Below are 57,373 nucleotides of genomic sequence, written 5' to 3' on the forward strand. Positions count from 1 at the left end.
ACACCGACCTGACCAACGGCGCCCTGCTGTGCGGCCGACACCACACCCTCGTGCACCAACGCAACCTCACCGCCACCACCACCCCCACCAGCATCACCTGGCACCTCTAGCTACACCGCCCCACACCCCGCCACAGCGCCGGCGGGGTTGTCGGGATGCCCTTGCTCAGCAACCGCGCGGAGTCCGTGCCACGCTGCCCGTGCCGAGCGTCAGACCGTCGCCCGTCGAGCGATTGCCGCCGCCTGGCCGCGGTTGGCGACGCCGAGCTTGGCCAGGATGCTGCTCACGTGCAGCGCGGCCGTCTTCTCGCTGATGAGAGCGCTTTCGCGATCGCATGGTTCGTCGCCCCCTCGGCGAGCAGCCCGAGCACCTCCGTTTCGCGAGGAGTGAGGCGGTCCAGCGGGCTCGGCGGCCGGTCCGGCGCGGCGGGCAGCGGGACCCGGTGTCGTCGCGCCTCGGCGATGGCCTGGTCCGCGAACCAGCGTGCGCCCATGGGCTCGGCCGACCGCCAGACCGATAGAAGCTGCTCCTTGCCGGCGTCGCGCTCCCCGTGGCGCAGCTGCTCCCGCGCCAGCTCGAGCTGGGGGCGCAGGGCGAAGAACGCACCGAACGGCTTGGCGACGACCACGGCTCGCGCCCATTCCTCGACCGCTGGTCGATGGTCTAAGCGAGCGGCATACGCCTCGGCCATGGCGAACTGTGCGCCATACACGGATCGGTCCCACTCTTCGGTGAGGCCGCGCCGGGCAACCCCCAAGGCGTCAGCTCCGGTCTGCGCCAGCCCGTCGGGTGTCGCGTGTCCGGTGGTGGCCGCTGCACAGAGCGCCTGCAGCGCGCACCGGGCCTGGATCGCCGCCCTCACGGGCGCCTCCGTCTCTGCGTGGGCCAGCAGCACCTGAGCGGCATCGAGCTCGCGAGCCACGTCCCCGAGCTGCTCGAACAAATCCACCCGGCGCAGGGCGTTGTCTTGCCCGTAGACGCTAGGCAGGATGTCTGCCTCGATGCTGCGTTCCTCCATAGCCAGGGCGGGCTCGTGATCGCCAAGGGTTACTAGCAGCTTCACCTCCGCCGCCCGGCGCCGGCTCTCGTGGAATCCGCGCTGGATGAGTTCGTCGAGGCGTTGCCTCGCCTCGTCGAGCCGCCCTTGCCAGATGAGGGCCGTCAGCTCTACCTCTCCGTTGAAATTGGCGACAAAAGCAAGTCCTTCGCGGAGCGCGGCTGCCTCGCCCTGTCGGGCCAGGGCGCATCCCTCGTCCAACCGGCCGGCGCAGATCAGCTCCCGGGCGAGCTCTCCCTGCGCCGCGAGCGCGTACCCCGGAGCCGCAGCGTGCTCGGCCAACGCGACAGCGACCTTCGTCGCTGCACGGGCCGCCGAGAGCCGACCGAGCTCATTCAGTGCCACGGCCGCCGTGAATCGAAGATGGTGCTCGGCCAGCGGCGACCCAACCCGGTGGGCGATCGTGGTGCCCTTCTCGGCCGCCTTCAACGCTTGCTCGAACTCGTGCCGGCGGACGTGGAGTGTGGCCTTCGTCGACCAGGCCTTCGCCAGCTCCTGGCTCGGTTCGTCGGATGCCAGGGCGATGGCGCGATCGCTGGCCGCCCGGCTCTCGATCAGCCCGTCGCGGTCGCGCCAGTCTCTCGCGAAGATCGTGAGGACGCGACTCGCCGCGAGCGGGTCGGTCACGTGATCGAGCCGGTCCCTCGCTTCCCGCAGGAGCCGCCCGATGCGCTCGCCATCCTCTATGGCGTTGAGGGACTCGGCCGCGAGGGCGGCCAGTTCCGCGTCCGCAAAGCCTGCGAGCTCGGCGGCGTTCGGCACTGATGGCCACAGTACGAGCGCTGTCTCGAGGTGGTCGGCCGCTTCGGGTGCGCCGTGCTGCTTGGCAGCAAGTCCGGCCTTGACGTGAGCGCTCAAGGCGGTGCCGGCGTCGTCGGAAGCCTCGGCGTGTACGGCGAGCGCCGCATTGGCTCGCCACCGCGCGGCCGCCGATCCCACCTGAGCACGCTCGCGCAAGACGTCGACGTATTCCCGGTGCAGGGCGACCCTTTCGCTGGGCAGCAGGTCTTCCTCGACGGCGTCGCGGATGAGGGCGTGCCGAAACTCGAACAGGTCACCGTGGCGGGTGAAGACGCCGGCCGTGAGCGCCTCGTGGACAAGGGCCTCGAAGGTCGCAGCGTCCAGGCCGGAGGCCTCGCGCAACAGGTCGATGTCAATCACCCCGCCGCCGACGGACGCCAGGCGCACGATTGCCGCGGCCGGCGCCGACAGCGCCGTGACGTGCCGGACGAGCAGGTCGTGCAGCGAGGCCGGGACGGTCTCGCCGATGGTCTTCATGATCTCCTCCGCGTAGAGCGGATTGCCTCCCGACCGCTTGAACACCGACGCCAGGTCGGCCTTGCCGAGCATCCGATCGAGTCGTCGCTCGGCCAATAGGGCTACCCCGGCCGCATCGAGAGGGGCCAGGTCGAGCCGCACGGCACCCGGGGAGAGGGCAATCTCGGAGAGCGCGGGCCGGCCGGGGTGATCCCCGACCAGGTCGTCGCTCCTCGCGGTGACCACGAGGAGTACGGGAGCCCGGCTGGTACGGACAAGTGACAACGCGTAGTCCCTGGTCGAGCGGTCGGACCAGTGCAGGTCCTCGATGACCAGCACCAGCCCCCGGTCGATGGCGAGCGCCGAGGTGGCACCAAGGAGGCGTTCACGAGCCTCGCCCCGAATCACGTCGTCGTCCGAGAGCCATCGCGCCGCGGGCGGCAACGGCCTGCCGACCCGCGTCATCGCCGCGACGACCTGACGCAGCGCCTCCTTGACCGGCGCGAACGGGGTCCCCGTGGCCAGATCGAGGCAGTGTCCCTCGCCCGTCGACAGACCGAGACCCTCGGCGACGGCCAGGATGGCCCGGACCAGCGTCGTCTTGCCGACGCCAGCGTCCCCGACGACAAGCAGGGCGCGGGCCTGCGGCAGAGCCCCCGGGTCGGCGTCGGCACCCATTGGATCGAGCAACGCCTCGGCGGTGGCGAGCTCGGACTCGCGTCCGATCGGAGTCTCGATCCCGGATGCGCTCATCCGCATCCCTCCCGGCGGCCGCGCTGTCGATCCTCCAGCCTAGGACGATCGACAGCGCGGCTTGTGGGATACGGCCAGGACTCAGATGGTCCAGCCCTGCCGGTTGTGATGCAGGATCACGGTGATCTCACTGTGGATGCGGTTCTTCTCGGCCACGCTCGCCGTGCGGTGGGCAGCCACGAGGTCGGCAAGGGCCGCGTCCCGCCCGGTCGCACTGTGTCGCGGCGGCGGGTCGGGTGCCGGTTGGGCCGCTGCGAGCGCGGGGGTCCCGGCCATCAGTGCGCCGGCGATCACGGTGATCGCCATGGTGCGACGGTTCATGATCTCTCCTGAAATCGTGGTGCCGGCTCCCTGCCGGCGTCTTCCACGATCCGGGCGAGCACCCGGGCACCACATCAGGCCTTCTACCAGTCCTGAGCCCGTGAACTACCTAGGGTCACGACTGTCCAGCAGGCCGCGGTTCGGTCAACCTCCAGCCGACCTCCACCTGTCACCCCCGCCCCACACCCGCCCCCGGCGGGGCACGGACCTACGCCCGTCAGGACCGAGGGCGTGGCACGAGGTTGTCCATGCCGCCGTCGACGGCGAGGCAGACCCCGTTCGTCGAGCCCGACCTCGGCGACGCCAGGTACGCAACGGCACCTGCGACCTCCTCGGCCGACACGAGACGACCATGCGGCTGGCGTGCGTTGAGAGCCGCGCGCTCTGCAGCCGGGTCCTCCGCCTTGTCCAGAAGCCGTGCGACCCACGGCGTGTCGGCCGTGCCGGGGGCGACCGCGTTGACGCGGATGCCCTCCTGTAGATGATCGGTCGCCATGGCTCGCGTGAGTGCGTGCACTGCGCCCTTGCTGGCCGAGTAGAGCGCCCGCTGGGGCAGGCCCTGGGTCGCCGCGATGGAGCCGGTGTTGACGACGGCCGCGCTGTTCGAGACGAGCAGATACGGGAGGGCGGCGCGCGTCACGCGCACGATGCCGACGACGTTGACATCCCACACTCGATGCCACTCGTCGTCCGGGTTGTCGCCGACGGCGCCCTGGGCTCCGATCCCCGCGTTGTTGACGACGACATCGAGCCGTCCGAAACGTCCGACGACCGCCTCGACGGCAGCGCGCACGGAGTCGTCGTCGCCGACGTCGCAGCGCGCGACCGCAACCGTGTCGGTCTCGGTCACGCCGGTCGGATCAAGGTCGAGGATGCCGACCCGCGCACCACGGTCGACGAGCTCGGCGACCACCGCTGCGCCGATGCCCGACGCGCCGCCCGTGACGACGGCAACCAATCCATCGAAGTCCTTCATGCTGCTCCTTTGAAGTGAGACTGCTTGCGGCTCAGACGAACTGCTGACGGGACCGGCCCAGTCCGTCGATCTCGATCTCGCACACGTCGCCTGCCGCGAGATAGGGGAACCGGCCCGACAGCCCGACGCCTTCCGGCGTCCCGGTGAGCACCAGGTCGCCGGCCTCGAGCACGAGGAACTGGCTCAGGTGATGCACGATCGTCGCGACGTCGAAGATCATGTCAGCTGTCGAGGAGTCCTGGCGCGGCGAGCCGTTGACCCAGCTGCGCAACCGGAGGTCCTGGTGGTCGACCTCGTCGGGCGTGACGAGCCAGGGGCCGGTCGGGCTGAAGCCGGCGCAGCACTTGCCCTTGCTCCACTGGCCGCCGGACACGGCGAGCTGGAAATGGCGCTCCGAGATGTCGTTGGCGGCGACAAAGCCGGCCACATGCGTGAGTGCTTCCTCGGGCGAGTCGAGGTAGGAGGTCCTGCGCCCGATGACGACACCGAGCTCCACCTCCCAGTCGGTCTTCGTGCTGCCCCGTGGGATCGCCACATCGTCGTCCGGCCCGACGACCGTGTTGGGCAGCTTGAGGAACAACACGGGCTGCTCCGGCGGCAGCGACCCGGACTCGGCGGCATGGGCGGCATAGTTCATGCCGATACAGAGCACGGCACCCGGCCGCCCGATCGGGGCGCCTCGCCGCACCCCGTCGATGTCCAGCGGCGCGAGGTCGGCCTGGGCACCTGCGAGGTGCTCGAGTCCGTCGTGAGCGAAGAACGCCGGACCGAAGTCGTCCGCCAGCTCCGGGTGCGCGGCCAGCGCGGGACGGGCGTCCCTCCAGAGGAGGTCGTGCAGCACCGCGGGGATCTCCGCGCCGATGGGGCCGAACCGGGCAAGTCTCACAACAGACCTCCGACGTCGTTGGGGTGAACTGTGGATGCATGTGGATGACGCATGGGGAGCCGTGCTGGGCAACGGCGCCCCACGACGAAACATTGGCACTTGACGCACCCTAAAGATCGGATGTTTCATAGCGCAAGCCCACTCGACGAGGAGAGACATGAGCCGGTTCATCGCCCTGCAGACTCACGACGTGCGTTTCCCGACGTCGCTCATGCTGGACGGGTCCGACGCGATGAACCCCGACCCTGACTACTCCGCGGCATACGTCCGGCTCGTGACCGACGCCGACGACGGCCTCGAAGGCCACGGCTTCGTCTTCACGATCGGCCGGGGCAACGACATCCAGGTCGCCGCGATCGAGACGCTGCGCGAGTACCTCGTCGGCCAGGATGCCGAGCCGCTGCTCGACGACATGGGGGCCACGTCCCGGCGCTTCGTCCACGACTCCCAGCTGCGCTGGCTCGGCCCGGAGAAGGGCGTCATGCACATGGCCATCGGCGCCGTGCTCAACGCGCTGTGGGACCTCAAGGCCAAGCGCGCCGGGCTGCCCCTGTGGCAGCTGCTCGGGACGATGACCCCAGAGCAGATCGTCGACTGCGTCGACTTCCGCTACCTCACCGACGCACTCACCCGGGACGAGGCCATCGCCATCCTGCGGGCGGCAGAGCCCGGGCGGGCCGACCGCACCGCGCGGCTGCTGGAGCGCGGGTACCCGGCATACACCACCACCCCCGGCTGGCTCGGATACGACGACGCAAAGCTGGAGCGGCTCGCCAAAGAGGCTGTCGCACAAGGGTTCTCACAGATCAAGCTCAAGGTTGGCGCGGATCTCGACGACGACCGCCGCCGCCTCGAGATCGCCCGCGCGGCTGTCGGCGACGACATCCGCATCGCCATCGACGCCAACCAGCGCTGGGACGTCCAGGAGGCGATCCGGTGGGTGAGCGCCCTCGACGCGCCTGACATCGCCTGGGTCGAGGAGCCGACCTCCCCGGACGACGTGCTCGGCCACGCCGCGATCGCGAGGGCCCTCGCCCCGATCCCGATCGCGACGGGCGAGCACATGATGAACCGCGTCCTCGCCAAGCAGTTCCTCCAGGCAGACGCCATCCAGGTCCTCCAGATCGACGCGACGCGAGTCGCCGGAGTCAACGAGAACCTCGCCATCCTCCTGCTTGCCGCCAAGTTCGGCGTTCGGGTCTGCCCGCACGCGGGGGGCGTCGGACTCTGCGAGGCCGTGCAGCACCTGTCGATGTTCGACTACGTCGCGATCTCGGGCACGACGGACGGGCGAGTCATCGAGTATGTCGACCACCTGCACGAGCACTTCGTCACGCCGGTGGTCATCCGCGATGGCCACTACCTGGCTCCGACCACCCCGGGAGCCTCCACCGAGATGCACCCTGCGAGCATCTCCGCGTACGAGATCCCTCCACGTTCATGAGCCTGCCGATGAGTCCGCCGATGAGTCTGCCCTCAGGCCTTCCCGTCCAGTCCCTCACCCTCGGCACCGCCACGCTGGGCAACCTCGGCCGCGCGATGAGCGACACGGAGGCTCAGGTCGTGCTCGAGACGGCCTGGGAGTGCGGCATCCGGTCCTTCGACACGGCACCCCACTACGGCCTCGGTCTGGCCGAGCGACGCCTCGGCGCATTCCTGCGAGGTATGCCGCCGGGCGAGGTCCGCGTGTCCACCAAGGTCGGGCGCCTGCTGCGTCCCAACCCCGGCGGGAGCGAGCGCGACCCCGACCTGTTCGACGTGCCCGGTGACCTCACACGGGTCTGGGACTTCAGCGCGCCCGGAGTGCGAGCGTCACTGTCCGAGTCGCTGGACCGGATGGGGCTGGACCACGTGCATACCCTTTACCTGCACGACCCGGAGAAGTCTCCCGACGCCGCAGCTGCCATCGACCTGGGCCTGCGCGCCCTCGAAGAGCTGCGCGACGAACGCGTCGTGACCCGCGTCGGCGTGGGCTCCATGGACGAGTCGGCGCTGCTCGCCGGCGCCTCGCACGAGGTCACGGACGAGCTGATGGTCGCCGGGCGGCATACCCTCATCGACCACACCGCGACTCGGAGCCTGCTCCCCCAGTGCCGCGAGCGCGGCATCGCCGTCGCCGCGACCGCCGTCTACAACTCGGGGCTCCTCGCGACCCGGCGGCCCTCGGGCACGTTCGACTACGCGGCCGCGCCCGCCGACCTCGTGGCCCGGGCCCAGCGACTCGCCGACGTGTGCGAGGCGCACGGCACCGACCTGCCCACGGCCGCGCTGCACTACGCCGCCCTCGACCCCGCGGTCACCTCGGTCGTCTTCGGCGCCCGCACCCCTGACCACGTGCGGGAGAACGTCGAACGGGCCGCCGCCACCCCCGACCCGGCGTTGTGGCAGGCCCTCGCCGCCGAAGGCCTGCTCGGGGAGCGCAGTCACGAGGTGACCACGTGAGCCTCCACGAGCTCCGTCTCGACACCCACCTGCACCTGTGGGACCCCACCCTCGGCGTCTACACGTGGCTCACGCCGGACCACGGACCGCTGTATGCCGCATTCACCCCCGAGCGCGCCGAGGCCGAGCTGCGCTCGGCGCGAGTCGACCGGGCCGTCCTTGTCCAGGCGGCTGACTCCGCTGCCGACACCCGCGCGATGCTGGAGGTCGCGCAGGCCCACGACTGGGTCGCCGGCGTCGTCGGCTGGGTCGACCTCGAGGACCCGGGAGGTGCTGAGGCTGCTCTGGCCGAATGGGCTGCGTCACCGGCATTCTGCGGCATCCGGCAGCTCGTCCACGACGACCCACGTGACAATATGCTTGGCCTAACCAGTGTGCAACAGACACTGAAGATCCTTGCTGCTCAAGGGATCCCGCTCGACGTGCCGGATGCGTTCCCGAGGCAGCTCGAGGGCGCGCGCCAGGCGGCACAGGCTGTCGACGACCTCGTCCTGGTCGTGGACCACCTCGCCAAGCCCCCACGCGGCACCAAAGACCTGGACGCCTGGGAGCGAGCGGTGCGGGAGGTCGCCCAGCACGAGAACGTCGTCGCCAAGGTGTCCGGACTGGAGCTGGCCGGCCAGCCCTGGTCTGCCGATGCAGTTCGCAGCGTCTGGGACATCGCGCTCGACGCCTTCGGGACCTCTCGTCTGATGTTCGGCAGCGACTGGCCGATCACCGTCACCGGATCCGGCTACGCAGGCACCGTGATGGTCCTCGGCGAGCTCATCGGTGAGCTGAGCCCGGACGAGCAGGCGGACCTGTGGTGGCGCACCGGATCACGCACTTACCGACTGGGACTTGATCCCGCCTGACCTTCCAGCGACCTGCACCACTGAACGATTCCAAGGATGTGATCGGATTGCTGCAAGGAGTGAACCCGCTCCTCACCGGGCCCGTGCTGCTCCACCTCGACGCGATGGGGCACTCGGACTCTGTCGCCGTCGTCGACGCACACTTTCCGGCGGCTCGTCTGGGCCGGGTCGTCATCGACCTGCCGGGCACGACCTCACCCGAGGTGCTCGCAGCGGTCCGGTCGGTGCTGCCGCCCGACGACACCCCAGCACTGGACCTGATGACCTCGGCCGACGGCTCGGTGCTCCCGGTGCAGGAGCAGCTCGCGACGGCAGCCGGAGCTGCCCTCGACGACGTGCGGTTCGTCGACCGCTTCGACTACTACGACCTGGTCAAGCGGGCCCAGCTCGTGTTGCGCACGGGCGAGACCCGCGTGTACGGGAACGCTGTCTACCGCAAGGGCCTCGTGACCCAGGCACCGACGGAGGCCGCGCCGTGACCGGCCCGAGCGGCACCAGCCCCGATGTGACAGGCTCCAGCGTGACGGGCCCCGCCGGCAGTGGCCCGGCCGTGCTGCTCGAGCTCGTGGGCGTCAGCAAGGGGTTCCCCGGCGTGCAGGCGCTGCGCGACGTCCATCTCGACCTCCGCCACGGGGAGGTGCTCGCGCTCGTCGGTGAGAACGGCGCGGGCAAGTCGACGCTGATGAAGCTGCTCTCCGGCATCTATGTTCCGGACGCCGGGCGGTTCCGCCTCGGCGGGCAGGAGTTCACACCGGAGAGCCCCAAGCACGCCGAGGATCTCGGGATCAGCATCATCCACCAGGAGTTCAACCTCATGCCCGACCTCACGGTCGCGCAGAACGTGTTCATCGGCCGCGAGCCTCGCCGCGCCGGGTTCTTCACGCGGGACCGCGAGCTGAACGTCGCGGCAGGCGACCTGCTCGACCGCCTGGGCCTGGCCCTCGACCCGAGGGTCCTGGTCGGCTCGCTGACCGTCGCCAAGCAGCAGATGGTCGAGATCGCCAAGGCCCTCTCGCACGACGCCCGGGTCCTCATCATGGACGAGCCGACCGCTGCCCTCAACGATGCCGAGGTCGAGGTGCTGCACGGGCTGATCCGGCGGTTCGTCAGCCCCACGACCGGCGTCATCTACATCTCCCACCGGATGGACGAGCTCAAGGAGATCTCGCAACGCATCACCGTACTGCGCGACGGAAGCTATGTCGGCACGGTCGACACCGCGGGCACGTCGCTCCCCCAGGTCATCTCGATGATGGTCGGACGCACCATCCAGACCGAGGCACGACCCGAGAACGTCCGCGACGACCGTGAGCCGGTGCTCGAGGTGCGCGGGCTGTCGACCAAGTCTCTGCTGCGCGACGTCACCTTCGAGCTGCGACGGGGCGAGATCCTCGGCTTCGCGGGGCTCATGGGCGCCGGCCGGACCGAGGTCGCCCGGGCGCTGGTCGGCGCCGACCCGGTGAGCGCAGGCAGCATCACGCTCCGCGGGGACCAGGTCCAGATCGCCAACCCCGCCAGGGCGGCGGAGCTCGGCATCGGCTACCTCTCCGAAGACCGCAAGCGCCTGGGTCTCATGCTCGAGCAGTCGGTGCAGACCAACATCGCTCTGTCCTCGCTGGCCGACCGGTTCTCCCGCAGAGGGTTCGTCAACGACAAGGCGGTCGCCGCCGCGGCGGCGCAGTCGGTGGCGGGCCTGGCCATCAAGACCCCGTCGACCCGCCAGGCGGTGCGCAACCTCTCCGGCGGCAACCAGCAGAAGGTCGTCATCGCCAAGTGGCTGACCAAGGACTGCGACGTGCTCATCTTCGACGAGCCCACCCGCGGCATCGACGTCGGCGCCAAGGAGGAGATCTACCGCCTCCTGAACGACCTTGCCGCGCAAGGGAAGTCGATCATCATGATCTCTTCCGAGCTGCCCGAGGTGCTGCGCATGGCCCACCGGGTCGTCGTCATGAGCGAGGGCCGCATCACCGGAGAGCTGTCGCACAGCGAGGCGACGCAGGAGCGCGTGATGCACCTGGCCACCCTGCGACCAGACGAGCCAGGCTAGCCAGACGAGCCAGGCCAGCCAGACCAGCCCGACCTCGACCGCACGGTCGACCCGAAACCCGACCACACGGCATACGAGGCAGGACAGCCATGACCACTGACACCACGTCGCAGACGCGCGCCGTGAGCGCGGCACCGACCGGTCCGACCTCCACCCTGCGCGACCGGCTCCAGCAGCTGCTCGCGTTCGCCAGTCTGGTCGTCATCGGCATCTTCTTCTCGGTCGCCAGCCCGACCTTCCTGACCTACGGCAACATCATCAACGTCCTCTTCTCGACCGTCGTGATCGGCCTGCTCGCCCTCGGCACGACGTTCGTCATCATCACCGGCGGCATCGACCTGTCGATCGGCACGGGAATGGCCCTCTGTGCGGTCATGGCTGGCCAGTTCATCGTCAACTGGCACATCCCGTGGCCGGTCGGAGTCCTGCTCACGATCGCCTTCGGCGGGCTCATCGGTCTCGTCAACGGTGTCAACGTCGCCCGACTGGGCCTACCGCCCTTCATCGCAACCCTCGCCATGATGCTCGTCGCGCAGGGCCTGGCCCTGGTGGTCTCGCACAGCGCACCCATCTACTTCAACGACTCCCCGGGCTACCTCCAGCTGTCGACGGGCAACCTCATCCCCGGGGTGAACTTCCCCAACGCCGTCCTCGTGCTCATCATCGCGACCGTCGTCGCCGGCATACTCATCCGCCGCACCATCCTCGGCCGCTACACGTTCGCCATCGGCAGCAACGAGGAGGCGACCGCCCTCTCGGGCATCAACGTCGCGCGGTGGAAGATCGTCATCTACACGCTCGCGGGTCTTTTCACGGGCCTGGCCGGCGTGATGATCTCGGCCCGGCTCGGGTCGGCCCAGCCGGCGACCGGGGCCGGCTACGAGCTGCAGGCCATCGCGGCCGTCGTCATCGGCGGCACGTCGCTCGCGGGCGGCAAGGGGTCGATCGTCGGCACCGTCATCGGCGCCCTCATCATCTCCGTGCTCAACAACGGGCTGCAGCTCATGTCCATCCCCCAGGAATGGCAGAACGTCATCCTCGGGGTCGTCATCCTCGTCGCCGTCTACGCCGATATGGCGCGCAAGCGGGCGGCGACCTGATCTCCGGTGCGAGCCGGAAAACCCACGGCCAGCTGGCCATTCACCACGGTAAGAACCCACCGTAAGTAAGTGAGTACCACCATGCGCAGACGTCATGTCCTGACGGCCGCGGCAGTCTCCGCGCTCGCCCTCGCGCTCGCCGCGTGTGGCCAGAGCACCGGCAGCTCCTCGGGCTCCACCGGCGGTGCCGGCGGCGACAAGCCCTACATCGCCATCGTCTCCAAGGGCTTCCAGCACCAGTTCTGGCAGGCCGTGAAGAAGGGTGCCGAGCAGGAGGCGGCCAAGCAGGGCGCCACCATCACCTTCGAGGGCCCGGCGACCGAGAAGGAGGTCGAGGCACAGATCACGATGCTGACCAACGCCATCGCGAAGAAGCCGGCCGCACTCGGCTTCGCCGCGCTCGACTCCAAGGCGGCCGAAGGCCTTCTGCAGCAGGCGAAGTCGCAGAACATCCCCGTCATCGCCTTCGACTCCGGCGTCGAGTCCGACGTACCCCTGACGACCGCTGCCACCGACAACAAGGCGGCCGCTGCCGAGGCGGCCAAGCACATGTCCGACCTGCTCGGCGGCCAGGGCAAGGTCGCCATGGTCGTCCACGACCAGACGAGCCTCACGGGCCAGCAGCGTCGCGACGGCTTCATCGACTGGATGAAGGCCAACGCTCCCGGCATCACGCTGCTACCCGTCCAGTACGGCGACGGCGACCAGGCGAAGTCCGCCGACATCACCAAGTCGATCATCGCCGCCAACCCGGACGTCAAGGGCATCTACGGCTCCAACGAAGGCTCGGCCATCGGCGTCGTCAAGGGTGTGCAGGAGTCGGGCAAGACCGGCATCACCATCGTCGGCTTCGACTCCGGCAAGGCCCAGATCGACGCGATCAACTCCGGTCTCATGGCCGGCGCCATCACGCAGAACCCGGTCGGCATGGGCGAAGAGCTCGTCAAGGCCGCCATGAAGGCGATCAAGGGCGAAAGCCTCGAGAAGTCGATCGACACGGGCTTCTACTGGTACGACAAGACGAACATCAACGACCCGAAGATCCAGGCCGTCCTCTACCAGTGACCCCCTGAGTAGGGAGCCGGGCGTGTCGCCGCCCCTGAGGCGCGCGCCCGGCTGCCCTACGCTGCAAGCACGTCCCACCCACCCCACAGCGCAGAAGGCTGACTCCCATGGCCGTGACCGATGAGGCGATCACCAAGATCAAGGAGATGATCGTCTCCGGCGACCTGCGACCAGGTGACCGGCTTCCTCGCGAGGCCGACCTCGCGGACCGGCTCGGCCTGTCGCGCAACAGCCTTCGCGAGGCGGTCAAAGCCCTCTCCCTCATCCATGTCCTCGATGTCCGGCAGGGCGACGGGACCTATGTGACGAGCCTGCAGCCGTCGCTGCTCATGGGCGCGATGGAGTTCGTCGTCGACTTCCACCAGGACGACACCGTCCTGCAGTTCCTCGAGGTCCGCCGCATCATCGAGCCGGCCGCGACCGCCATGGCGGCGCTGCGCATGAGCGACGAGGCCATCGTGGCCCTGCGGGCTCAGCTCGCCGCGATCGACGAGGCGCCCTCGATCGACGACCTCGTGGCCGCCGACATGGAGTTCCACCGCACGATCGCCAACGGCTCCGGCAACCCCGTCATCGGCTCCCTGCTGGACAGCCTGACCGGCCCGACGCAGCGGGCGCGGGTATGGCGCGGCCTGACCCAGACCGACGCCGTCGAACGCACCATGGCCGAGCACCACGCCATCGTCGATGCCATCGCGGCCCGCGAGCCCGATGTGGCTCGGTCGTGGTCGACCGTGCACATCGCCGGCATCGAGCTGTGGCTGCGCAAGGCGCTCGGCCGGGGATCCTCGCTCAGCTGAAGATCAGCCGAACTGAGGATGGGTCGAGCTGAGGATCAGTCGAGCTGAGGATCAGTCGAGCTGGTCACGGCGGCGGGTCAGCAAGGCTCGCTCGGCGGTGTTGCCCGCCAGCTCGATGGCTCTGTCGTATGCCGCCCGCGACTCCGTGTCGCGGCCGAGCCGGCGCAGCAGGTCGGCTCGAACCACGAAGTAGGCGTGGTAGTCGACCAGCGCGCTCTGGAGGCGGTCGACGGTCGCGAGAGCGACGTCGGGACCCTCGAGCTCCGCTACCGCAACGGCTCGGTTGAGGGCGACGATCGGCGACGGGTCGAGGCGAACGAGCCGGTCATAGAGGGTCACGATGAGCGACCAGTCGGTGTCGCGGGCGTCGCGGGCCTCGCTGTGCACGGCGTTGATCGCGGCCAGGAGCTGATACGGGCCCGGGGCCTGGCCCGAGGCCATGCGCTCCATCACCAGCCGATGACCCTCGGCTACCAGCGCGGCGTCCCAGGCTCCGCGGTCCTGCTCGTCGAGGGTGACCAGCTCGCCGGCCGGCGAGACGCGGGCGGTGTGACGGGCTTCGATCAGCAGCATCAGCGCCAGCAGGCCGGCCACCTCGCCGTCGTCCGGCAGGAGCTCACGTAGCAGCCGGGCGAGGCGAATGGCCTCGGCGGTCAGGTCGTGTCGCACCGGGTCGGTGTCCGGGCCGCTCGCCAGGTAGCCCTCGTTGAACACGAGATAGAGGACGGCGAGCACGCCGGAGACCCGTCGCGGCAGATCCTCCGCGCTCGGCACTCGGTATGGGATGCGGGCCGCCTTGATCTTCGCCTTCGCACGGGTGATCCGCTGCCCGAGGGTGGCCTCCTGCACCAGGAAGGCGCGGGCGATCTCCGCCACCGTCAGACCGCCGACCAGGCGCAGCGTCAGAGCCACGCGGGCCTCCGGTGCGAGCGCCGGGTGGCAGCAGGTGAAGATCAGTCGAAGCCGCTCGTCTTCCACGGCACCCACCGGATCGGGCTGGACGTCGTTCATCAGCTGGGCCCGTATCTGCTTGTCCTCGCGCTTGGTCTCGCGCCTGATCCGGTCCAGCGCCTTGCGGCGCGCGGTGGTGATGAGCCAGCCACCCGGGTTCGGCGGGACGCCATCGGCCTGCCACCGTTCGACGGCCGTCGCGAAGGCCTCTGCCGCAGCCTCCTCGGCGATGTCGAGATCGCCGAACTGCCTGGCCAGAGCGGCGACCACGCGGGCCCACTCCTCGTGGTGGGCGCGGGTGATCGCCTCACCGCTGTCGGCCGGGCTCGCCGTTCCGGCGCTGCGCTTCGCCGCCGGAACGCCCGCAGGCCCCGTCAAGGAGTCTCCAGCGGCTCGAACGGCCTTCGGAAGCGTCGCACCTCCTGCGGCCAGCCGCAGGCCTGCGCGATTCGTCCCGCCCAGAGACGCGCCACCTCCTCGTCGGCCACATCCACGACGGCGAAGCCGCCCAGGTGTTCTTTGGACTCGGCGAACGGACCGTCGGTGAACAGTGGCCGGCCGCTCGAGGCATCGACACTGAACACCGGCGCCTCGTCGTCCAGGCCGCCGGTGAAGATGAAGACCCCGGCAGCCTTCATCTCGTCCACCAGCGCGCGAACCGTCCTGCCCTTCTCGCGGAGCTGCTCCTCCGTGTGCTCTGGCACCCACTCGCCGTTGAAGGCGATGAGGTACTCGGTCATGGTCTCCTCCTTTGCCGGATGGCCTCCGTGGCCACCCTCTACCCTCTCCACGAACGGCGGCATCCGAATCCGACATCGCGTTCCGGGCTCGGGCTCAGCGGTCGCGTTGAAGGCTAGCGACGCCGGAGCCCTGCGACGCCGCTGAAAACTTGCGACGCCACTGAGAACCACCGACGCCACTGAGAACTTCAGCCCAGCTGGTCGCGACGGCGACTGAGGGCAGCGACCTCGGCCGTGTTGCCCGCGAGTCTGATGGCCTCGTCGTACGCGCCGCGCGCCTCCTGGCTTCGCCCGACGCGGCGAAGCAGGTCCGCGCGCGCCGCATGGAAGGCGTGGTAGCCGGCCAGGCGGTCGCCGAGCCGGTCGACGATCGCCAGGGCGACGTCCGGGCCGTCCAGCTCGGCGACCGCGACGGCCCGGTTGAGCGCGATGATCGGCGACGGGTCGAGGCGGACGAGCTGGTCGTAGAGCGCGACGACCTGCGACCAGTCGGTATCCCGGACGTCACGGGCCGAGGTGTGCACCGCGTTGATCGCGGCCAGGATCTGGTAGCGCCCCGGAGCAGCCCCGGTGGCCAGCCGCTCGCGCACCAGCCGGTGCCCCTCCTCGACCAACGCCGCGTCCCACGCCCCGCGGTCCTGCTCGTCGAGGGCCACCAGCTCTCCGGTCGCCGAGACGCGAGCACACCGACGGGCCTCGGTGAGCAGCATCAGTGCGAGCAGCCCGGCCACCTCACCGTCCCCCGGCAGGAGGGCTCGGACCAGGCGGGTCAGCCGGATCGCTTCGGCCGTCAGGTCGTGGCGAACCGGATCGGCGTCGGGTCCGGTCGCCAGGTAGCCCTCGTTGAAGACGAGGAAGAGCACGGCGAGCACGCCGGCGACGCGAGCCGGGAGCTCCTCCGCGGACGGCACGAGGTAGGGGATGCGCGCCGCCTTGATCTTGCCCTTGGCTCGCGTGATCCGCCGGCGCATGGCCGCGTCCTGGACCAGGAACGCCCGCGCGATCTCGGTGACGGTCAGCCCGCCGACCATGCGCAGGGTCAGCGCCACCCGCGTGTCCATCGCGAGCGCCGGGTGGCAGCACGTGAAGAAGAGACGGAGGCGATCGTCGTCGAGGGCGCCGCGGGGCTCGGGCCGCTCGTCGGACAGCATCTGAGCCTCCTTGTGCTTGTCGTCCCGCTTGCTCTCGCGCCGGATCCGGTCGATGGCCTTGCGGTTGGCGGTCATCGTCAGCCAGGCACCGGGGTTGGGAGGTATGCCGTGGCTGGGCCACCGCTCCACGGCGGTCGCGAACGCCTCGGCGGCCGCCTCCTCCGCGATGTCGAGGTCACCGAACCGCCTGGTCAGAGCCGCGACCACCCGAGCCCACTCGTCGCGGTGGGCCTGGGTGATCGCCGCCCGGGCGTCGGCCACGCTCACTGGAACGGGCGCACCTCGACCTTGCGGTTGCAGGCTCTCGATCCCTCGGCGGCGAGCTTGAGCGCGACGTCGAGGTCGGTGGCCTCGATGATCCAGAAGCCGACGAGGTACTCCTTCGTCTCCACGAAGGGGCCGTCGGTGAAGATCGCCTGACCGTCACGGTTGTCGATGACCGTGGCCGTGCTCGGTGCCCCGAGGCCACCGGCGAAGACCCAGTGGCCCGCGGCCTGGAGCCCCTCGTTGAACTCGTCGATGGCGGCCATCTCGCTGGAGGTCGCGGAGCCGGTGAGGTCGTCGATCACGGAAACCAGGTACTGCATCTCGGTCATCTCCTGTGGTTTCGGGGCCGCCGTCGTGGTGGCCGCTCACCCCTTCTACGAACACGAGCGCCCCGATCGGACACCCCTGCCAGGAATCTTCTCAGGACGTCCACCTGGCCCTGCCGGCCTTCCTGCTGACTTCCTGGCTCCCGCCGGCTCGCGCTCTCACACCGGAGAAGTCGCGTATGCCGCTCCCGCTCGCCGGCGGGTCAGCCGAGTGTGCCTAGCCGGCGTGGGACTGCTCCTGGCCCCACGCGTTGGCGCGCAGGAACCGGCGAACGGCGAAGACCCACAGCACGCAGAGGATCGCCACGAGCAGCAGCGCCAGCAGCCAGGGCGCGGGCCGGGTCCAACCGACCACCAGCGCCGCGGCCGCCCCGGCCCACATGGCCCTGCTCACCGGCTGGTAGACGGCGGACAGCAGCCGTGCGTCCACGAGCGTCCGCTCGGTGACGGACAGCGCGAGCAGCCCGACGGCGACGGCCCCGGCCAGCAGCCAGGCGCTGCTCGCCGGTGTGCGGGGCTCGTGTGCGTGCTCGATGAGGCTGACCATCGCCGCGCCGGCACCGGCGACCGACAGTGTGATGGGCAGGTGGCTGAGCAGCCAGCTCGCGATGGCGGGACCCTCGTCCCGGGGCAACCGGCGGCCGACGAGGTCGAAGTAGATCCACCACAGGCCCAGACCGATCCACAAGGCGATCAGCCCCGTGGTGATCGTCTTGACGTCGTGCTCTGCGGACGACGTCCCGTTGACGACGCCGAACACGACCTCGCCGAGAACGATGATGGTGAACAGCCCGAACCGCTCGACGAGCGACTCGGTGGGCGGCATGCCGCGGTTGAGGCTCACCGTCGCTCGACCGAACGCGAACATGAACGCGCACCACACGAGGACGAATGCCGCCCAGACGAGCATCCGGGGTCCGGCGGGCAGGAAGGCGCTGCCGAGGATCACGACGACCGCGACGCTCATGCCGGTCACGTAGCGACCCGTCTCACCGACGTACTCGGGTCGGTCGCGGCGCTCCTCACGCCGCACCGTGGCGTACAGCCAGGTCACGACGGCCAGGAAGACGGCATACACCAGGGCGAAGGCCGGACCGCTCTCGTCCGATGCGTGGCCGGTGAAGACCGCCAGCAGCGCCAGGATGGTCATCTGAGCGAAGACGACGCTGCGGGTGCGTCCGTCGTCGCGACCGTGGATCTCGATGTAGAGCGAGCCGTTGATCCACGCCACCCAGATCAGGCCGAACACGACGGCGAACTGCGCGACGGCCGCACCCGAGACATGCTCGGCGAGGTGGTGCGCCGCCTGGGAGATGACGGCGACGTAGACGAGGTCGTAGAAGAGCTCGAGGAAGCTCACCGTACGGTCGGCGACGGTGTCCCCATGAGGCCGCGGCGGACGCCAGAACCACCGCTTGAAGGCACCCGGAGTCTCGCTCGGCATGGCGAAAGGGTAGCGGCGCCAAGTCAGCCCGGGGCCCGTGGAGGCTGAGCCGTCAGCAGATGCTGAGCCGTCAGAAGATGCTGAGCCGTCAGAAGATGCCCAGCGATGAGCAGGTGCGGTCAGGCGTCACCGATCGCTGCGATGGCGCTGACCTCGAGGAGCGCTCCAGGCACGCCCAGACCGGCGACCCGCGCTGCGGTCACGAGGGGCGGCGCGCCAGCGCGCGCCAGCCGCGGGGCGATCGCCCCGTAGGCAGCACCGAGGTCGGCGTCCGCCGAGATGAGCACCGTCCAGGAGACGACGTCGCCAAGGGTCGCCCCGGCGGCACCGAGGGCGGTCTCGACGTTGTCGATGGCCCGCACCGCTTGGGCCGAGACGTCATCGCTCGCAACGACTTTGCCGCTCTCGTCCACACCGTTCTGGCCACCCACGTAGATCGTCGTCGCGCCGGGCGGGATGACGACGGCATGGCTGAACGCCGGGCTCCGCACGAGACCTTCGGGCTGTAGGTATCTGATCTCCACCCTCGAAGGCTGCCACGTCGCACCGACAGCGCGGCGACCAGCGAGTGAAGCGACCAGCCTCGATCGCCGCCCACCGAAGCCTGTGGATACGAAGTTGAGGCATCACGATGGTTCTGATCTCATTGCAGCAGTTGAGGTTTCGTCCACCGACGCGAATCGGAGCACGCATGGAACAGGACACGCGCGGTCATCAGGCAACGTCGTTCGGCACGGTGGCAGCGGCATACGCGGAGCATCGCCCGGACTACGCGCGCGCCGCGGCACGCTGGGCGCTCGAGGCCGCGCCCGGCGCCCGGGTGCTCGACCTCGGCGCCGGCACCGGAAAGCTGACTGGCACGCTGGTCGCGCTCGACGCGGACGTCGTCGCGGTCGAGCCCGACCCGGCCATGTTGGCGCAGCTGCGCGCCGCCTGGCCGTCCGTCCGAGCCCTGCCCGGGCGCGCCGAGGCGATACCGCTGCCCGATGCGTCTGTCGACGCAGTGCTCGCCGGCAACGCCTTGCACTGGTTCGACATGGCGGTCGCCGGGCCAGAGGTGGCCAGGGTCCTGGCGCCCGGGGGCATTCTCGCGGGCCTCTGGAACGTCCTGGACGACCGCGTCGGCTGGGTCGCCGGACTCGAGCGGGTCAGCGGGCCCGCCGCCATCGGCCCTCGAGACACCCTCAGCAGCTGGCGCGCCGCGACCGCAGACCTGCACCTCCCCCGGCACGGCGAAGAGTGGTTCGGCTCGCCGGAGCAGGCCGAGTTCCCCCATGGTCAGCGACGCACCGCGGACTCTCTCGTCGAGACGCTCGCGACGCGCGCGGGGATGCTGGTCATGCCACCGCCGGAACGTGAGGCCACGCTCGGCCGGATCCGCGCCTTCCTCGGCAGTACACCGGAGACCGCGAGCGGTGAGTTCACCCTCCCGATGCTGACCGGCGTCCTGCGCATCCGGCACCGCTGAGCGCCCGCGGCACCTGGCACCGACCGGACCGTCCGCGGACAGGCCTTGCCAGGTCGCCCCGTCTGCCTCTAGCCTCAGTCTTGCTTGCTCGTGACGACCGTCACGAATGTGTAAGACATCGAGAGCTCAACCCAGTGGAGAGATCAAACCCAGTGGAGCCATCCGTCCCGGAGACGCCATTGCTACCTGCCGAAGTGCGCCATGGTCACCGCAGTGGCCGACTGCAGGTGCGCCCGCGACAGCGCCTCGGCACCTTCCGGGTCGCGGGCCAGGATCGCGTCGAGGATCCGCGCATGCTCGTCGACGTGGTCGCGCTGCAGCTGGGGCGTGGTTCGGAAGAGCCGGCGCAGCTGGCTGTGCAGACCGACGATGCTCGACAAGAGCAGCGGGTTGCCGCTGGCCTGACCCACCGCCTCGTGGAAGGCCAGGTTGGCCGCCGACGCCCCACGAGAGTCGCGCTCGTCGAGCAGCTCCCGCGACAGCGTCAGGGTCGACCGCAGCCGGTCGGCGTCGCGATCCGTATGCCGCAGCGCCGCCAGCCGGGCGGCCAGGCCTTCGAGCGGCTCCCGCAGCTCGAGGAGGTTGCGCACCTCGTCACGGCCGAAGGGCGTCACCGCTGCGCCACGACGGGCGTTCAGCGTGACCAGGCCCTCGACGGCGAGCGTCTGGAAGGCCTCCCGGATCGTAATCCGCGACACCTCCAGCTCGTCCGACAGGTCGCGCTCGACCAGCCGCTGCTCCGGGGGCAGGTCGCCGTCGATGATCCGTTCGCGGAGGTTGTCCGCCACCTCGTCCCGGAGTGAGCGGAACCTCGATCCGAGGGTCGTGCCTGCTTCGAGCGCCATCACCAGCTCTCTTTCGCTGTTGTAGGTCGTTGCACGTCATTTCCTGATCCCGCCACCTGATCCCAGCACCCGATCCCAGCACCTGATCCAAGCACCCGGTCCAAGCACCTGATCCCAGCACCTGCAGTCTGATGAATATGGTCTACCATAGTCCAAATCCCATGGAGGGACACATGTCCGACAGCCCGTACCGCGGCTCGCTCGTCGTCCGCAACGTACGCCTCGTCCACAGAGAGCCACCCGTCGACGTCCACATCGAGGACGGTGTGATCGAAGCAGTCGTCCCCGCCGCGGGGGGACCGATCCCGCCCGACCGTGCGGACGGAGTCGAAGAAGGACATGGCTCACTCATCCTGCCCGGCATGATCGACGCACACTGCCACCTCGACAAGACGTTGTGGGGACGGCCGTGGGTGCCACACTCGGCGGGGCCGGCGCTTGCTGATCGGATCGCCAATGGTGAGGGCCGGCGCGAGGAGCTCGGACTGCCGGGTCGTGACGCCGTCGCGGCGCTCGCCCTGCAGATGGTCGCGTGCGGCACGACGGCGGTGCGGACCCACACCGACGTCGACCCGGAGATCGGCCTGGCGGGCCTCGAGCTGGTCCGTGATGTCGCGGCCGAGCTCAGCGGCACACTCGACATCGAGCAGGTGGCGTTTCCCCAAGGTGGCCTGCTGACCCGCCCGGGCACGGCAGAGCTGCTCGAAGCCGCACTCCAGGCAGGGCTCGCCCAGTGCATCGGCGGGATCGACCCCTCGGCCGTCGAGCGCGATGCGGTGCGACACCTCGACCTCGTCTTCGGCCTCGCCGAGAAGTACGGCGCCAAGGTCGACATCCACCTGCACGAACGCGGCACGCTCGGCGCGTACGCGATGGAGCTGGTCATCGAGCGCACGCGTCAACACGGGCTGCAGGGTCGGGTCGCGCTGTCGCATGCGGTCGCGATCGCGGAGATCGACCAAGCCCAGGCGAACCGGATCGCGCAGGGACTCGCGCAGGAGCAGATCTCTCTCGTGACTGCGACGGTCTACAACACTCCCGTGCTGCCGATCGAGCGCCTCGCGCAGCGGGGTGTCAACGTCGCCGCCGGAAACGACGGCATCCGGGACCTCTGGGGTCCGTACGGCACCGGCGACATGCTCGAGCGGACCTTCCACCTGGCTTATCGGAGCGGCTTTCGCACCGACGACCAGATCGCCAGCGCCTTCGACGTCGCCGTGCGCGGCGGCGCCGTCGCGCTCGGCCGCGAGATCCACGGGATCGAGCCGGGCCGTCCGGCCGACTTCTTCCTCGTCGACGCGGCGAGCCTTGGTGAGGCCGTGGCCACCCGGCCGGTGCGCCGGCTCGTCGTCAAGGGCGGCGTCGTCGTTGCGCGCGACGGCGCAGCGACCGCCCCGCGGAATGCCGCTCCGGTCACGAGCCGGTCGGACGCCCCCACCCGCCCCATGGCCTACGTCCCCCAGCCCTCGGTCGAGTGAGCGCCCCGCCCCACCCGCCCCATCCGTATGCCGCCACACCCCGCAACCCCCCGGTCGAGTGGCCGCCCCGCCCCACCCGCCCCATCCGTATGCCGCCCACACCGCGTCGAGTGGCCGCCCCGCCCCACCAGCCCCATCCGTATGCCGCCCACACCAACGTCGAGTGGGCGCTCCGTCACACCAGCCCCATCCGTATGCCGCCCACACCGCGTCGAGTGGCCGCCCCGCCCCACCCGCCCCATCCGTATGCCGCCCACACCGCATCGAGTGGGCGCTCCGTCACACCAGCCCCATCCGTCTGCCGCCCACACAGCGTCGAGTGGGCGCTCCGTCACACCGGTCACCTGTGCCCCACAGGTCACGTGAAGGGTGTGACGGAGCGCCCACTCGACTAAGGCCTCCCGCGGCCCAGGTCCCACAGCACCCACAGCCCAAACCCAACAAGTAGTCCGTTATGAAGTCATTTGGCCCGTTGTTGTGGTCGATGGTCGACCATATACTTACTGCCACGCTCACCTCAGAAAGGGATCACCGTGACCATTGACAGCCAGGCCGTCGCGCTGGCGGAGCACGTGCAGGAGCGCGCCCGTCGATCAGAGGCCCTGCGCGAGCTCCGTCGTCCGGAGGCCCGCCGACGCCCGTCCGAGCCCCTCGTCCTGTCGCCGAGCTGGGTCCTCACCGAGGGTCCGGATGACGAGCTCACGCTGCTTCGCGACCACGAGGTCGTCGTGGTCGACGACGTCATCGCCGAGGTGCGCCCGCAGCGCGGCTCCACGGACCAGCGCATCGAGCTCTCCGGCCAGCTGCTCCTGCCGGGCCTGATCTCGATGCACAGCCACGTGGCCGGCGGCCTCGTCACGAGGGGCTACGTCGAGGGCAACCTCACGCCGATGAGCAAGGTCCCCGAGCAGCGTCAGGGACGGCAGTTCCTCCACGCGATGGTCATGCTCGACGACCTGTCGACCGAGGACCTCGACGTGATGACGGCAGTGAACTTCGTCGAGATCCTGCGCGGCGGGTGCACGACGCAGGTCGAGATGTCCAAGAGCCTCTACGCCATGCAGTCCTACGTGCGGGTCGCGCGTGAGCTGGGCGTCCGCGGCTACCCGTCCGGCGCCGTCCCGGGGATGAAGCGGATCCTGCCGATCTGGAAGCGAGGCACCGACGACTCGGTCCTGTTCGACTCCGTCCCGGACACCCTGGCCGAGATCGCCGCGAACCTCGCCTACGCACGGACGATCAACGGCGTCGACGACGGCCGGATCCGTCCGATGATGGCCCCGGCGACGAACGTCGTGCACACGCCCGAGACCTACCTCGCGATGAAGGAAGCGGCGCGCGAGCTGCACGGCCTGCACATCCACCTGCAGTCGGGCTACGGCCGGGCGCCCCAGCCCGACACTGTCGCCCTCAACCGGCTGTGGGGTCATGACGAGGTGCCGTGGCTCGAGAGCCTCGGCATCTTCGACGGCTCGGTCCGGGTGTTCGGTGCCCACCTGCTCGGCATCGACTTCGCCCGCGACCTGCCGATCCTCGCGAACGAGCACTTCACGTTCGCCAACTGCCCATCCGGCACGGGCGCCGGGGTCACCCCGGCGCAGTGGCCATGGCCCGAGGCTCTCGGCGCCGGGGTGAACTCCGGGCTGGGGCTCGACACGCACTCGAACGACTACATCGAGAACCTCAAGCTGGCCGTGATCTACGGCCGCATCCGAGCGGACTTCCTCGGCGACACCACCCCCGTCCCGATGGTCCGCCCCTCGGTCCACACCGCGATCGAGGCCGCGACCCGCAACGCCGCACGAGGCCTGGGCCGAGCCGATCTCGGCCGCATCCGCGCCGGCGCCAAGGCCGACCTCACGAGCATCGACGTGAGCGGCCTGCTCGTCGGTGTCGGGACGGCCCCGCGGGAGCCGCTCAACCACCTGCTCTACGCCAACGGGCTCTCCGTCCGCAACGTCATGACCGACGGGCACTGGCAGGTCCGCGACGGCATCGCGATGGACATCGACGAGGCCCGGCTACTCACCCGCGCCGGCGAGATCGTCACGCGCATGTGGGACGCCATGGAGGCCGCCGGCGTGTTCGTCGACCAGCCCGAGGAGGACTACGTCCCGGCCGCCCAGTGCGGCTGACCCGGCATACCCCCTCGTCTCCCAACACCACAACCCGAACGTCCAGGTCCGGCGCCGCGCCCGCGGCCCGGCTAGCCGAGAGGCAGACACACAGCATGACCATCCACAACTCCCTCAAGCTGACCCGCCGCACCATCGCCGTGACCGCCGTATGCGGCGTGGCCCTGCTCGGGGCAGCGGCCTGCGGCGTCAACGAGCCGCCGACCTCGTCGTCCACGGCCACCGCCCGGAGCGGGTTCGACGAGACCGCTCCACTGGCCAAGCTGGTGCCCCAGAAGTTCCGGGACAAGGGCTACCTCGCGGTCGGCACGCAGCCCGACTTCGAGCCGGCCAACTTCACCCCCATCGGCGAGACCGGCATCAAGGGGTTCAACGTCGACCTCATGGAGGCGATGGCAGCCAAGCTCGGACTTCCGGTCACCTGGCAGAAGGTGCCCTTCGACCAGCTCCTCATCGGCATGCAGAGCGGCAAGTTCGACGCCGCCATCGCCGGGATGACCGACCGGAAGAAGCGCCAGGAGCAGGTCGACTTCCTCGACTACCAGTACGCCGGGACCGTGTTCATGGTCGCCAAGGGCAACCCGAAGGGGATCACCAGCGCGGTCGACGGTGGCTGCGGCATAAAGATCGGCGACGTCAAGGGCAGCGACGCCCAGCGACTCGTCGACCTCATGGCCGCGGCCTGCACCAAGGAAGGCAAGCCGCCGACGCAGCTCATCTCGTTCCCCAACAGCAGCGACAAGAACCTCGCGCTGACCTCGGGCCGCGTCGACGCGATCTTCTGGCCCGACATGGCGGTCTCGGTCATCCAGCGCGAGACCGGCAACAAGCTCGACTCGCTCCCGGTCGACTTCGAGCAGAAGGTGTTCCTCGGGGCGACGTTCAACAAGAACGACCCGGCCCTGCGCGACGCGTTCCTCGCTGCCCTCAAGGCGATCCACGAGGACGGCACCTACGCGAGCATCCTCAAGAAGTGGGACGTCGAGGTCATCAACCTGCCCACTCCCGGCATCAACCTGGCGACGAGCTGACCATGCAGACGCTCGTGCAGCCCAGCGAGAGGCATTTCGTGCGCGGGCCGGCCGAGATCGACGAGCCGGCGTCCGCGCCCGTCCGGGCGCGGCGCCGGCGGCGGTACGGGCAGCTCGTCACCGCAGTGGTCGCCCTCGCGGTGATGGCGTGGTTCGTCTCGTCGCAGTGGTCGAACCCCAACATGGACTGGTCGGTCACCGCGCAGTACATGTTCCACCCGACGATCCTTCGAGGCGTCGGCGTCACGATCCAGCTGTCCATCCTGAGCATGCTCATCTCGATCGTGCTCGCCTTCTTCGTCGCCCTGATGATCCAGAGCGACAACCGGGTGGCCAGCACGCTCGGACGGGTCTACGTGTGGCTGTTCCGCGGCGTGCCGATGCTCGTCCAGGTGCTCCTCTGGTACAACCTCGCGGTGCTCTTCCCGACGATCCTCGGCCGGGACACGAACACGCTGATCTCCGGCTTCACCGCCGGGCTGTGCGCCCTCTCGCTCGCCGAGTCGGGCTACATGGCCGAGATCATCCGCGGCGGGCTGATCTCGGTCCCGCCGGGGCAGACCGACGCGGGGGTCAGCCTCGGCCTCACCCGGAGCCAGGCGCTGCGACGGATCGTGCTGCCCCAGAGCATCCGCGTGATCATCCCGCCGACCGGCAACCAGTTCATCGGGCTGCTCAAGGCCAGCTCGCTCGTGTCCGTGATCGGCGGCAGCGACCTGCTCACCCGCGCCCAGCTCATCTACGGGCAGAACTTCAAGATCCTGCCGCTGCTCGTCGTGGCGACGCTCTGGTACCTCATCCTCGTCACCATCGCGAGCATCGGGCAGTACTTCCTCGAGAAGCGGCTCAACGTGTCCCAGCCGGGCAGCCGGCGCGCGCGACGCCCCGTCACCGGAGGTTCGTCATGACCACGACACCGGCCACGACACCGGCCACGACACCGGCCACGACACCGGCCACGACACCCGTCACGACACCGTCTGCCGGGCAGGCCACCGCAGGGACGATGCTCCGCGTCGAGGGCGTGCAGAAGTGGCTCGGCGCCAACCATGTGCTCCGCGGCGTCGACCTCACGGTAAGCACCGGCGAGATCGTCTGCATCCTCGGTCCGTCCGGCTCGGGCAAGAGCACCCTGCTGCGCTGCATCAACCACCTCGACCCCGTCGACGGCGGCGTCGTCGAGGTCGCGGGCGAGCGGGTCGGCTACGAGCTGCGGTCGGACGAGCTCTACGAGCAGCGCGAGCGCGACGTCGCCAGGGCCCGGCAGCAGATCGGCATGGTGTTCCAGCACTTCAACCTGTTCGGCCACATGACGGTGCTGCAGAACGTCGTCTACGGACCCGTCAAGATCCTCGGGCGACCGCGCAAGCAGGCCGTCGCGGAGGCCGAGGACCTGCTGCGCAAGGTGGGCATGGGAGACAAGTCGGCGGCATACCCGAGCCAGCTCTCCGGAGGCCAGCAGCAGAGAGTGGCCATCGCCCGGGCGCTGGCCATGGGCCCGGCGCTGATGATGTTCGACGAGCCCACGAGCGCGCTCGACCCCGAGCTCGTCGGCGAGGTGCTCACCGTGATGAAGCAGGTGGCCGAAGAGGGCATGACGATGCTCGTCGTGACGCACGAGATCGGGTTCGCCCGAGAGGTCGCCGACCGCGTCGTCTTCATGGACGGGGGCCGGGTGCTCGAGGACGGGCCCGCGCGCGACGTGCTCGACAACCCCCAGCACGAGCGGACCGCGAGCTTCCTGGGGAGGGTGCGGTGATCCCACACGCCGCCCCTCCTCAGGTCGACCCGGCCCTCGTGAAGCCGGGACGGAGCCACCGGTTGACGAGGGACGACTGCGTCCGGCTCGACGAGCAGGACCCGCTCGCGGCGTTCCGTGAGCGGTTCGACCTGCCGGACGGCGTCATCTACCTCGACGGCAACTCGCTCGGTGCCCTCCCCCGCCACACGGCCGCCCGCGTCGCCGACCTCGTCGAGCGGGAGTGGGGCCAGGGCCTCATCGGCAGCTGGAACTCCGCCGGCTGGTTCGCCAAGCCCGGCGCGCTCGGCGACCGCATCGCGCCTCTCATCGGCGCGAGTGCGGGTGAGGTCGTGGTCGGCGAGTCGACATCGAGCAGCCTGTTCCAGGTGGTCGTCGCAGCGGCCCGGCTGCGGCCGGGCCGGTCGGTCATCGTGTCCGAACGCGCCAGCTTCCCCACCGACCTCTACGTCATCGAGGCGGTCCAAGAGCTGCTGGGCCTCGAGCGCCGGCTCGTCGACGACGGGCCGGCCTTCGATGACAGGCCGGCCTTCGATGACGTCCTCGACGACGTTCTCGATGACGTTCTCGATGACGTTCTCGATGACGACGTGGCCGTCGTCGTGCTGACGCACGTCGACTACCGCACCGGCCGGATGCACGACCTCGAGGCCGTGACCCGGAAGGTCCACGAGGCCGGCGCCCTCATGGTGTGGGACCTGTGCCACAGCGTCGGCGCGGTGCCGGTTGACCTCGGCGCCGCCGGCGCCCGCTTCGCTGTCGGGTGCACGTACAAGTACCTCAACGGCGGGCCCGGCTCCCCGTCGTTCCTGTATGCCGCCGCGGACGTCCAGCACGCCGCGCGCCCTGCCGTGACGGGCTGGAACGGACACGCCCGTCCGTTCGACTTCGTCGTGCCGTACTCCCCGGCCGACGGTGTCACCCGCTTCCGTGTCGGCACACCCGCCTTGCTGTCGATGGCCGGGCTGGAGGCGAGCCTCGACGTGTGGGCCGATGTCGACCTGTCCCTCGTCCGGGCCAAGAGCCTGGCTCTCACGGACCTGTTCATCGAGCTCGTCGATACCGCGCTGCGCGACCTCGGCGTCGAGGTGGTCACCCCTCGCGAGCACGCCCGGCGTGGCAGCCAGGTGTCCCTGCGGACCGAGCACGCCTGGGCCAAGATGCAGGCGCTGATCGAGCGGGGCGTCGTCGGCGACTTCCGGGCGCCGGACCTCATGCGCTTCGGGTTCACGCCGCTCTACACGAGGTACACCGACGTGTGGGACGCCGTGGGCGTGATCGCGGACGTCCTCGCGGGCGGCACCTGGCGGCAGGCCCGTTTCGCCGAGTCGCGGCTCTCCGCGTCAGGTGTGGTCACGTGAGCTGCTGGCGGGCCGAGAGCAGCCGAAGACAGACGTCGCGGCTCGTGCGGACATGCCTGAGTGAGACCTCTTGCGCCACAACGACATCGCCGCTCGCGACAGCCCGATAGATCTCCTCGTGCTCGTCGTGGAAGGTGCTCGGGTCGTCGTTCTGCCGCAGGAGCCAGTGGAGCCGGCCCTCCAAGGGCTCGAGGATCGAGGCGAGCAGGTCGTTGTGCGCCATCGCGGTGATCTGGTCGTGGAAGGCCTGGTTGCAGCGCCCGACCTCCAGCACGTCGGAGGCACGGATCGCCGCTGCGGACTGGTCGAGGATCTCCCGCAGCCGTCGCAGCTCGGCCTGGTCCGTGCCCTCGGTCGCCAGCCGGACCGCCAGCACCTCCAGGGCTTCTCGCACGTTGAAGAGCTCCCGAACGTCGTGCTCCGACATCGCCGTGACGAAGACCCCCTTGCGCGGGACCTCGGTGACGAAGCCTTCGCCCCGGAGCTGGACGAGCGCGTCACGCACCGGCACGCGCGAGACCCCGAGCTCTTCGGCCAGGACCCGCTCGACGAGGCGCTGCCCGGGCTCGAGAGTCCCGTTCACGATGCGGTCGCGCAGCTCGTCCGCCACCTCGTCGCGCAGCGAACGATGGGCGGCCCCCAACGTCGGGGCTGCCAGGTCGGTCCGGTCCGCGGGCACGGGGTCAGGTTATCCACTCGACTCCACGAGACGGCATACCTTCGGGTCGAGCGGCCGGACCCGGCTTCTTGGCCGGCGCGGAACGGGCGCGAGCGGGCCCGGCCGTGATGGCCGGGCCCGCTCGCGTTGCTGCGGCATACCTCTGTGGTGACGGTCAGCCCGTGTAGCCGACCACCGCGTTGAACCACGCCGACCCGTTGGGCGAGCCGACACCGGTGATGTCGTCGTAGCCGTTGGCGACGTGGATCGTGAGGTTCTGGTCCTGGTCGAAGGTGCGCAGGACGTAGGCGAGGCCGTTCTTGTCGTTCTCGCTGTTGACGTAGTTGACGCGCACCGTGCCCGGGTACGTGGCGAGGTCGTTCTTCGTCACGTCGTAGGCCGAGCTGCGCGCGGCGTACAGGGCGGGGTTGGCCAGGCCGTAGTCGTGACCGGCTGCCTTGACCACGAGGGCGAAGATGCCCGCGTAGATCGGGGACGCGAGGCTCGTGCCACCGATGCGGTACTCGTCGTAGTACACCCCGTCCGAGAACTGCTGCGTCTCGCCGACGAGCATGCCCGTGTTCGGATCGGCGATAGCCGAGACGTCCGGCACGACGCGCATCTTCTGGCTGCGGCCCCCGCTGGTCTGGCCGAGGGCCAGAGCGTCAGGAACGACACCCTTCTGCCAGTCCGGCTGGGTGAAGATCCGGGACGTGCCGCCACCAGCTCCGTAGAGGTAGCTGGCCGACGGGAACGAGCCGTTCTTGAGGGTGGATGTGCCACTCTGCCAGCCCAGCTCGAAGACCCGGCTGTTGTCCTGCCCGACGCCGATCGACGTGCCACCCACGGCCGTGACGAACGGGCTCGAGGCGGGCCAGTCCGGCGTGGCGGCCGCCGCGGCGGCGGGGTTGCCGCCGGTCTCGTCGCCGTTGTCGCCCGAGGAGAAGAACAGCGAGATGCCCTCGGCGGCAGCCTGGATCTGGGTGTCGAGCTGCGGCTTGATGTAGCCGGTCGGGAGCGCCTCGCCGCCGTAGCCGTAGGAGTTGCTGACGATGTCGGCGAGGTGCCCGTCCACGACCTTGTTCATGATCGCGTCGAGGTCGCGGTAGTTGTTCGGCGCACCGATGTAGGTGATGTTCGCACCCGGAGCCATGGTGTGGACCGCCTCGATGTCGAGGGTCTCCTCGCCCGCCCAACCGGTCGGGTCCTGCTTGTTGTTGGTGGCCCGGTTGTAGGTGCCGGGCGCCACGACCTGGGTGAACTGGCCCGGCTTGAGCGTCGGCAGGTGGTGCCGGGTCGAGTAGGTGTTGACGTCCGACTCGATCGTCGGCGACGCGTAGGCGTCGATGATGCCGACCGTGACGCCCTCGCCGGAGTTGCCGCCGGCGATGACCTTGTCGACGCCGTAGACGCCCTGCAGCTGCGCGCCGCTGTACCCGCACGGGGCGTACCCGTAGTTCGGGCTGGCCGGCACGCCGGTCTGGGGCGTGTTGGCCGTCGTCTTCTCACCCCAGTAGCTGGAGCACGGCTGTGCGTTGCGGAACCCGGCCGGCGCAGGGAGCTTGAGGGCGGGCTCCGCGAGCGTCTGCGACTCGTCGAGCCCGAGGACGCCCTCGACCCGTCCGAGGCTGGCCGGGATGGTCAGCGCGCTCGAGTTGGCCCGCACGTTGTGGCCCTGCACCGAGTACTGCGAGAAGGTCGTCTTGAACGCCGCAGCGGTCTGCGCCACTGAACCGGTCGCCTCGACGTACTTGCGGTTGGCCGGCACGGCCCCCACGGTGAAGCCCTGGCTCCTGAGCCAGCTCGACACGCTGTCGACGCTGGTCTGGCTCGGAGAGAACTTCGCGCGGAACTGGGCCGGGGTGAGGAAGTGCCCGAACAGCGAGCTGCCCTTGGTGGACACGGCGTTGGCGTATGCCGCAGCAGCCGCGGGGTCGCTGTAGTCGAGGTAGACGCGGAACGTCACCGTCGTCGAGCTGTTGCTCGAGCCGGTTCGGTGAGCCGCGTTGGCCCACGAGGGAACACTTCCGGGCAGCGTTTTGGTGGCAGGGGCGGCGGATGCGGCCCCAACGGTCGCGGCGGCGATGGCCGCCACACCCGCGAACGCTGCCGCGGATCGGATGAGTCGAGACAAAGGTGATGCCTTCCAGATCATGGCGACGTACCGGCGAGACGCACGGCCCCCTCACTCAACGCGGATCAGGGACATCTCACCCATGACATTTGTCATGAGGTCAAAACGGCCGGACGCGAAGGTGTGGAGCAGCAGTCGAGATGCCGCGAGATCTGTTGTGTCTGCCGCCGTTCGCTGCGGTTTGGCCGCTGTCGTCGGTTCGAGGCCGCAGTGGGGGAGTCCCAGGGGGCCGTAGCACGAATGCCGTTGGTTGGCTTGCGATCTACGTGGATCTCATCCGATCCCAGCCGATCTCAGCAGCTCTCAGAAGAGCCCAGAACCTGTGACACGGTCTGGTTGACCTGACCTCCGCGGGCGATACTTGCGCTATGTCTGAACGTGCTTTCGAGGAGGCCCAGGGCAGCGACCTCCAGCACCAGGTCGACAAGCTTCGCGCCGACCTCTCCATCAACCGAGCAGACATCGACGCGCTCCAGGGCCGCTCGGCAGAGGACCACCGCCGGATCGACCACCTCGAGGAGCGTGCCGATCTCGACGTCGAGCTGATCGCCGAGCTTCGAGCCGAGGGAATCCTCAGCCGAGAGCAGACAGCACACCTGGAGGAGGCACTCCGGTCGTCTCGCAAGATCGGGGCTGCCATGGGCATCCTCATGGCCTCCCGGAGGGTCAGCGAGGACGAGGCGTTCGACATCCTCAGGAAGGCCAGCCAGAACACGAACCGCAAGCTGCGCGTCATCGCCGAGGAGGTCGCGCACACCGGCGACATCAGCCAGCTGCCCGAGCTCTAGGAGTCCCGCCGAGCCGACGCGCGTTGGGCGCTGCGTCACACCCGCCCCAGCCGGATGCCGCCCCCCACTCACCGTCGAGTGGGCGCTCCGTCACACCCGCCCCAGCCGGATGCCGCCACACCACGTCGAGTGGGCGCTCCGTCACACCCGCCCCAGCCGTAAGCCGCCACACCACGTCGAGTGGGCGCTCCGTCACACCATTCACGTGACCTGTGGGGCACATGTGACCAGTGTGACGGGGCGCCCACTCGACTAACCGGGAAAGGGCGGTGACAAGGAGGCGCGGGGCTCTGGGCCCGGCGGCATACCGCTCACTCGTCGGGCCACAGGATGAAGTCCGGCGCGGCACGCCTGGCCGGGGTCGGCCCGATCTCGTCGAGCAAGGACCGGATCGCCCGCAGGCGACTCGGCGCCAGCTCCAGAGGCGGCTCGTCCGGCTGGTAGGTCGTGCGGACCGGGTAGTCCACTCCGGGCTCGCGGGTCATCTCGATGTGGCAGCCGAGCAGGTGGGTGACCGGACGCCGCTCGGTCAGGGCGATGAGGCGGTCGATCGTCCGGGAGTAGGCGGGCCAGTCCTCGATATAGAGCCGGCCCGGATAGACGGTGTCGCCGGTCAGCAGGAACCCGGTCCACGGGTCGTAGTACGTGATGGCCGCAGTATCATGACCCGGGGTGGCCATCACCTCCAGCTCACGCTGGCCGAGGTCGAGGATGCACGCACCCTCGGCGTCCTCGAGCCCGAGGAAGCCCCAGGCGCTGTCTCGATCGGCCGCAACGAGCGTGGTGTTCGGCCGGTCCCGGAACTGCGGGTCGCCCGCAACGTGGTCACGGTGCGAGTGCGTGTGCATCACGAGCAGCTCGTAACCCAGGCGACGGTGGTGCACGAGCCACGATCCGACGAGGTCGTCGACGACCTGTCGGACCGGAAAGTACCCCGGCGAAGCCGTGGCGCCCGTGTCGACCAGGAGGGCGCGCTCGGAGCCGAACAGCAGGAAGAGGAACGGCGCCTCGTAGTTGACGGCCTTGTTCTGCCTGAGGATCACCGTGTGCTCGTCGTACCAGTGGACCTGAAGATCGGGATCGGCGTTGTGCTTCGACGACTCTGACCCGTGGTTCCAGGCGACACCGAGGGGGCGGTGGCTGAGCTTCTGGCCGGTCAGCGGCTGCGACGCAGACATGGCGCCCCTTTCACGCTGGCCTCAGCAGCATACGCGACGTGCGTAGATCGACCGTGCGCGCAGCTGTGCGGCGGCGCTCAGGCGTGCGGCGGCTCGAGGACCGTGGTCCCGACGACAGCGTCGAGGTTGATCGGCCCGTAGACATGGGGAAACAGCTCACCCGTCTCCGGTATGCCGATCTCGTCGACGACAGGTGACGCGAGAAGGGACTCGTCGATGTGCAGGAGCACCAGGGGCTCGGTCAGGTCTGCGTAGACGTTTCGGCGCACCACGGGCCACTGCTCCGCGGACGACGCATGGATGAAGCCGACGTCGTCGAGCGAGCTGCCGCGCGTCGACCGCGCATATGTGCCCGTGCGGACCGCGTGCTCCCAGTCGGGCTGCTCTGCAAGGTGGTAGATCATGCCGCCAGCCTGCCGTCTCGACGGCCCGAGGGTGCAGATTGCCAGCATGACCGGGCACCAGGTCGACGTGTGCACCCGCAGTCGGGTCCGCTCCCGCGTGACGGCGCGCCGGCTGCCTGCTCACCGGTGGCACCGGCTCCCTTGCCGACCGTGCTACAGGGGCAGCCCCGCCTCGAGCAGGGCCAGCGCCTCGTCGATCGTGACGAACGCCTCGTCCAGCTTCTCGCCGGAGTGGACGTATGCCGCCATCACCACGCCGACGACCGCGCCTGCCCAGACCCGCACGGCCAGGTCGCCCGGCTCGCGGCCGGTGCGCTCCGCCGCGAGCCCCGCGAGCATGGCGATGGTGTTGTAGTAGTTCTCCATCATGCGGGGGCGCAGCTCGGGTGACGACTGGAACAGCCGCATCCGCTCTCGCTCGGTCTCCAGCTGCTCCTCGGTGAGCTGGCCCAGCCCGACCCGCATCGTGTGCCGTAGCGCCTGCATGGGCGTCAGGTCAGGCGACTGGGCGCGATACACCTCGATCATCATCGGGTCCATCGCGTCGTAGAGGACGGTGTCCTCCTTGGTCGGGAAGTACCGAAAGAAGGTCGCCGGCGACACCTCGGCCGCCGCAGCGATCTGGTCGACCGTGGTCTCGCTGTATCCCTGCTCCCTGAACAGACGCATCGCCTGCTCTTGGATCGCCGCGCGGGTCCTGGCCTTCTTCCGCTCCCGCAGCCCTGGTTCCGTCATACCTCTATTGTCTGGCGTTCCGGCGCGCTCGTCTCGGGAGGCGTGCCCGGACCACGCGACCCGAGGAACGCGAGCGTCAGCACGAGCGCCAGGACCGCCACCCCGGCCGAGGTCAGCAGGGCCAGGTCCATCCCGTGGACGAAGGCGTGGCGGGCCGAGTCGGCCACGGCCCGCGAGCCGACGGAGACGCCGGCGGAGACACTCCCCTGCGCCAGCTCGGCTCCCTGGGGCGGGAGGCCGCGCACGTCCAGACGGTCGCGGTACGCACCGTTGAGGACGGTGCCGAGGATGGCGACCCCGATGGTGCCGCCGACCTGCCGCAGAGCCTGGATCATCGCGGAGCCGGATCCGGCACGTCGGGCCGGCAGGGCGTCCATCGCTGCGCTCATCACCGGCGGCAAGGTGAAGCCGATGCTGAGGCCGACCAAGGACATCCAGGTCGCGGTCCACCCGTACGAGTCGCCGACGTCGCTGGTCGCGCCGATGGTGAGCCCGACTGCCATGAGCAGGAATCCGACCGCCACCGTGACCCGGGTGCCAGCGCGCCGTGCGACCTGCTCGGCGGCCTTGGCCCCGACGAGCATGCCGCCGATGATCGGCAGCAGCCTCAGTCCTGAGTGGAAGGCGTCGGCACCCTGGACCGCCTGGAACAGCTGCGGCAGCACGAACAGCAGACCCATCAACCCGAACGATGCGAGGGTGGCGAGCACCGCGCCCCAGCCGAAGACCTTGGTCCGCATCAGGCTCAGGTCCGCCAGCGGCGACGGGGTCCGCCCCTGCCACCAGGCGAAGGTCGCCAGCAGCCCGAGCCCGGCGACCACCAGGGCGAGCGAGCCCCCGTCGGTCCAGCCACGGTCCCCGAGCTGGATGAAGCCGTAGGTCAACGCGACCAGACCCGCGGCGGACAATGCGATGCCGGGCAGGTCGATCCGGCCACCCGGGGTCCCGGGCAGGCGCGGCACCCACGCCGTCACGGCGAACGCGCCGACGACGACGAGCGGTACGTTGATGAGGAACACCGATCCCCACCAGAAGTGGTCGAGGAGCCAGCCGCCCAGCACCGGACCGAGCGGGATCCCGAGGGAAGTCGCCATCACCCAGATGGTCAGCGCCCGCGGCCGCTCCTCCGGGGTGAACATCGCCGTCACCAGCGACATCGACATCGGGATCAGGAAGGCCGCTCCGATGCCGAGCAGCGCCCGCGCGGCGATCAGCGCGTCGGGCGAACCGGCATACGCGCACGCCAGGGACCCGATCCCGAAGAGCACCAGCGCGCCGAGCAGCACGTACTTCTGCCCCAACCGGTCGCCGGTCAGGCCGGCCGGTAGCAGCATCGCAGCCAGCACCAGGGTGTAGGCGTTCGCGAACCACTGGAGCTGGCTGGTCGATGCCTGAAGGTCGGTCGCGAGCGTCGGGAGGGCGACGTTGAGGACGGTCAGGTCGAGGCCGACGACCAGCAGGCTGACCGCCACCGCGCCGAGCGCCCACCAGCGTCGAGCGTAGATGTGTTCCATGACGCGCCTCCATCACACGTTTCTGATAGTCGCACTCTTCTGAGTGCTTCTCTCAATTCAGAGTAACTATCAAAATTCGCAGCGGTCAAGCCGTCACGACGACCACGTGTACGCGAGGGGAAACGTGGGTAGGGGGTCAGTGGCGGCGTAGCGCACCACCGCCCGAACCCATCGAAGGCCCGCCCTCATCGACCAGGGCGACGTCGCCCCATCAGGAGGTCACCATGCGACGCTGCGATCGTTGTTGCGCGGAGTCGAGAGTGGAATGGCGAAAGCTCCTCTCCGGCCTGGACCTCTGTCAGCATCACTCCCGCGAGTTCGGCCCTGCGCTGATCGCCGCCGGGTGGCGCGCCACCGAGCATCTTGGCGAAGAGAGCGACCTGCGCCCGGGCGCGCCCCTGGCCAGCCACGGCGCGTGACCGACGACATCGACCGCAGGACGCGAACCTGACGGCGGCTTTTGCAAGGATCCTGAGGTGTGCACGCTGACATCTCGCTGACCACCGGCCGTGTGAGCCGCGTCCGGCTCGAACGCATCTGGCCGGCAGTCCATGCCGAGCGAAGGCCCTTGTCGGTGGAGTGGCACGAGCTGCCCGGCGAGCTGGTCGCCCCCGCTGACGGGCTCCTGCTCGACTACCGGCCCTACGAGGTCGGGACGATGTGGGGGCGGGCCTGGGGCACGACGTGGTTCCGGATCACCGGTGTCGTCCCGCAGGAGTGGTCAGGGCGGCGCGTCGAGGCCGTTGTCGACCTCGGCTTCGACACGAACCTGACCGGGTTCCAGTGTGAGGGGCTCCTCTACCGGCCCGACGGCACGCCCGTGAAGTCGCTCAACCCGCGCAGCCAGTGGGCCCTCGTGTCAGAGCCGGCACAGGGCGGTCAAGCCGTCGAGCTCTTCATCGAGGCGGCGTCGAACCCCGTGCTGCTCGGCGAGCACCCCTTCCGGCCCACCGCGGAGGGCGATGTGTCGACCGCTTCCGAGCGCCGCCTCTACACGACTCGGCGGATGGACCTTGCCGTCTTCGACCACGACGTCCACGAGCTGGCGCTGGACGTGGAAGTGCTCCTCGAGCTCCAGGCGGAGCTACCCGACGGACCACGCCGGATGCGGATTCTGCAAGCGCTCGACGACGCGATGGATCGTCTTGACCTGCAACGGATCTCGCAAACGGCGATCGATGCCCGAGCGGTCCTCGCCGATGTGCTGTCGCGGCCAGCGGAGGCGAGCGCCCACGAGATCTCCGCGATCGGCCACGCGCACATCGACTCGGCCTGGCTGTGGCCCGTGCGAGAGACGATCCGCAAGGTGGCGCGGACGACGGCGTCGATGGCCGCGCTCATCGAGGCCACCGACGACTTCGTCTACGGCATGTCGAGCGCCCAGCAGTACGCGTGGGTCAAGGAGCACCGCCCTGAGGTGTGGGAGCGGGTCAAGGCGGCCGTGGCCGGCGGCCGCTTCCTGCCGCTCGGCGGTATGTGGGTCGAGAGCGACACCGTGATGCCGTCGGGCGAGTCCCTCGTGCGCCAGTTCCTCTACGGACGGCGGTTCTTCGAGGAGGAGCTCGGCGTGCGGTGCCGCGGCGTGTGGCTGCCGGACAGCTTCGGCTTCTCCCCGGCGTTGCCGCAGCTGATCAAACGGGCTGGCTTCGAGTGGTTCTTCACCCAGAAGATCTCGTGGAACCAGGTCAACCCGTTCCCACACCACACGTTCGTGTGGGAGGGCATCGACGGGTCACGCGTCCTCAGCCACTTTCCGCCCATGGACACCTACAACTCGCAGCTGTCTGGCGCGGAGGTTGCCAAGGCCTCGCGGCAGTTCCGGGAGAGCCGCCTCGCGACCGGGTCCATCGCACCCGTCGGCTGGGGCGACGGCGGAGGCGGCACCACGCGAGAGATGACCGGCAAGGCGGCCCGCCTCGCCGACCTCGAAGGCAGCGCAAAGGTGCGCTGGGAGCATCCGGATGCCTTCTTCGACAAGGCGCTTCGGGAGCTGCCGAACCCGCCGGTGTGGCTCGGCGAGCTGTATCTCGAGCTGCACCGCGCGACGCTGACATCGCAGCACCGGACCAAACAGGGCAACCGCCGAACCGAGCACCAGCTTGTCGAGGCAGAGCTCTGGGCGGTGACGGCGGCCGTCCGCGCCGACGTGCCTTACCCTCACGACGAGCTCGACGCACTCTGGAAGCAGGTGCTGCTCCAGCAGTTCCACGACATCCTGCCGGGCACCTCGATCGCTTGGGTCCATCGTGAGGCGGTGGCCGAGTACCAGCGAGTCGCCGACGCGACCGAAGGCATCATCGCGCGGAGCCTGCGTGCTCTCGTCGGCGAGGGCACGCTCGCGCTCGAGGCCAACGCATCGCCCTTCGAGCGCAACCACGTGGCACCTGGCGCAGCTCAGCAGGTCGCCCAGGTCACCCACGTCGCCAGGGTCACCCGGGGGACGACGCCGGGCCAACGGCATACGGGAGTCGTCGGCGCCTCACCCGAGCGGGCCGGCGAGGCCGCGGCTGTCCGGCTCGAAGCCGTCGGCGGCCCTGACAGTGGCTGGGTGCTCGACAACGGAGTGGTGGCGGTGACCGTCAGCCCGGAGGGGCTCATCACCTCCGCGGTGGACCACGCCACCGGCCGCGATGCGATCGCTCCCGGCGCGGCGGGCAACCTGTTGCAGCTCCATCAGGACCTCCCCAACCGGTGGGACGCCTGGGACGTGGACCGCCACTATCGCAACCGAGTCACCGATGTGCGCGAGGCGAGCGCGGTGTCTACCGAGGTTCGCGATGGAGTCGCGCGGGTCACGGTCGACCGACGAATCTCTGCCGATTCGACTGTGCGACAGGTACTTTCGCTTGCGCCGCAGTCGCGGGTGCTCGAGATCGACCAGGAGACCGACTGGCACGAGACCGAGACGTTCCTCAAGGTCGCATTCCCGCTCGATGTCCGTGCCGAGCACGTCACCGCAGAGACACAGTTCGGGCACCATCGACGAGTGACGCACACCAACACGAGCTGGGAGGCGGCGCGGTTCGAGACATCGATGCACCGGTTCGTGCTCGCGGAGGAACGCGGCTTCGGCGTCGCGCTCGTCAACGACTCGATCTACGGTCACGATGTCACCCGCGATGTCGTGGATGGCAGGGTCGTGACGACCGTCCGGCTGTCACTGCTGCGGGCTCCGAGGTTTCCCGACCCCCAGACCGACCAAGGCGTCCAGACCCACCGCTACGGCCTGGTCATCGGCGCCGACGCCGCTGTCGCGACCCGTGAGGGGGCCCTCATGAACACGCCGGCCCGGCGGGTGGCCGGCGAGCATGGCTTCGAGCCGCTCGTTGTCGTCGAGGGCGAAGGAGTCGTCCTGTCGAGCGTCAAGGAGGCAGCCGACCGGTCCGGTGACCTGGTCGTGCGTGTCTACGAGTCGCTCGGCGGACGGACGAGGGGCACGATCCGGCTTGGGCTGCCCGTCCGCACCGTGGTGTCGGCCTCCTTGCTCGAGGAGCCTCTCGAGGCCGCCCACCCGGTGGCCGCCGACGGGTCGGTCGAGCTGGAGCTGGGGGCCTTCGAGGTCCGCACTCTGCGCGTCGTCCGGCGTTGACCGCGCGAGAGCGGCGGAGAACATCGAAGGAGCCGCCCCTGGCATGAGGGCGGCCCCTTCGAGGTGCCTCGGCTCTTCGCCGAGGCAGGCGGCCGCTCTACGTACCGCGACGGGCCGAGCGGCCGAGGTTCTTTCGGGTGGACCTGCCGGGCTTGCCCGGCAGGGCAAGGTCGAGCAGCAGCGCGAGCCGATGCGAGCCGAGCAGCAGCCTCGGCAGCACCACCGCTACCAGTACGGCAACCACCGTCAGGACGGCTCCCAGCAGGCTCTGGTCGCCCATCGTCGTCACCTACCGTCGGCGGGTCAGTAGATGTTGCTCGGACGGACCATGCCCTCGGCGAGGTCGCCGAAGCCGGGGGCGATGATGGCGCCCGGGTTCACGTCGACCTGCTCGACGATCGCGGTCTCGGTCGTGATGAGCAGGGCGGCGATCGAGGCAGCACTCTCCAGGGCGGCGCGGGTCACCTTGAGCGGGTCCATGATCCCGGCGTCGAGCAGGTCGACGAACCCGCCGTCCAGGGCGTTGAGCCCGTGTCCGACCGGACCGGCCGAGACCCTGCGGACCACCTCGTCGCCGTCGTAGCCCGCGTTGATCGCGATCCATCGAAGCGGCTCGGGCAGCGCCCGGCGCACGACCTCGCGGCCGACGGCGTCGTCGCCCGTCAGCTCGACCCGGTCGACCACCGACTGGGCCTGCGCGAGGGCCGTGCCGCCTCCGGCGACGACGCCCTCCTCGAGCGCGGCCCTCGTCGCGGCGAGCGAGTCCTCGACCCGCAGCATCCGTTCCTTGAGCTCGACGCTGGTCGCCGCGCCGACGGTGACGACCGCGACGCGGCCGGAGAGCCGGGCCAGCCGGAGCTGAAGGCTGTCCTGGTCGGCGTCGATCCGCGCCCGCTCGAACTGCTTCTCCAGCTGGCCGATTCGCGCGTCGATCAGGATTGGGTCGCCGTGGCCACCGACGATCGTCGTGCTGTGCTCGGTGATGGTGATCCGGTCGCAGGAGCCCAGGTGCGCGCGGGTCACCTCGGCGAGCTCCACCCCGGTGTCCTTCGCGACGACGTGGCCGCCGAGGGCGACGGCGAGGTCCTCGAGCTCGGCCACGCGACGGTGCCCGAACCCCGGGGCCCGGACGACGACGGACCGCATCGTGCCGTGCATGTTGCCCCCGACGAGCAGCTGCAGGGCCGGGCCGTCGACGTCCTCTGCGAGGACCACCAGGGGCCGGCCGGCCCGCTTGGCCACCTCGACGGTGGGCATGATGTCCTGCACCTGGGTGATCTTCTTGTTCGTCAGGAGGATGACCGGGCTCTCGTAGACGGTCTCCATCCGCTCCTTGTCCGTGACCATGTATGCCGAGATGTAGCCGTGGTCGAACTCGATGCCGTCGACGACGTCGACCGAGAGCCCTGGCGTGTCGGACTCCTCCGTGCTGACGATCCCCTTGGTCCCGACGCGGGAGACCGCGTCGGCGATGACGCTGCCGATCGCGTCGTCGTCGCCCGCGGCCATGGTCGCGATCCGCTCGAGCTGCAGCCGGTCGTCGACCTCGCGCGCGCTCTCACGCAGTGCCTCGACGACGACCGGGACGGTCCGCTCGATCCCCCGCCGCACCCGCATCGGGTTGGCGCCGTCGTCGACGGCTCGCAGGCCCTCGCGGACCATCGCCTGAGCAAGCACGGTCGCGGTCGTCGTGCCGTCGCCGACCGCGCCGTTCGTCTTCATCGCCACCTCCTTGACCAGCTGGGCGCCCATGTTGGCGAACGGCTCGCGCAGCTGGATCTCCTTGGCGATGGTGACGCCGTCGTTGGTGATGGTCGGCGGGCCGGTGAGCTTCTCCAGCACCGCGTTGCGTCCCTTGGGACCGAGCGTCACCTTGACGGCGTCGGCCAAGGCGTTGACACCGGACTCGAGCAGTCGTCGCGCTTCCTCGTTGAAGCGAAGTTCCTTTGCCATGAGTGGAATTGCCTTCCTCGTTCGATTCAGACGGCCGCCGGGTCGCCCCGGCCGGAGGGTGCGGCAGCGTCGGTGCCGCACCCCGTCGGGCCGTCAGGGGATGAGAATCGCCCGACCGCGCACCCTGCCCGCGTCGAGGTCGTCGATCGCCGCCTGGAACTGCTCCAGCGGGTACTTGCTCGTGTGGAGCGCCACCTTGCCCTGGGCCGCGAGGACCATGAGCTCCTGCAGGTCGTTGTAGGAGCCGACGAGGTTGCCCACGAAGTTGATCTCGGTCGAGATGATGTCGATTGTCGGGACGTCGATGTTCTCGCCGTAGCCGACGACGTAGTAGCTGCCTGCGCGGCGCAGCATCGCCACGCCCTCGGACGTCGCGCCGCCTTCGCCGACGAAGTCGACGACGGCCTCGGCGCCCTTGCCGCCGGTCAGCTCGAGCACCTGGTCGATGTGCGTGCCGTCGGCGACGACGCCGTGGTCGGCGCCGACCGTGAGCGCGAGCTTGACGGCCTCGGGGTTCCGGTCGACGACGACGACGGTGGCCCCGGAGATCGCCTTCATCACCTGGATCCCGATGTGGCCGAGGCCACCGGCCCCGATGATGACGCACGTGTCACCGGGACGGGTCACCCGGGCGGCCTTCGCCGCAGCGTGGTATGCCGTCAGGCCGGCGTCAGCGAGCGCCGCGACGTCCGAGGGCTCCAGGCTGTCGTCGATCCGGACGACGCTGCGGGCCGTCGTGCGCAGGAGCTCGGCGTAGCCGCCATCGGTGTCGATGCCGGGGAACTGGCTGTTCTCGCAGTGGACGTCGTCGCCGGAGCGGCAGGCGCGGCAGAGCCCGCAGGTGATGAGCGGGTGCAGGATGACCTTGTCACCCACCTGCACGTTGGTCACGGCGCTGCCGACGGCGTGGACCCAGCCGGCGTTCTCGTGACCGATCGTGTAGGGCAGGGACACCTGGGACTTCTCGGCCCACTGGCCCTCGAGGATGTGCAGGTCGGTCCGGCACACTCCCGCGCCACCGATCCGCACGATGACGTCGAGCGGTCCCTCGACCCGTGGGTCCTGCACCTCCCGGATCTGGAGGTCGGTGTGGTACCCGACGACCTGGACGGCCTTCATGACGCTCTCCTGGTGTTGGTGACGGACGTGCCGAGCTCGCTGCCGTCCGAGTCGGCGTAGCGGGTGGCGAGCAGGCCCCGGCAGAAGTGGGCGTTGCCCTCGATGGAGATGCGGACCGCCTTGGCGAAGCGCAGCCGGGTCGACACCGCCTCGGGCGGGACGGTGCGGCCGGCGTCGTCGACCAGCACCTTGTCGGCCGGGCCGACCCCGAGCCCGATGTCGCGCCGGCGCCGGACCAGCGCGTCCTTGTGGGGGCCCGCGTGCAGGTCGCCGAGCGCCAGCTCGTGCAGCTCCTCGACAGTCCAGGCGGTGCCCCGCAGCAGGCCCATGACGGCGCGCTCCGTCGCGGCGGTGTGCGCCTTGCGCCGGAAGGTCTGGCGCAGGTCGTCCAGACTCTCGAGCGCCTCAGACCCGAAGGTCCCCACATAGCCGGCGTCGGCCGCCAGCCCCGCGTTGATCTTGTCCGAGTCGTGGTGGTCGTCGAGGCACACCGTCACCCGTCCGGCCTCGGGCAGCACCCGGAGGGCGTCCTGCGCGTCCGAGGCCATGAGGTAGGCGAAGTTCGGCGAGCAGAAGGACGTCGGCAGCCGCAGGTGCACCGTGACGCCCACGTCGTCGATGGCTACCGACCGGACGAAGCCGAGGTCGGTGATGGGCTCGTCGAGCTCCGGGTCGAGCACCGTGGCCAGCGCTGCCAGCACCTGGGTCTCGATGGCGACGGCCGCCCGGATGGCGACGGCGCTCATGACGGCACGCTCTCCCGGGCACCGGCGGCGACCTCGACGGTCGTCTGGCCGGCCTCGGTGGGCAGGCGCAGCTCCACGGGCACGTCGAGGTCGTACATCGCCGCCGCGTTGAGCCCGAGGATCTTCTTCTTCTGCTCCGTCGTGATCGGGGCGTACTCGGTCATGTCCTCGGGGATCTGGAAGTCGACGAACTTCTCGACCAGCCACTTCGGCGTCCAGAGCGCGTAGTCGCTGGCGAAGAAGATCTTGTCCTCGCCGATCCAGTAGAGGAGCTCACCGATGATCTGCGCGAAGTAGCGAGGGCGTGTGTGGATGAACGGCATCGCGACCGCGAGACCGCCGTAGACGTTCGACTCCTGGGTCGCGATCCAGCAGAAGTCCTCGAGCCGCGGCAGCCCGACGTGCTCGACGATGAAGTTGAGGTCGAGGTAGTCGGTGGCGACCTTGTCGATGTCGGCCACGTCGAAGGCGTCGCGGTCGAGCGGACGGATCGTCGGGCCCTTGTGGACGTGGATGTTCCTGATCCCGAGCTCGAGGCACTCCTCGAGATAGCGCCGCGACCACGGGTCGTCGAGCTTGTAGCCTCGCGAGTCGCCGTGCCACTCCGCGGTGTAGAGCTTGACTCCCTTGAGGTTCATCCGCTCGGCATCACGGCGCAGCTGCTCGAGGCCGGCTTCGCCGTTGCGGGGGTCGTACGCGTGGTTGTAGGTGAGCTTGTCGGGGTGCTGGCGCGCGAGGCCGAAGGCCTCCTCGGTCTGGCCGAACCCGTTGGTGTAGAAGTCGCTGAGCAAGGTCGCCTGGAAGATGGCGTGGTCGACGTACCCGTCCTGGAAGAGGTCCTTCAGGAGGCGCTGACCGCCGTAGTAGGTGTACGTGTCGTAGTCCCAGAGGGCTTCGTCCGGGCTGAGGTTCTTGTGGTAGTCGTAGAAGCAGTCGATGAACTGCTTGCCGTGGACGTTCTTGATGTTGGACGCACGGCCGTCCCAGATGTGGACGTGCGCGTCGACGACGTAGTACTTCTCGCCGTTCTTCTCGTACATGACTTCCTCACTTCGTCGTGTGGTCGGGCCGTCGAGTGGCCGCGTCCCGTCGAGTGGCCGCGTCGTCACACGTGCCCAGCGAAGGGGCGGCCTTACGTGCGACTGGTGTGACGACGCGGCCACTCGACGTTGGGGACGCGGCCACTCGACGGGGGGTCAGTGTGCGGCGGGGGCGGTGAGGTCGAAGCCGATGAACTCGGCTGCGTCCTCGGGGCTCGCGAAGAGCAGGGTGCGGTCGTCGAGGTGGACCATGCGGCCGTAGTGGGTAGAGCTGATCTCCTCGAACACCGAGCCGTCGAAGTCCTCGCCCAGCGCGTCGGACAGCTCCGCGTAGTCGAAGTCGAGGACTCGCTCGCCGTCGACGCGGATCATCGAGGGGTACTCGGTGAGCTCGACGCCGGGCTTGCTGCCCATGACCTGGGCCACGATGCGGCCCACCGGGGTGTTCATCAGGGTGACCCCGCACATGTTCGAGAACGAGGCATCGGATCCGAACTGCATGCTCACTTGTCCAACTCCTTCGGGATGTCGAGCCCGATCTCCTGGAGCAGGGACCGGAACTTGTCCTTCGCGGCCTCGAGCGAGGACGCGAACGTCACCGCCTTCTCCGACGGCTGCGACCAGATCGGCTGCAGCGCCAGGGCGGCGTCGAGGCATCGGGGCACCCAGGTGGCGAGCCACTCGCCGAACACGACGCGGTTGGCCCCGCCGGTCTCCTCGTCGCGGGTCAACAGCTGGAAGAGGTTGCGGGTGTAGGCCAGGTCGCGCGAGTAGTCGTTCTCCCCCGTCCCGACGATCGTCGGCGTGATGTAGTCGCCGTTGCGCGCCGCGATCTGCATGACGAGCTCGCTGCGGAACAGCGCCCCGACGAGCTGCTCGAAGACGACGTTGGTCGCGAACAGCAGCTCGCACCAGTCACCGACGGCCGTGAGCCGCTCGACGACCTCGCGGGTCGGCTGCCACTCCGGGGCGCTGCGCCACACCTCGACGTGCGCGGCGCCGTCGAACCCGATGCCGGCCTCGGACAGGTCCAGGTTGAACAGGGCCAGGTCCTGGGCGAACCGGATCTTGTGCGCCGCGTTGACGGCGACCGCGGTGTTGATCATGTTCGTCGGGCCGGACCGCTGAACCGCCGTGAAGACGTGCAGCCCGAGACCGTGCTCGGCATGCATCCAGGCGCCGAGGTTGCGCTCGATGAACTTCACCCAGGCGTGGTTCCAGTTTTGGTACGCGCCGGCCCGCTTGGCGTTCTCCAGGCACAACGACACCTGTCGCACGACCGCGGCGTTGTTGCGGTAGATCGTCTGGTCCCACTCCTCGTTGGGGTCCAGGAACGCATGCCAGTTCGAGGAGGTGGCCTTGGTCCAGTCCTGCGGGTAGCCGCCGGGGCCGTCGCCGAACCCGTAGATCCAGCCCTGCGTCAGGTGCCGGTCCGGGTCGGGCTGGACGTCGACGGTGACGTCCTCGTACATCGTCGAGCGCAGCTTGGCCGGCGTGAAGTAGTTGTACGTGCGGCTCTTCGAGCTCGGGAAGTCCAAGGCGCCGGCCTCGGAGTCCGTGAACTCGATCTTGGGGAAGCTGCGCGTCTTCTGGTCGGTGATGTCCGCCATGTCAGTCAACTCCGTTGTTGTGTGTGGACGGGATGGGTGGTGGGTGAGGCACGGTCAGGCACGGTCAGGCGCGGTCAGGCGCGGTCAGGCACCGTTAGGGCAGCGTCAGGTCGTGATCGGGCTGGTGAACTTGTCGTAGAAGACCTGGTCCTTGGGGACGCCCTGCTGGTCGAGCAGCGTCAGCGCGGCGTCGACCATCGGCGGCGGCCCGCACAGGTAGACCTCGCAGCGGTGGATCTCCGGCTCGCGCCGCTCCACCACCTCGGTGACGTTGCCGGACTCCGGGAGGAAGCCGAGCGGCATACCCTCGCCCGCCTCGGGCAGTGACTCGGACAGTGACTCGGAAGGCAGTGACTCGGAGAGGCACACGACGAACTCGAAGTCGGTCAGCGACTCCCCCAGCTGCGTGATCTCCTCGACGAGGAAGAGGTCCGCGGCCGTCCGTGCGCCGTAGTAGAAGCGGACCGGCCGGGTGTTGCCGGTCTCCTTCATATGCCGCAGGAGCGACAGGATGGGGGCCATCCCGGCGCCGCCGCCGATGCAGACCACCGGCAGGACGTGCCCCTCCTTGAGGGTGAACGAGCCGTACGGTCCGGTCAGCTGGAGCTCGTCCCCCACAGACAGGCCGTCCTCGAGCAGCCCCGAGAACCTTCCGCCCGGGTACTTCTTGATGAGGAACTCGACCTCGCCCGGCGTCGACTGCGTCGTGGCCATGGAGAACGAGCGGTGCTCGTCGGTGCCCGGGATGCCGATGTCGGAGTACTGCCCCGGCTTGAACTCGTAGACCTCGGGCTCGATCGCCTTGAGCCGCAACGAGACGATGTCGCGTGTCATCGGCTCGATCGCGGTCACCTCGGTCCGGACCTGCTGGATCGCGAACCCGCCGAGCAGCTCGTCCTCGTCGAAGTTGAGCAGCTCGATCGTGCAGTCGCTGAAGGCGTGTGCCCGGCAGAGCAGGACGTATCCCTCGTTGACCTCCGCGTCGTTGCAGGCGAAGGTCGAGTAGCGCTCCATCTGCAGGTCGCCGTCGAGGACGTACGACTTGCAGGCAGAGCACTGGCCTTCGCGGCACCCGTGCATGAGATGGATCCCCTGACGGAACGCGGCATCGAGGATCTTCTCGTCCTCGCCGACCTCCATCTCGATGTCGACCGGCTCGAAGTAGATCTTGTGTCTGTCAGCCACGAGGGCCTCCTCACGCTGGCTCTGGCTGTGGGCTGCTGGTGGGGGCTGGCGGCGGCACTCATCCCTGGCGACGCCGCCAGCCCGGTTTGGCGTGCCGGTCAGGCGACGGCCTTGGTGCCGTTGGCGCGGTAGTCGGCGATGTGCGCCTCGCGCTCGGCGTCGGACATCTGGTTCAGCAGCACGTTCGGGCTGTTGAACGTGTTGCCACGGACGTCGTCGAGGGTCCACAGCTTCTTCGGGTCGTCGAGGTCCAGGTGCGGCTGCCCGATGAGTGTCTTGCCGTCGTCGCGCACGTAGCCGAGGTCCGACACGATGTCGGCCAGGTCCTTGCCGTGGTGCAGGGTCTCCCACTCGCGGAACCCGGTCAGCCGGCCCATGTTCGGCGTCGCGCGGCCCTCGTACTCACCGCGGAACGCGACGGCGTCGGTCCAGTGGCAGGTCTCCGAGCAGTAGGTGCGCCACTGCCCGTCGACCTGGTCGACGACGATGTCCTCGTGGATGAGTGCCGGCACCATGCACGTCCAGCAGCGGTGCGGGTACTGGTAGCCCACGTCCTCGAAGGCGATCGGCTTGTTGCGCCCGGGGTAGGCGAGGCGGTTGTAGGCCTCCCACCACGTTCCGTACTTGCTGTACCAGCCGGGGTACTTCTCCTCGAACCACTCGAAGTCCTTGTCGGTCATGGCGTCGATGCGCCAGTAGTTGACCGGCCAGCCCGTCGCGAAGAACCGCGCCACCTCGTGGACGTAGCCCTTGTTGACGATCCGGTTCCAGGCCTCCTCGACGAGGTCGTGCGGGATGGTCAGGCCGTACTTCTCGAGCGGCAGCAGGTAGCTGCGGTAGTAGTCGTCGTAGATCCACCGCCGCCACATCTCGGCGTAGGACTCACGCTCCTTGCGGCGGTCCTTGGTGCCGTACTCGATGAACGTGCCGATGGCGGCATCGACGACGCAGTGGTTGTTCCACCACGCGTAGCGCAGGTCGCGCTCGAGCAATGGCCGGTTGCGCTCGTCGGCGAGCGCCATGAGCAGGATCGAGTAGCCGTTGGAGATGTGCCGGGACTCATCCGACTGGACCGAGTGGAAGACGGTCGGCAGCAGGTAGTCGCCGTTGGCGGCGGCCTCGTCGGGCATCGCGACGAAGAGGGTGTTGGTGAACGCCGTCTCGGCGACCACCGTGAGGTAGATGTTGGCGGCCGTGATGGCGTCGCCGGTGATGAACCCCTCGCCGAACTGCCGGCCGATGGTGCCCGCGTAGTTGTTCGCGAAGGCCTTCTCGGTCATGTCGAAGCCGGCCGGGTCGATGTAGTGGTTCATGTACAGCTTCTTGAGGTTCATCTGGATCGTCGAGTGACGGACCTCGTCGATCATCTGCACGGCCAGGCCGTTGTGGATCTCGGGGTTGGGCACCGCGTCGATCGCCATCGGCATGGCCCGGGCGGCCGAGATCTCCGGGAACGGGATGATCGACAGGAACAGCTTCTGCCACTCGAGCCAGCGCTGCTGGACCTGGCGGAACATGTTGCCGCGGATCGCGCCGTCCATCGCCCCGTAGACGCGGTTGTCCTTCTCTTCCTCCATCGGGAAGTAGGACCGCATGATCTGCTTGAGCGGGTCCTTCTTCGGGGCCTTCTCGAACGTGTAGTCCGTGCCGAAGCGGGTCGCGGGCGTCGCGAACGTCGGGTCCCACGACAGCTCGGTGATCTTCGCGTGGGCCTTCGTCAGACTCTGTCTGCTCACTCTTGCCTCCTGGTCTCCGGTCGGTCGTCCTGACCGAGCCGTCCGGCGACGGCGTCGTCTGCCGGGTGAGGTAGAGCGTCACAGCGCCGTGGCGTGACGGCTGTCTCAATGTGAGAGGGCACGTCTGGTATGCCGCCCGCCTCGCTTTCGAGCGGCATATGCCGGCGCGGCGGAGCCGCTTCGAGGCTGGTCGCCGGGTGTCTCACTTTGAGACGCGCCCGCTCGCGGGCGCATCGCAGCCTTGCCCAGGCCGGGCCATGGCCGTGAAAATTGGCACCTGGCACCCGCGACGAGGCGGTTGCGTGCCACGGGAGGTTGGTCCATGGGACACATCGACACCCTCGAGGTCCGAGCTCGGGACGCGTTCCTGCGCTCCGGGCAGGTCGAGCCCAGCGTGCGTGAAGTCGTCGCGCAGTCGTGGCAGCGCAGCTCCAGGGCCGGGGTCAGCCCCACCGGGGTCGAGCCGCGGTACGTCTCCGAGATCAGCGAGTCCGAGCTGATCCCGCTCGTGCGCAACGTCATGAGCCGGGCGGCCGCCGCCCTCGGCGAGGAGCCGGTGAGCATGATCTTCGCCGACCCCGCCGGCAACGTGCTCAACCGGATCTGCACGGACCCCGCGCTCGCCAGGTCCCTGGAGCGGGTCAACCTCACCCCGGGGTTCACGTACGCCGAGGAGCTCGTGGGGACCAACGGCATCGGCACCGCACTCACCCTGCGCACCCCGACCCTCATCGTCGGATCCGAGCACTTCGCCGAGCCGCTGATGATGTTCGCGTGCGCCGGAGCGCCCGTCGTGCATCCCATCCACGGCACCCTCGTCGGCGTCCTCGACCTCACCTGCGGGGCTTCCGCCTCCAACGAGCTCCTGCTCGCCTACGCCCGCTCGATCGCAGCGCAGATCGAGGACGCGCTGCTGGCCACGGTCTCGGCGTCCGAGCTGTCGCTGCTTCGGGACTACCTCGCCGCGTGCAAGCACGCCACCGGGCCGGTCATGGCGCTCGGGCCCGAGATCGTCATGATGAACCGCCTCGCGCAGCAGCGGCTCGACCCCACCGACCGGGTCGCGATCGTCTCGAGGACGAGCGACGCCCTGGGCGAGCTGAGCCCCCGCACCTTCGTCGTGGACCTGCCGAGCGGCGCCGTGGCCCGGCTCGACTACCGTCCCTCGTCGGTGGGCACGAGCCTGGCCGGCGGTGTCTTCCGGATCAACCTCACCGAGCCGGGCTCGGCCCCGCGCCCGACCGGCACGGTCGCACCGATCCCCCTTCCCGGCGTCGTCGGCGTGAGCCCGGAGTGGTCGCGCGTGGCCGGACAGATGCGCGAGGCCCACCGCACCCGTCTGTGGACGGTTCTGCAGGGCGAGCGAGGCGTCGGCAAGTACTCGTTGGCGCGGGCGATCCACCACGCGCAGGCACCGGCTGCCCACCTGCGGACCCTCGATGCGGCGACCGCGAGCGAGGACCCGGGCTCGTGGCTCGAGACCGTGGCCGAGGAGCTCCAGCGTCCCGAGCCGGGGACCATCGTCGTGCGTCGGGTCGAGCTGCTGCCTGCATCGGTGATCGACGCGCTCTCCGAGCTGTTCATGGAGCAGTCCGCGCAGACCACCGAGACCCGTCCCTGGGTGGTCGCCACGCATGACCCGGCCGTCGTCAACCACCAGGTCGAGGCGCAGATCCTCCCCTGCTTCGACCGCACCGTCGTCCTCGAGCCACTCCGGCACCGGCCGCAGGACGTCCGCGTCCTCATTCCCGCGCTGCTGCATGCCCAGGCACCGTCACGTGAGCTGACGATCGGCTCGGCCGCCCTCAACCAGCTGGCGAGACATCCGTGGCCGGGCAACGTCACCCAGCTGCGCGACGTCCTGCGCCGCGTGACCGCGGCCAAGCGGCACGGGCAGATCGAGCTGGCGGACCTGCCCCCGGAGTGCCTCGCCGTCGCCCGCAGGACCCTGACCCCGATCGAGGTCATCGAACGGGACGCCATCACGCGGGCGCTCGCGGACTGCGGCGGGAACAAGGCGCTGGCGGCAGAGCACATCGGGCTCTCGCGGGCGACGATCTACCGCAAGATACGCGACTACGGCATCGACACCCGCAGCTAGCCGGGGAAACCGCTGAGAGCGTGTGCACCGAGCGCCTAGGCTGCCGCCGTGAGGTCGTACTCACGTGACGATGCGTGTGCTCGCGTCGGGGTCGAGCCGGAGTATCTCGACCGACTGCTCGGCCTCGGTGTCCTTGGCCAGGCGGACCCGGCACGCCTCTCACCGGGAGACCTGCGCCGGGTCGTCATGGCGAAGTCGCTCGAGGACGCGGGAATCCCCCTCGAGCACGTGGTGGCCGGGCTCCGGAGCGGTGCGCTCTCGTTCGACTTCCTCGACGGAGCGGCATACGAACGGTTTGCGACCCTGGCCGGGGAGACCTTCCAGCAGGTCAGTGACCGCACCGGCGTCCCGGTGGATCTCGTCATGGCGATTCGGGAGGCCATCGGCTCCGCGCCTCCGTCGCCCGACGACCTCGTGCGCGCGGACGAGATGGACGTCGTGCCGTTCCTCGAGCTGCAGGTGTCCGCCGGGTTCCGCAGGAACGCCATCGAGCACCTGCTGCGGGTCCATGGCGACAGCACCCGCCGGATCGCCGAGGCGGAGGGCGGGTGGTGGAACGCCGAGGTGGTGGAGCCGGCGATCGCTGCCGGTCTGGGGCCCGAGGGCGCGGCCAACGCCGCGTTCGCCGAACGCAGCACCCCGCTGGCCGAGCGTGCCCTGCTCGGCCTCTACCACGCTCAGCAGGCGCGGGCCTGGACCTCGAACCTGATCGAGACCTTCGAGGTCCTCATGGCACAGGCGGGGATCCACAGCCGGCTGGACCGGCCACCGGCGATCTGCTTCCTCGATCTCACCGGGTACACCCGACTGACCCAGGAACGCGGCGACGAGGCAGCCGCGGACCTCGCCGACACCCTGGGCCGGCTGGTGCAGCGCGGCTCCGTGCGGTTCGGCGGCAAGCCGATCAAGTGGCTCGGTGACGGCGTGATGTTCTACTTCCGCGACCCTGGTCCCGGGGTCCGCTCGGCGCTGGAGATGGTCGACGAGGTGGCGGCTGCGGGGCTGCCGCCGGCGCATGTCGGCCTGCACACCGGGCCGGTGCTCTTCCAGCAGGGCGACTACTTCGGCCAGACCGTGAACCTCACCGCGCGCATCGCCGAGTACGCGCGACCGGGCGAGGTGCTCGTCAGCGAGGCCGTCGCAGAGGTCTCGCAGCAGGACGGGATCACGTTCCAGCAGATCGGCGCCGTCGACCTCAAGGGTGTCTCCGGGTCGGTCACCCTGCTGCGAGCCCAGCTTGGCTGAGGACTCTGTCGGCAACCCTGCCCACCGCCACCCCACTGCCTGCCCTTCTTTCACGACCAGCCGGAGGACCTCATGACCGAGATTGCCGAAGACACGTACGCCGCGACCAAGCGCAGCCTGCACGGCCTTGCCGAGCTCGTGCTCGCCGGGCCGCGATGCCGGCAGGGCGGATCCATCGAGCTCAAGGTCCAGGCGCAAGGCTTCCGCACGCGGGACGAACCGGTGATCTCGGTGAGCGGTTCGGCGCTGGTCACCGCCGACCTGACGGTCGAGGTCGACGGTCTGACGTTCGCCGAGGCAGCCACACGCCTTGGGCTCGAGGCGAGCCGGCTGGACGACATCTATCCCGACGGGCCCAAGGTCAGTCCCGACGAGGCCATCTGCCTCGACGCGGAGTCGGTTCGACAGGTTGAGCGCGCGCTCGCCCTGGGCGACCGGGCGTTGCGGACCTTCCTTGAGGGCGCCGACCCGATCCTGTGGCCCGAGCATTTCGACGTCGCGGTCGAGCTCGGCGATGCCACCTATGGCGTCTCCCCCGGTGACCGCTACGACGCCCGGCCCTACGCCTACGTCTCCAGGTCGGGACCCTTCACGGGCGAGTTCTGGAACGCGCCTTTCGGCGCAGCCAGGCTGCTCGCCGAGCTCGATGGTGTCGACGGCATCGTGGCCTTCTTTCGTCAGGGGGCCGACGCCGCGGGGACGCGGCCGACCTGACCACACGGCATACGCCATCGGCCGAATCGCCTTGTGCCGTATGCCGTCCGGGCGTGTCAGCGGACGTGCTCCGTTTACGTCCGGCGGCGTCCGCCGTCTCGGCTCGCGCGCTCGTCGTCACGGTCCCGCAGCTGCCCCAGAAGGTCCTCGCGGAGGGAGGCGATCGTGACCTCGTCGACCCGCCGAAGGCGATGGTAGGACGCCCACCCGTCCAGGACGACCTCCCCCGTCTGGTCGCGCCCCGCGGAGCGGGGGTAGTTGAGGCGCACCCATCCGGACGAGGGCGGGTCGTTGGGCAGCCGCGCCAGGCCATGCAGCGCCGGTTGTCGGTCGGGTGTGAGCACCCACGTGGCCGGTTCGTCCGCGTCGACACCATGGGCGAGCAGCAGCACCCACCCGCCGTCGCCACCGCGCACCGCGTGGAACCGCCACCAGAGGGAGTCGTCGGCGGACGTCTCGGTCTCGTGAATCTCCGCCCGATCCGTCTCGGGCAGCCCGTCGACCGCCTCGGGGTCGACCAGCGCATCCGGGCGGTCGGGCCACTCGAGCAGGATGGCCGTCTCGGGGAGGTAGGTGTCGAGCCAGAGGTTGTCGCGGTCGAAGGCGGTGGCGGGCACCTCGTCGACGACGTAGCGACGCTCAGCGACGCGGCGGCGTCGCACCTCCGCGAAGGCAACATGCCCGACCCCGAAGGCGAGAGCCAGCCCGGCGGGAGCGGCGACCATCCCGACCAGCATCTCTGGGAGATACGCCTCCCCCTCGAACGGGCGGGGCATGGCGTAGAACGTCAGGGCATCGCCGGGCCCGAAGTCGAATCCACATCGCATCCACTGCGTGTACGCGGCGCCACCCTGCACGACCGAGACGTTGCATTCATTGTCCGCCGTGTCCTGGACGGTTCCCTCGTACTTCGTGCTCGTGAACGCCAACAGGCCGGCCAGAACGGCCATGGCGGCGAAGTAGCCGACCACCGCCATGGTCCAGGTCGGCGCCCCGAGCCAGCGCGTCCTCCACGATGTCGCGGACCACTTCGGACCGCTCTCGCTCATCGCTGCGCCGAAGGGTGCACCCCATCGCTCGGGGACGTGGACGGGGTCCACGTTGTCCCGCTCGTCCGTGACCCTGAAGGACGTCGCCGGGTCGACCAGCGACAGTCCCGAGATCGGCACGACCCAGTGGAAGCCCGGACCGAAGATGTGGCCGTCGCCCTCGACGCGTGAGATGCGCGCCCCCTCGGTGTTATCGTCGCCATGCCGCGCGCCGCGCGACACGGGAATGCGGACCGGCCGACCCCTGCGGAGACGCCACGATGCCAGCCGCGGGGCGAGGGTCAGGCGGTACGCAGGCACGACCGCCGCGGCGGCCAGCGGAACCCACGCCGTGAACAGGTCCAGGGCATTCGTGCTCGCGTACACGGACACCCCTCAGCCTATGGCCGTCGCGCAGCCCACCCACCTCAAACGACGAACGACGAGTCCCGTCGAGTGAGCACTCGTCCCAGCGGTCACAGGCCGGCATACCCATGGCGGCTCGGTTCACTTGCGACATCTGCGTTTCATGGCTGCCAGCGGTCTTGGGGGGAGCGCGAGGGGTAACTCCTAGGTATGACCCGCACTATCAGGGAGCTCATCATCGAGCTCGCGCAGGTCGAGGATGCTCTCCGGCACACTCCCCTGCATCGGCCCGGCTCCGGGGCGAACACCTCACTGCCCTACGGCTTCGTCGGGACTGTCAACACCGAGATCATCGAGCTCGCTTCGCGCGAGGAGGCGATCCTGCGCGAGCTGCGTGGTCGCGACAACCATCTCGGCGCCGAGGCCTGAGACGGCGCCGACGCCGTGTGGTGTCCATCTCGATACGTAAACTGTTGGCTCGCTCGCCCGTCGTGATGACTACGCCCACACTGACGGTCTCCCGTTCGACGCGAAGGACTGAGCCGTGCCCGACCGACCTGAGATTGTCTGCATCTGCGGCTCTACCCGGTTTGTGGAGGAGATGAGCGCGGCCAACCGTGATCTGACCTTCGCAGGTGCGATCGTCGTCGCGCCAGCCATCCTCCTGCGCACCGAGGATCACGATGCAGACGAGTTGATCACCAACGACCAGAAGACCGCGCTGGATGCCCTCCACCTGCGCAAGATCGACCTGGCTGACCGGGTTCTGGTCGTCAACCCAGGCGGGTATGTCGGCGAGTCCACGAGCAGGGAGATCGCATACGCCCACGCCGCCGGCAAGCCGGTCTCGTTCACCGATCCCGTCTGACGAGTGGACGCTGTTCCAGTGGCGATAGCTCAGTGTCAGACGAATCTGGCGACGAACTCCCGCGTTTCCCGATCGGTCGAGTAGATCCCGACGCCCAGCATCCCCCGTGTGAGCAGGACCTTGTACACGGTGCGGACCAGGCGGTCGAACTCGGACTCTGTCACCTGCCCTCGACGCCGACTTTCACGTCGTTGACCAAGGAACCATCCTGCCGCGGGTCCCTCCACCCAGTCGATGAACTCGAGTGACCCGCCGCAGCGGAACTGCGCGTCGAGATCGATGTGCGTCACCGCGATGCCCCTCTCCTGCGCCGCGGCCGTGATATCGCGGACGGTCCCCATCTCGCCCGGTCGGACGACGTGGTTCTCATCGAGAAGAAACACCGGAACGCGCGCGGCAGAATGCAGCTCGTCGGCCGCGGCTGCTCCGTCGCCGGCGGCAAGAACGACTGCAAAAACGCCAGCCAGTCGGCGACCGCCACCGTCGAACGGCACTGGGCTCGCGAGAGTAGATGGTGTCTTTCTTGCCGATTCCGATGTACGTAAAGGGCGTCGAGAGGACTCTTTAGAGGGGAAGGACCGTTCGTATCGAGGAGTCCACCGTGTCGAGCCACGTCGCCGAAGGCAGCAAGAGGGCCCGTTTGTTGGATGCTGTGGCCTACCAGCAAGCCACTCGCGAGTGCGACGTCATCATGAAGGGCGGTATCACCAGCGGGGTGCTGTATCCCCTTGCGGTGTGTGAGCTGGCAACTGCCTATCGACTTCGCAATGTCGGGGGCACGTCGGCGGGAGCCATCGCAGCCGCGGCAGCCGCGGCTGCCGAGCATGGGCGTTCGTCCCAACTCCCAGGCAGCGGATTCCCGGGACTTGCCGCCCTGCCGGACTGGCTCGGCGCCGACGACAACCTCGTCAACCTGTTCCGACCGCCCAGGAGCACGCGCCGCCTCCATGGCCTACTGCTCCGTGCGGTCAAGCCCGGTGCGAGCCGGCTCGGCCTGCTCGTCGGGGTGGTCGCTGCCTCCTTCCAGTCGCGGCGATGGTGGATGCCGGTCGGGGGTCTGCTGCCGGGGGCGCTGCTCGTGACGGCTCTTCTTGTTGCCGACGCGACGTCGCCTCTCACCTGGATCGGTGTGGTTGTCGCGCTGCTGCTGGCCGTCATCGGGTTGGTCGTCGGAGCGGCGGCCGCGGTGGCGCTGGATGGGGGCGAGGCGATCGAGGGGAACATGTTCGGCCTCGTCTCCGGATCCAAGGCCTACGACGGCGGGGACTCACTCTCGGACTGGCTTGCCGACAGGCTGGATGCGCTCGCCGGGCACGACTCGGCCCGGGGGCCGTTGACGTTCGGGGATCTCTGGGAGGCGCCAGTCGGCGAACAGCCCGCAGTGAACCTGGAGATGCAGACGACCAACGTGACCGAGGGGCGGCCGTATCGGCTGCCTTACGACCTGGGCGACCGTTTCTGGTTCGACCCGGAACAGTTCCGACAGCTGTTTCCAGATCGGGTGGTGCAGCACTTGATCGACAAGGGCGGCGACAGGAACGCACAGGGGTTGGTGCCCCTTCCGCCGGCCCAGGATCTTCCAGTGGTGGTGGCCACTCGGATGAGCTTGAGCTTTCCGATCCTCATCTCCGCCGTCCCGCTTCACACCGTCGACCGATCCATGCAACACGGCACCGAGGAGGTCTTCGAACCGTCATGGTTCTCGGACGGCGGCATCACGTCGAACTTCCCGATCTCCTACTTCGACGCGATGCTGCCGTCGCGCCCGACGTTCGGGATCAACCTGCGCCTCTTCCACCCCGCGCATCCGATCAACGAAGACGACGAATGCGCGAACGTGTGGATGCCGCGGACGAACAGCAGCGGACTGCTCGAGTCCTGGTCACGCCCGCCGCAAGGTCAAGGGCTGCGCAGGGTCGCTTGGTTCCTGCACAGCATCCTCGATGCGATGCAGAACTGGGTCGACAACGCCCAGATGCGAGTCCCCGGATATCGCGACCGCGTGGTGCACATCTCGCATACCAAGAATGAGGGCGGCATGAACCTCGCGATGCCGCCGGAGGTGCTCACCAAGCTGTCCGAACGGGGACGTTGTGCTGGCGAGCGGCTCGTCAGCTACTACACGAACCCGCCGGACCCGCCCTC

At 69.3% G+C, this 57,373-nt stretch carries 52 protein-coding genes (1 of these 52 cut by a window edge); 24 read left to right on the plus strand and 28 right to left on the minus strand.

Features of this window, described 5'->3' with window-relative positions; all coding sequences use genetic code 11:
- Positions 1–283: 283 nt before the first annotated feature.
- The 4 genes from ACWEOW_RS00005 to ACWEOW_RS00020 all read right to left on the minus strand — a co-directional run bounded on the left by ACWEOW_RS00005 (position 284) and on the right by ACWEOW_RS00020 (position 5,250).
- Positions 284–3,067, minus strand: coding sequence for a helix-turn-helix transcriptional regulator (locus tag ACWEOW_RS00005; RefSeq protein WP_452267089.1), 2,784 nt, complete (start codon positions 3,065–3,067; stop codon positions 284–286).
- An 81-nt stretch (positions 3,068–3,148) separates the two neighbouring features.
- Positions 3,149–3,388: a hypothetical protein gene (locus tag ACWEOW_RS00010; protein ID WP_452267090.1), complete on the minus strand. Its 240-nt coding sequence runs from the start codon at positions 3,386–3,388 to the stop codon at positions 3,149–3,151.
- Positions 3,389–3,605: 217 nt separating this feature from the next.
- Complete coding sequence (locus tag ACWEOW_RS00015; RefSeq protein ID WP_452267091.1) at positions 3,606–4,364, minus strand: SDR family NAD(P)-dependent oxidoreductase; 759 nt, start codon at positions 4,362–4,364, stop codon at positions 3,606–3,608.
- 31 nt (positions 4,365–4,395) lie between these two features.
- Positions 4,396–5,250 carry a fumarylacetoacetate hydrolase family protein gene (locus ACWEOW_RS00020; RefSeq protein WP_452267092.1) on the minus strand — a complete coding sequence of 285 codons (855 nt, stop codon included), beginning with the start codon at positions 5,248–5,250 and terminating at the stop codon, positions 4,396–4,398.
- Positions 5,251–5,407: 157 nt separating this feature from the next.
- On the opposite strand from ACWEOW_RS00020, the gene ACWEOW_RS00025 reads away from it, so the two are divergent.
- The 8 genes from ACWEOW_RS00025 to ACWEOW_RS00060 all read left to right on the plus strand — a co-directional run bounded on the left by ACWEOW_RS00025 (position 5,408) and on the right by ACWEOW_RS00060 (position 13,561).
- Positions 5,408–6,694, plus strand: coding sequence for an enolase C-terminal domain-like protein (locus ACWEOW_RS00025; protein ID WP_452267093.1), 1,287 nt, complete (start codon positions 5,408–5,410; stop codon positions 6,692–6,694).
- 20 nt (positions 6,695–6,714) lie between these two features.
- Positions 6,715–7,692, plus strand: coding sequence for an aldo/keto reductase (locus ACWEOW_RS00030; RefSeq protein WP_452267094.1), 978 nt, complete (start codon positions 6,715–6,717; stop codon positions 7,690–7,692).
- Positions 7,689–8,546 (plus strand): amidohydrolase family protein, encoded by an 858-nt coding sequence (locus tag ACWEOW_RS00035; protein ID WP_452267095.1) that lies wholly within the window; start codon positions 7,689–7,691, stop codon positions 8,544–8,546. The genes ACWEOW_RS00030 and ACWEOW_RS00035 overlap by 4 nt, the downstream gene beginning before the upstream one ends.
- A gap of 47 nt (positions 8,547–8,593) precedes the next feature.
- Positions 8,594–9,025 (plus strand): RbsD/FucU family protein, encoded by a 432-nt coding sequence (locus ACWEOW_RS00040; RefSeq protein ID WP_452267096.1) that lies wholly within the window; start codon positions 8,594–8,596, stop codon positions 9,023–9,025.
- Positions 9,022–10,596 carry a sugar ABC transporter ATP-binding protein gene (locus tag ACWEOW_RS00045; protein ID WP_452267097.1) on the plus strand — a complete coding sequence of 525 codons (1,575 nt, stop codon included), beginning with the start codon at positions 9,022–9,024 and terminating at the stop codon, positions 10,594–10,596. The genes ACWEOW_RS00040 and ACWEOW_RS00045 overlap by 4 nt, the downstream gene beginning before the upstream one ends.
- A gap of 89 nt (positions 10,597–10,685) precedes the next feature.
- On the plus strand, positions 10,686–11,696 hold the full coding sequence (locus tag ACWEOW_RS00050; RefSeq protein ID WP_452267098.1) for an ABC transporter permease: 1,011 nt from the start codon (positions 10,686–10,688) through the stop codon (positions 11,694–11,696).
- 69 nt (positions 11,697–11,765) lie between these two features.
- Positions 11,766–12,761 carry a substrate-binding domain-containing protein gene (locus tag ACWEOW_RS00055; protein WP_452267099.1) on the plus strand — a complete coding sequence of 332 codons (996 nt, stop codon included), beginning with the start codon at positions 11,766–11,768 and terminating at the stop codon, positions 12,759–12,761.
- 107 nt (positions 12,762–12,868) lie between these two features.
- Complete coding sequence (locus ACWEOW_RS00060) at positions 12,869–13,561, plus strand: FadR/GntR family transcriptional regulator (protein ID WP_452267100.1); 693 nt, start codon at positions 12,869–12,871, stop codon at positions 13,559–13,561.
- 51 nt (positions 13,562–13,612) lie between these two features.
- On the opposite strand, the gene ACWEOW_RS00065 is transcribed toward ACWEOW_RS00060, so the two are convergent.
- The 6 genes from ACWEOW_RS00065 to ACWEOW_RS00090 all read right to left on the minus strand — a co-directional run bounded on the left by ACWEOW_RS00065 (position 13,613) and on the right by ACWEOW_RS00090 (position 18,964).
- On the minus strand, positions 13,613–14,890 hold the full coding sequence (locus tag ACWEOW_RS00065; protein ID WP_452267101.1) for an RNA polymerase sigma factor: 1,278 nt from the start codon (positions 14,888–14,890) through the stop codon (positions 13,613–13,615).
- Positions 14,887–15,252, minus strand: a complete 366-nt coding sequence (locus ACWEOW_RS00070) for a YciI family protein (RefSeq protein ID WP_452267102.1) — start codon at positions 15,250–15,252, stop codon at positions 14,887–14,889. The genes ACWEOW_RS00065 and ACWEOW_RS00070 overlap by 4 nt, the downstream gene beginning before the upstream one ends.
- A gap of 188 nt (positions 15,253–15,440) precedes the next feature.
- Positions 15,441–16,664 (minus strand): RNA polymerase sigma factor, encoded by a 1,224-nt coding sequence (locus ACWEOW_RS00075; protein ID WP_452267593.1) that lies wholly within the window; start codon positions 16,662–16,664, stop codon positions 15,441–15,443.
- Between the two features lie 2 nt (positions 16,665–16,666).
- The gene (locus ACWEOW_RS00080) at positions 16,667–16,990 is read right to left on the minus strand and encodes a YciI family protein (protein WP_452267594.1); all 324 of its coding nucleotides are present in this window, start codon (positions 16,988–16,990) and stop codon (positions 16,667–16,669) included.
- Between the two features lie 223 nt (positions 16,991–17,213).
- Positions 17,214–18,440, minus strand: coding sequence for a low temperature requirement protein A (locus tag ACWEOW_RS00085; protein WP_452267103.1), 1,227 nt, complete (start codon positions 18,438–18,440; stop codon positions 17,214–17,216).
- 119 nt (positions 18,441–18,559) lie between these two features.
- Complete coding sequence (locus tag ACWEOW_RS00090) at positions 18,560–18,964, minus strand: RidA family protein (RefSeq protein ID WP_452267104.1); 405 nt, start codon at positions 18,962–18,964, stop codon at positions 18,560–18,562.
- Between the two features lie 167 nt (positions 18,965–19,131).
- Here ACWEOW_RS00090 and ACWEOW_RS00095 point away from each other — a divergent pair, with 167 nt between their 5' ends.
- Complete coding sequence (locus tag ACWEOW_RS00095; protein WP_452267105.1) at positions 19,132–19,908, plus strand: class I SAM-dependent methyltransferase; 777 nt, start codon at positions 19,132–19,134, stop codon at positions 19,906–19,908.
- 182 nt (positions 19,909–20,090) lie between these two features.
- On the opposite strand, the gene ACWEOW_RS00100 is transcribed toward ACWEOW_RS00095, so the two are convergent.
- Complete coding sequence (locus ACWEOW_RS00100) at positions 20,091–20,753, minus strand: GntR family transcriptional regulator (RefSeq protein ID WP_452267106.1); 663 nt, start codon at positions 20,751–20,753, stop codon at positions 20,091–20,093.
- Between the two features lie 173 nt (positions 20,754–20,926).
- On the opposite strand from ACWEOW_RS00100, the gene ACWEOW_RS00105 reads away from it, so the two are divergent.
- The 6 genes from ACWEOW_RS00105 to kynU all read left to right on the plus strand — a co-directional run bounded on the left by ACWEOW_RS00105 (position 20,927) and on the right by kynU (position 28,517).
- Positions 20,927–22,231: an amidohydrolase gene (locus ACWEOW_RS00105; protein ID WP_452267107.1), complete on the plus strand. Its 1,305-nt coding sequence runs from the start codon at positions 20,927–20,929 to the stop codon at positions 22,229–22,231.
- A 533-nt stretch (positions 22,232–22,764) separates the two neighbouring features.
- Complete coding sequence (locus tag ACWEOW_RS00110) at positions 22,765–24,366, plus strand: amidohydrolase family protein (protein ID WP_452267108.1); 1,602 nt, start codon at positions 22,765–22,767, stop codon at positions 24,364–24,366.
- A gap of 95 nt (positions 24,367–24,461) precedes the next feature.
- Complete coding sequence (locus ACWEOW_RS00115; protein WP_452267109.1) at positions 24,462–25,397, plus strand: ABC transporter substrate-binding protein; 936 nt, start codon at positions 24,462–24,464, stop codon at positions 25,395–25,397.
- Positions 25,398–25,399: 2 nt separating this feature from the next.
- Positions 25,400–26,305, plus strand: coding sequence for an amino acid ABC transporter permease (locus ACWEOW_RS00120; protein WP_452267110.1), 906 nt, complete (start codon positions 25,400–25,402; stop codon positions 26,303–26,305).
- A 98-nt stretch (positions 26,306–26,403) separates the two neighbouring features.
- Positions 26,404–27,156 carry an amino acid ABC transporter ATP-binding protein gene (locus tag ACWEOW_RS00125; protein WP_452267595.1) on the plus strand — a complete coding sequence of 251 codons (753 nt, stop codon included), beginning with the start codon at positions 26,404–26,406 and terminating at the stop codon, positions 27,154–27,156.
- Positions 27,157–27,218: 62 nt separating this feature from the next.
- Complete coding sequence (gene kynU, locus ACWEOW_RS00130; protein ID WP_452267111.1) at positions 27,219–28,517, plus strand: kynureninase; 1,299 nt, start codon at positions 27,219–27,221, stop codon at positions 28,515–28,517.
- Here the strand turns inward: kynU and ACWEOW_RS00135 are convergent.
- Both ACWEOW_RS00135 and ACWEOW_RS00140 read right to left on the minus strand, forming a co-directional pair.
- Positions 28,510–29,196 (minus strand): GntR family transcriptional regulator, encoded by a 687-nt coding sequence (locus ACWEOW_RS00135; RefSeq protein WP_452267112.1) that lies wholly within the window; start codon positions 29,194–29,196, stop codon positions 28,510–28,512. The two genes, kynU and ACWEOW_RS00135, sit on opposite strands and share 8 nt — an antisense overlap.
- Positions 29,197–29,350: 154 nt before the next feature.
- Positions 29,351–31,309, minus strand: coding sequence for a S53 family peptidase (locus ACWEOW_RS00140; protein WP_452267113.1), 1,959 nt, complete (start codon positions 31,307–31,309; stop codon positions 29,351–29,353).
- 368 nt (positions 31,310–31,677) lie between these two features.
- Here ACWEOW_RS00140 and ACWEOW_RS00145 point away from each other — a divergent pair, with 368 nt between their 5' ends.
- Positions 31,678–32,097: an ANTAR domain-containing protein gene (locus tag ACWEOW_RS00145; RefSeq protein ID WP_452267114.1), complete on the plus strand. Its 420-nt coding sequence runs from the start codon at positions 31,678–31,680 to the stop codon at positions 32,095–32,097.
- A 311-nt stretch (positions 32,098–32,408) separates the two neighbouring features.
- Here the strand turns inward: ACWEOW_RS00145 and ACWEOW_RS00150 are convergent, their stop codons facing one another.
- The 4 genes from ACWEOW_RS00150 to ACWEOW_RS00165 all read right to left on the minus strand — a co-directional run bounded on the left by ACWEOW_RS00150 (position 32,409) and on the right by ACWEOW_RS00165 (position 35,928).
- Positions 32,409–33,275, minus strand: coding sequence for an MBL fold metallo-hydrolase (locus tag ACWEOW_RS00150; protein WP_452267115.1), 867 nt, complete (start codon positions 33,273–33,275; stop codon positions 32,409–32,411).
- A 77-nt stretch (positions 33,276–33,352) separates the two neighbouring features.
- On the minus strand, positions 33,353–33,679 hold the full coding sequence (locus ACWEOW_RS00155; protein ID WP_452267116.1) for a DUF952 domain-containing protein: 327 nt from the start codon (positions 33,677–33,679) through the stop codon (positions 33,353–33,355).
- Between the two features lie 153 nt (positions 33,680–33,832).
- The gene (locus ACWEOW_RS00160; protein WP_452267117.1) at positions 33,833–34,414 is read right to left on the minus strand and encodes an acyl-CoA-like ligand-binding transcription factor; all 582 of its coding nucleotides are present in this window, start codon (positions 34,412–34,414) and stop codon (positions 33,833–33,835) included.
- Positions 34,411–35,928 carry a DHA2 family efflux MFS transporter permease subunit gene (locus ACWEOW_RS00165; RefSeq protein WP_452267118.1) on the minus strand — a complete coding sequence of 506 codons (1,518 nt, stop codon included), beginning with the start codon at positions 35,926–35,928 and terminating at the stop codon, positions 34,411–34,413. Before ACWEOW_RS00165 ends, ACWEOW_RS00160 begins: the two co-directional genes overlap by 4 nt.
- A 224-nt stretch (positions 35,929–36,152) precedes the next feature.
- Between ACWEOW_RS00165 and ACWEOW_RS00170 the strand changes: the two genes are divergently transcribed.
- Both ACWEOW_RS00170 and ACWEOW_RS00175 read left to right on the plus strand, forming a co-directional pair.
- A complete protein-coding gene (locus tag ACWEOW_RS00170; RefSeq protein WP_452267119.1) occupies positions 36,153–36,347 on the plus strand; it encodes a DUF7455 domain-containing protein in 195 nt (64 codons plus the stop codon).
- Between the two features lie 59 nt (positions 36,348–36,406).
- Positions 36,407–39,517 (plus strand): alpha-mannosidase, encoded by a 3,111-nt coding sequence (locus ACWEOW_RS00175; protein ID WP_452267120.1) that lies wholly within the window; start codon positions 36,407–36,409, stop codon positions 39,515–39,517.
- Positions 39,518–39,614: 97 nt separating this feature from the next.
- Here ACWEOW_RS00175 and ACWEOW_RS00180 read toward each other — a convergent pair whose 3' ends face one another.
- From ACWEOW_RS00180 to ACWEOW_RS00220, 9 genes are all read right to left on the minus strand, one after another.
- Positions 39,615–39,797, minus strand: a complete 183-nt coding sequence (locus ACWEOW_RS00180; RefSeq protein ID WP_452267121.1) for a hypothetical protein — start codon at positions 39,795–39,797, stop codon at positions 39,615–39,617.
- 23 nt (positions 39,798–39,820) lie between these two features.
- A complete protein-coding gene (gene groL, locus ACWEOW_RS00185; protein WP_452267122.1) occupies positions 39,821–41,470 on the minus strand; it encodes a chaperonin GroEL in 1,650 nt (549 codons plus the stop codon).
- A 93-nt stretch (positions 41,471–41,563) separates the two neighbouring features.
- Entirely contained in the window at positions 41,564–42,589 is a 1,026-nt protein-coding gene (locus ACWEOW_RS00190; protein ID WP_452267123.1) for an NAD(P)-dependent alcohol dehydrogenase, read from the minus strand.
- Positions 42,586–43,335 (minus strand): iron-sulfur cluster assembly protein, encoded by a 750-nt coding sequence (locus ACWEOW_RS00195; protein WP_452267124.1) that lies wholly within the window; start codon positions 43,333–43,335, stop codon positions 42,586–42,588. Before ACWEOW_RS00195 ends, ACWEOW_RS00190 begins: the two co-directional genes overlap by 4 nt.
- Entirely contained in the window at positions 43,332–44,375 is a 1,044-nt protein-coding gene (locus ACWEOW_RS00200; RefSeq protein WP_452267125.1) for an amidohydrolase family protein, read from the minus strand. The genes ACWEOW_RS00195 and ACWEOW_RS00200 overlap by 4 nt, the downstream gene beginning before the upstream one ends.
- Before the next feature lie 156 nt (positions 44,376–44,531).
- Entirely contained in the window at positions 44,532–44,876 is a 345-nt protein-coding gene (gene mimD, locus ACWEOW_RS00205; RefSeq protein WP_452267596.1) for a propane 2-monooxygenase effector subunit MimD, read from the minus strand.
- A gap of 2 nt (positions 44,877–44,878) precedes the next feature.
- Positions 44,879–45,985 (minus strand): aromatic/alkene monooxygenase hydroxylase subunit beta, encoded by a 1,107-nt coding sequence (locus ACWEOW_RS00210; protein ID WP_452267126.1) that lies wholly within the window; start codon positions 45,983–45,985, stop codon positions 44,879–44,881.
- Positions 45,986–46,090: 105 nt separating this feature from the next.
- Positions 46,091–47,170 (minus strand): FAD-binding oxidoreductase, encoded by a 1,080-nt coding sequence (locus ACWEOW_RS00215; RefSeq protein WP_452267127.1) that lies wholly within the window; start codon positions 47,168–47,170, stop codon positions 46,091–46,093.
- Between the two features lie 98 nt (positions 47,171–47,268).
- Positions 47,269–48,906, minus strand: a complete 1,638-nt coding sequence (locus ACWEOW_RS00220) for a hypothetical protein (RefSeq protein WP_452267128.1) — start codon at positions 48,904–48,906, stop codon at positions 47,269–47,271.
- A gap of 322 nt (positions 48,907–49,228) precedes the next feature.
- Here ACWEOW_RS00220 and ACWEOW_RS00225 point away from each other — a divergent pair, with 322 nt between their 5' ends.
- The 3 genes from ACWEOW_RS00225 to ACWEOW_RS00235 all read left to right on the plus strand — a co-directional run bounded on the left by ACWEOW_RS00225 (position 49,229) and on the right by ACWEOW_RS00235 (position 52,966).
- The gene (locus ACWEOW_RS00225) at positions 49,229–51,007 is read left to right on the plus strand and encodes a sigma-54-dependent Fis family transcriptional regulator (RefSeq protein ID WP_452267129.1); all 1,779 of its coding nucleotides are present in this window, start codon (positions 49,229–49,231) and stop codon (positions 51,005–51,007) included.
- A 48-nt stretch (positions 51,008–51,055) separates the two neighbouring features.
- Positions 51,056–52,252 (plus strand): adenylate/guanylate cyclase domain-containing protein, encoded by a 1,197-nt coding sequence (locus ACWEOW_RS00230; RefSeq protein ID WP_452267130.1) that lies wholly within the window; start codon positions 51,056–51,058, stop codon positions 52,250–52,252.
- Positions 52,253–52,324: 72 nt separating this feature from the next.
- The gene (locus tag ACWEOW_RS00235; protein WP_452267131.1) at positions 52,325–52,966 is read left to right on the plus strand and encodes a hypothetical protein; all 642 of its coding nucleotides are present in this window, start codon (positions 52,325–52,327) and stop codon (positions 52,964–52,966) included.
- A 74-nt stretch (positions 52,967–53,040) separates the two neighbouring features.
- Here the strand turns inward: ACWEOW_RS00235 and ACWEOW_RS00240 are convergent, their stop codons facing one another.
- On the minus strand, positions 53,041–54,387 hold the full coding sequence (locus ACWEOW_RS00240; RefSeq protein WP_452267132.1) for a hypothetical protein: 1,347 nt from the start codon (positions 54,385–54,387) through the stop codon (positions 53,041–53,043).
- A gap of 183 nt (positions 54,388–54,570) precedes the next feature.
- Between ACWEOW_RS00240 and ACWEOW_RS00245 the strand changes: the two genes are divergently transcribed.
- Both ACWEOW_RS00245 and ACWEOW_RS00250 read left to right on the plus strand, forming a co-directional pair.
- On the plus strand, positions 54,571–54,789 hold the full coding sequence (locus tag ACWEOW_RS00245; RefSeq protein WP_452267133.1) for a hypothetical protein: 219 nt from the start codon (positions 54,571–54,573) through the stop codon (positions 54,787–54,789).
- A 115-nt stretch (positions 54,790–54,904) separates the two neighbouring features.
- Entirely contained in the window at positions 54,905–55,228 is a 324-nt protein-coding gene (locus tag ACWEOW_RS00250; RefSeq protein WP_452267134.1) for a hypothetical protein, read from the plus strand.
- 35 nt (positions 55,229–55,263) lie between these two features.
- Here the strand turns inward: ACWEOW_RS00250 and ACWEOW_RS00255 are convergent, their stop codons facing one another.
- Positions 55,264–55,722, minus strand: a complete 459-nt coding sequence (locus tag ACWEOW_RS00255; RefSeq protein ID WP_452267135.1) for a DNA/RNA helicase domain-containing protein — start codon at positions 55,720–55,722, stop codon at positions 55,264–55,266.
- 107 nt (positions 55,723–55,829) lie between these two features.
- On the opposite strand from ACWEOW_RS00255, the gene ACWEOW_RS00260 reads away from it, so the two are divergent.
- A protein-coding gene (locus tag ACWEOW_RS00260; RefSeq protein ID WP_452267136.1) for a hypothetical protein crosses the window boundary here: on the plus strand, positions 55,830–57,373 show its 5' portion. 385 nt of this gene lie beyond the right edge of the window; only the first 1,544 of its 1,929 coding nucleotides appear in the window; its start codon is at positions 55,830–55,832; its stop codon lies off the right edge, out of view.

The organism is Monashia sp. NPDC004114 (assembly GCF_053603855.1).

Bases quoted from the DNA above. Each gene is read 5' to 3' on its own strand.
- ACWEOW_RS00005 (WP_452267089.1), bottom strand. From the start codon at position 3,067: ATGAGCGCATCCGGGATCGAGACTCCGATCGGACGCGAGTCCGAGCTC.
- ACWEOW_RS00010 (WP_452267090.1), bottom strand. From the start codon at position 3,388: ATGAACCGTCGCACCATGGCGATCACCGTGATCGCCGGCGCACTGATG.
- ACWEOW_RS00015 (WP_452267091.1), bottom strand. From the start codon at position 4,364: ATGAAGGACTTCGATGGATTGGTTGCCGTCGTCACGGGCGGCGCGTCG.
- ACWEOW_RS00025 (WP_452267093.1), top strand. From the start codon at position 5,408: ATGAGCCGGTTCATCGCCCTGCAGACTCACGACGTGCGTTTCCCGACG.
- ACWEOW_RS00030 (WP_452267094.1), top strand. From the start codon at position 6,715: ATGAGTCTGCCCTCAGGCCTTCCCGTCCAGTCCCTCACCCTCGGCACC.
- ACWEOW_RS00050 (WP_452267098.1), top strand. From the start codon at position 10,686: ATGACCACTGACACCACGTCGCAGACGCGCGCCGTGAGCGCGGCACCG.
- ACWEOW_RS00060 (WP_452267100.1), top strand. From the start codon at position 12,869: ATGGCCGTGACCGATGAGGCGATCACCAAGATCAAGGAGATGATCGTC.
- ACWEOW_RS00070 (WP_452267102.1), bottom strand. From the start codon at position 15,252: ATGACCGAGTACCTCATCGCCTTCAACGGCGAGTGGGTGCCAGAGCAC.
- ACWEOW_RS00080 (WP_452267594.1), bottom strand. From the start codon at position 16,990: ATGCAGTACCTGGTTTCCGTGATCGACGACCTCACCGGCTCCGCGACC.
- ACWEOW_RS00085 (WP_452267103.1), bottom strand. From the start codon at position 18,440: ATGCCGAGCGAGACTCCGGGTGCCTTCAAGCGGTGGTTCTGGCGTCCG.
- ACWEOW_RS00095 (WP_452267105.1), top strand. From the start codon at position 19,132: ATGGAACAGGACACGCGCGGTCATCAGGCAACGTCGTTCGGCACGGTG.
- ACWEOW_RS00100 (WP_452267106.1), bottom strand. From the start codon at position 20,753: ATGGCGCTCGAAGCAGGCACGACCCTCGGATCGAGGTTCCGCTCACTC.
- ACWEOW_RS00105 (WP_452267107.1), top strand. From the start codon at position 20,927: ATGTCCGACAGCCCGTACCGCGGCTCGCTCGTCGTCCGCAACGTACGC.
- ACWEOW_RS00115 (WP_452267109.1), top strand. From the start codon at position 24,462: ATGACCATCCACAACTCCCTCAAGCTGACCCGCCGCACCATCGCCGTG.
- ACWEOW_RS00120 (WP_452267110.1), top strand. From the start codon at position 25,400: ATGCAGACGCTCGTGCAGCCCAGCGAGAGGCATTTCGTGCGCGGGCCG.
- ACWEOW_RS00125 (WP_452267595.1), top strand. From the start codon at position 26,404: ATGCTCCGCGTCGAGGGCGTGCAGAAGTGGCTCGGCGCCAACCATGTG.
- ACWEOW_RS00145 (WP_452267114.1), top strand. From the start codon at position 31,678: ATGTCTGAACGTGCTTTCGAGGAGGCCCAGGGCAGCGACCTCCAGCAC.
- ACWEOW_RS00150 (WP_452267115.1), bottom strand. From the start codon at position 33,275: ATGTCTGCGTCGCAGCCGCTGACCGGCCAGAAGCTCAGCCACCGCCCC.
- ACWEOW_RS00155 (WP_452267116.1), bottom strand. From the start codon at position 33,679: ATGATCTACCACCTTGCAGAGCAGCCCGACTGGGAGCACGCGGTCCGC.
- ACWEOW_RS00160 (WP_452267117.1), bottom strand. From the start codon at position 34,414: ATGACGGAACCAGGGCTGCGGGAGCGGAAGAAGGCCAGGACCCGCGCG.
- ACWEOW_RS00165 (WP_452267118.1), bottom strand. From the start codon at position 35,928: ATGGAACACATCTACGCTCGACGCTGGTGGGCGCTCGGCGCGGTGGCG.
- ACWEOW_RS00170 (WP_452267119.1), top strand. From the start codon at position 36,153: ATGCGACGCTGCGATCGTTGTTGCGCGGAGTCGAGAGTGGAATGGCGA.
- ACWEOW_RS00180 (WP_452267121.1), bottom strand. From the start codon at position 39,797: ATGGGCGACCAGAGCCTGCTGGGAGCCGTCCTGACGGTGGTTGCCGTA.
- groL (WP_452267122.1), bottom strand. From the start codon at position 41,470: ATGGCAAAGGAACTTCGCTTCAACGAGGAAGCGCGACGACTGCTCGAG.
- ACWEOW_RS00190 (WP_452267123.1), bottom strand. From the start codon at position 42,589: ATGAAGGCCGTCCAGGTCGTCGGGTACCACACCGACCTCCAGATCCGG.
- ACWEOW_RS00195 (WP_452267124.1), bottom strand. From the start codon at position 43,335: ATGAGCGCCGTCGCCATCCGGGCGGCCGTCGCCATCGAGACCCAGGTG.
- ACWEOW_RS00200 (WP_452267125.1), bottom strand. From the start codon at position 44,375: ATGTACGAGAAGAACGGCGAGAAGTACTACGTCGTCGACGCGCACGTC.
- mimD (WP_452267596.1), bottom strand. From the start codon at position 44,876: ATGCAGTTCGGATCCGATGCCTCGTTCTCGAACATGTGCGGGGTCACC.
- ACWEOW_RS00210 (WP_452267126.1), bottom strand. From the start codon at position 45,985: ATGGCGGACATCACCGACCAGAAGACGCGCAGCTTCCCCAAGATCGAG.
- ACWEOW_RS00225 (WP_452267129.1), top strand. From the start codon at position 49,229: ATGGGACACATCGACACCCTCGAGGTCCGAGCTCGGGACGCGTTCCTG.
- ACWEOW_RS00235 (WP_452267131.1), top strand. From the start codon at position 52,325: ATGACCGAGATTGCCGAAGACACGTACGCCGCGACCAAGCGCAGCCTG.
- ACWEOW_RS00245 (WP_452267133.1), top strand. From the start codon at position 54,571: ATGACCCGCACTATCAGGGAGCTCATCATCGAGCTCGCGCAGGTCGAG.